Annotated in this window: 43 protein-coding genes and 1 pseudogene (1 of these 44 running past the window's edge); 19 read left to right on the top strand and 25 right to left on the bottom strand. The window is 72.6% G+C overall.

Annotated elements, in window-relative coordinates; all coding sequences use genetic code 11:
* Nucleotides 1–329: 329 nt before the first annotated feature.
* The 4 genes from ACH4F6_RS21405 to ACH4F6_RS21390 all read right to left on the bottom strand — a co-directional run bounded on the left by ACH4F6_RS21405 (nt 330) and on the right by ACH4F6_RS21390 (nt 4,422).
* Nucleotides 330–2,348 (bottom strand): acetoacetate--CoA ligase, encoded by a 2,019-nt coding sequence (locus ACH4F6_RS21405; protein ID WP_397961838.1) that lies wholly within the window; start codon nt 2,346–2,348, stop codon nt 330–332.
* The gene (locus ACH4F6_RS21400) at nt 2,345–2,509 is read right to left on the bottom strand and encodes a hypothetical protein (protein ID WP_397961837.1); all 165 of its coding nucleotides are present in this window, start codon (nt 2,507–2,509) and stop codon (nt 2,345–2,347) included. The genes ACH4F6_RS21405 and ACH4F6_RS21400 overlap by 4 nt, the downstream gene beginning before the upstream one ends.
* An 11-nt stretch (nt 2,510–2,520) precedes the next feature.
* Entirely contained in the window at nt 2,521–3,483 is a 963-nt protein-coding gene (locus ACH4F6_RS21395; RefSeq protein ID WP_397961836.1) for a VOC family protein, read from the bottom strand.
* Nucleotides 3,484–3,558: 75 nt separating this feature from the next.
* Nucleotides 3,559–4,422 carry a fumarylacetoacetate hydrolase family protein gene (locus tag ACH4F6_RS21390; RefSeq protein WP_397961835.1) on the bottom strand — a complete coding sequence of 288 codons (864 nt, stop codon included), beginning with the start codon at nt 4,420–4,422 and terminating at the stop codon, nt 3,559–3,561.
* A 116-nt stretch (nt 4,423–4,538) separates the two neighbouring features.
* Between ACH4F6_RS21390 and ACH4F6_RS21385 the strand changes: the two genes are divergently transcribed.
* Together ACH4F6_RS21385 and ACH4F6_RS21380 are read left to right on the top strand one after the other, a co-directional pair.
* Nucleotides 4,539–5,219 (top strand): GntR family transcriptional regulator, encoded by a 681-nt coding sequence (locus ACH4F6_RS21385; RefSeq protein ID WP_397961834.1) that lies wholly within the window; start codon nt 4,539–4,541, stop codon nt 5,217–5,219.
* 177 nt (nt 5,220–5,396) lie between these two features.
* The gene (locus ACH4F6_RS21380; protein ID WP_397961833.1) at nt 5,397–6,764 is read left to right on the top strand and encodes a PucR family transcriptional regulator; all 1,368 of its coding nucleotides are present in this window, start codon (nt 5,397–5,399) and stop codon (nt 6,762–6,764) included.
* An 8-nt stretch (nt 6,765–6,772) separates the two neighbouring features.
* Here ACH4F6_RS21380 and ACH4F6_RS21375 read toward each other — a convergent pair whose 3' ends face one another.
* On the bottom strand, nt 6,773–7,981 hold the full coding sequence (locus tag ACH4F6_RS21375) for an acyl-CoA dehydrogenase family protein (RefSeq protein WP_397961832.1): 1,209 nt from the start codon (nt 7,979–7,981) through the stop codon (nt 6,773–6,775).
* Between the two features lie 308 nt (nt 7,982–8,289).
* Here ACH4F6_RS21375 and ACH4F6_RS21370 point away from each other — a divergent pair, with 308 nt between their 5' ends.
* Nucleotides 8,290–8,862, top strand: coding sequence for a flavin reductase family protein (locus ACH4F6_RS21370; protein ID WP_397961831.1), 573 nt, complete (start codon nt 8,290–8,292; stop codon nt 8,860–8,862).
* A 93-nt stretch (nt 8,863–8,955) separates the two neighbouring features.
* On the opposite strand, the gene ACH4F6_RS21365 is transcribed toward ACH4F6_RS21370, so the two are convergent.
* Nucleotides 8,956–9,792, bottom strand: coding sequence for an IclR family transcriptional regulator (locus ACH4F6_RS21365; protein WP_397961830.1), 837 nt, complete (start codon nt 9,790–9,792; stop codon nt 8,956–8,958).
* Nucleotides 9,793–9,868: 76 nt separating this feature from the next.
* Here ACH4F6_RS21365 and ACH4F6_RS21360 point away from each other — a divergent pair, with 76 nt between their 5' ends.
* From ACH4F6_RS21360 to ACH4F6_RS21350, 3 genes are all read left to right on the top strand, one after another.
* Nucleotides 9,869–10,828 (top strand): amidohydrolase family protein, encoded by a 960-nt coding sequence (locus ACH4F6_RS21360; protein ID WP_397961829.1) that lies wholly within the window; start codon nt 9,869–9,871, stop codon nt 10,826–10,828.
* Between the two features lie 85 nt (nt 10,829–10,913).
* A complete protein-coding gene (locus ACH4F6_RS21355; RefSeq protein ID WP_397961827.1) occupies nt 10,914–12,359 on the top strand; it encodes an amidohydrolase family protein in 1,446 nt (481 codons plus the stop codon).
* A 33-nt stretch (nt 12,360–12,392) separates the two neighbouring features.
* Complete coding sequence (locus ACH4F6_RS21350; RefSeq protein ID WP_397961826.1) at nt 12,393–12,974, top strand: nuclear transport factor 2 family protein; 582 nt, start codon at nt 12,393–12,395, stop codon at nt 12,972–12,974.
* A gap of 48 nt (nt 12,975–13,022) precedes the next feature.
* On the opposite strand, the gene ACH4F6_RS21345 is transcribed toward ACH4F6_RS21350, so the two are convergent.
* Nucleotides 13,023–13,880 (bottom strand): FadR/GntR family transcriptional regulator, encoded by an 858-nt coding sequence (locus ACH4F6_RS21345; protein ID WP_397961825.1) that lies wholly within the window; start codon nt 13,878–13,880, stop codon nt 13,023–13,025.
* A gap of 232 nt (nt 13,881–14,112) precedes the next feature.
* On the opposite strand from ACH4F6_RS21345, the gene ACH4F6_RS21340 reads away from it, so the two are divergent.
* The 6 genes from ACH4F6_RS21340 to ACH4F6_RS21315 all read left to right on the top strand — a co-directional run bounded on the left by ACH4F6_RS21340 (nt 14,113) and on the right by ACH4F6_RS21315 (nt 20,565).
* Nucleotides 14,113–14,955, top strand: a complete 843-nt coding sequence (locus ACH4F6_RS21340) for a fumarylacetoacetate hydrolase family protein (RefSeq protein WP_397961824.1) — start codon at nt 14,113–14,115, stop codon at nt 14,953–14,955.
* A gap of 29 nt (nt 14,956–14,984) precedes the next feature.
* The gene (locus tag ACH4F6_RS21335; protein WP_397961823.1) at nt 14,985–15,911 is read left to right on the top strand and encodes a VOC family protein; all 927 of its coding nucleotides are present in this window, start codon (nt 14,985–14,987) and stop codon (nt 15,909–15,911) included.
* A 7-nt stretch (nt 15,912–15,918) separates the two neighbouring features.
* Nucleotides 15,919–17,550 (top strand): bifunctional 3-(3-hydroxy-phenyl)propionate/3-hydroxycinnamic acid hydroxylase, encoded by a 1,632-nt coding sequence (locus ACH4F6_RS21330; protein ID WP_397961822.1) that lies wholly within the window; start codon nt 15,919–15,921, stop codon nt 17,548–17,550.
* 209 nt (nt 17,551–17,759) lie between these two features.
* Nucleotides 17,760–18,542 carry a CoA transferase subunit A gene (locus ACH4F6_RS21325; protein ID WP_397961821.1) on the top strand — a complete coding sequence of 261 codons (783 nt, stop codon included), beginning with the start codon at nt 17,760–17,762 and terminating at the stop codon, nt 18,540–18,542.
* Nucleotides 18,542–19,192: a CoA transferase subunit B gene (locus ACH4F6_RS21320; protein WP_397961820.1), complete on the top strand. Its 651-nt coding sequence runs from the start codon at nt 18,542–18,544 to the stop codon at nt 19,190–19,192. Before ACH4F6_RS21325 ends, ACH4F6_RS21320 begins: the two co-directional genes overlap by 1 nt.
* A 266-nt stretch (nt 19,193–19,458) precedes the next feature.
* Nucleotides 19,459–20,565, top strand: coding sequence for an amidohydrolase family protein (locus tag ACH4F6_RS21315; protein ID WP_397961819.1), 1,107 nt, complete (start codon nt 19,459–19,461; stop codon nt 20,563–20,565).
* A gap of 28 nt (nt 20,566–20,593) precedes the next feature.
* Here ACH4F6_RS21315 and ACH4F6_RS21310 read toward each other — a convergent pair whose 3' ends face one another.
* From ACH4F6_RS21310 to ACH4F6_RS21295, 4 genes are all read right to left on the bottom strand, one after another.
* A complete protein-coding gene (locus ACH4F6_RS21310; RefSeq protein ID WP_397961818.1) occupies nt 20,594–21,061 on the bottom strand; it encodes a hypothetical protein in 468 nt (155 codons plus the stop codon).
* 136 nt (nt 21,062–21,197) lie between these two features.
* Nucleotides 21,198–21,770 (bottom strand): VOC family protein, encoded by a 573-nt coding sequence (locus ACH4F6_RS21305; RefSeq protein ID WP_397961817.1) that lies wholly within the window; start codon nt 21,768–21,770, stop codon nt 21,198–21,200.
* Between the two features lie 145 nt (nt 21,771–21,915).
* Nucleotides 21,916–22,764, bottom strand: coding sequence for a fumarylacetoacetate hydrolase family protein (locus ACH4F6_RS21300; RefSeq protein ID WP_397961816.1), 849 nt, complete (start codon nt 22,762–22,764; stop codon nt 21,916–21,918).
* Between the two features lie 335 nt (nt 22,765–23,099).
* Nucleotides 23,100–23,579 carry an Lrp/AsnC family transcriptional regulator gene (locus ACH4F6_RS21295; protein WP_397961815.1) on the bottom strand — a complete coding sequence of 160 codons (480 nt, stop codon included), beginning with the start codon at nt 23,577–23,579 and terminating at the stop codon, nt 23,100–23,102.
* Nucleotides 23,580–23,852: 273 nt separating this feature from the next.
* On the opposite strand from ACH4F6_RS21295, the gene ACH4F6_RS21290 reads away from it, so the two are divergent.
* Nucleotides 23,853–26,180 (top strand): transketolase-like TK C-terminal-containing protein, encoded by a 2,328-nt coding sequence (locus ACH4F6_RS21290; protein WP_397961814.1) that lies wholly within the window; start codon nt 23,853–23,855, stop codon nt 26,178–26,180.
* Between the two features lie 51 nt (nt 26,181–26,231).
* Here ACH4F6_RS21290 and ACH4F6_RS21285 read toward each other — a convergent pair whose 3' ends face one another.
* Together ACH4F6_RS21285 and ACH4F6_RS21280 are read right to left on the bottom strand one after the other, a co-directional pair.
* On the bottom strand, nt 26,232–27,236 hold the full coding sequence (locus tag ACH4F6_RS21285) for an ABC transporter substrate-binding protein (RefSeq protein ID WP_397961813.1): 1,005 nt from the start codon (nt 27,234–27,236) through the stop codon (nt 26,232–26,234).
* A 200-nt stretch (nt 27,237–27,436) separates the two neighbouring features.
* On the bottom strand, nt 27,437–28,627 hold the full coding sequence (locus ACH4F6_RS21280; RefSeq protein ID WP_397961812.1) for an amidohydrolase family protein: 1,191 nt from the start codon (nt 28,625–28,627) through the stop codon (nt 27,437–27,439).
* A 367-nt stretch (nt 28,628–28,994) separates the two neighbouring features.
* On the opposite strand from ACH4F6_RS21280, the gene ACH4F6_RS21275 reads away from it, so the two are divergent.
* Nucleotides 28,995–31,361, top strand: a complete 2,367-nt coding sequence (locus tag ACH4F6_RS21275; protein WP_397961811.1) for a SpoIIE family protein phosphatase — start codon at nt 28,995–28,997, stop codon at nt 31,359–31,361.
* Nucleotides 31,362–31,364: 3 nt separating this feature from the next.
* Here the strand turns inward: ACH4F6_RS21275 and ACH4F6_RS21270 are convergent, their stop codons facing one another.
* Nucleotides 31,365–31,940 (bottom strand): NADPH-dependent FMN reductase, encoded by a 576-nt coding sequence (locus tag ACH4F6_RS21270; protein ID WP_397961810.1) that lies wholly within the window; start codon nt 31,938–31,940, stop codon nt 31,365–31,367.
* Nucleotides 31,941–32,510: 570 nt separating this feature from the next.
* Between ACH4F6_RS21270 and ACH4F6_RS21265 the strand changes: the two genes are divergently transcribed.
* Nucleotides 32,511–33,800 (top strand): MFS transporter, encoded by a 1,290-nt coding sequence (locus ACH4F6_RS21265; protein WP_397961809.1) that lies wholly within the window; start codon nt 32,511–32,513, stop codon nt 33,798–33,800.
* 93 nt (nt 33,801–33,893) lie between these two features.
* Here ACH4F6_RS21265 and ACH4F6_RS21260 read toward each other — a convergent pair whose 3' ends face one another.
* The 6 genes from ACH4F6_RS21260 to ACH4F6_RS21235 form a co-directional block, all read right to left on the bottom strand.
* Nucleotides 33,894–34,568, bottom strand: coding sequence for a GntR family transcriptional regulator (locus tag ACH4F6_RS21260; protein ID WP_397961808.1), 675 nt, complete (start codon nt 34,566–34,568; stop codon nt 33,894–33,896).
* 176 nt (nt 34,569–34,744) lie between these two features.
* Nucleotides 34,745–35,842 carry an amidohydrolase family protein gene (locus ACH4F6_RS21255; RefSeq protein WP_397961807.1) on the bottom strand — a complete coding sequence of 366 codons (1,098 nt, stop codon included), beginning with the start codon at nt 35,840–35,842 and terminating at the stop codon, nt 34,745–34,747.
* A 323-nt stretch (nt 35,843–36,165) separates the two neighbouring features.
* The gene (locus tag ACH4F6_RS21250; RefSeq protein ID WP_397961806.1) at nt 36,166–37,806 is read right to left on the bottom strand and encodes an FAD-dependent monooxygenase; all 1,641 of its coding nucleotides are present in this window, start codon (nt 37,804–37,806) and stop codon (nt 36,166–36,168) included.
* Nucleotides 37,806–38,714, bottom strand: coding sequence for an alpha/beta hydrolase (locus ACH4F6_RS21245; protein ID WP_397961805.1), 909 nt, complete (start codon nt 38,712–38,714; stop codon nt 37,806–37,808). Before ACH4F6_RS21245 ends, ACH4F6_RS21250 begins: the two co-directional genes overlap by 1 nt.
* A gap of 318 nt (nt 38,715–39,032) precedes the next feature.
* On the bottom strand, nt 39,033–40,493 hold the full coding sequence (locus tag ACH4F6_RS21240; RefSeq protein WP_397961804.1) for an aldehyde dehydrogenase family protein: 1,461 nt from the start codon (nt 40,491–40,493) through the stop codon (nt 39,033–39,035).
* Nucleotides 40,494–40,596: 103 nt separating this feature from the next.
* The gene (locus ACH4F6_RS21235) at nt 40,597–41,556 is read right to left on the bottom strand and encodes an amidohydrolase family protein (protein ID WP_397961803.1); all 960 of its coding nucleotides are present in this window, start codon (nt 41,554–41,556) and stop codon (nt 40,597–40,599) included.
* Nucleotides 41,557–41,662: 106 nt separating this feature from the next.
* On the opposite strand from ACH4F6_RS21235, the gene ACH4F6_RS21230 reads away from it, so the two are divergent.
* From ACH4F6_RS21230 to ACH4F6_RS21220, 3 genes are all read left to right on the top strand, one after another.
* Nucleotides 41,663–43,282 carry a bifunctional 3-(3-hydroxy-phenyl)propionate/3-hydroxycinnamic acid hydroxylase gene (locus ACH4F6_RS21230; RefSeq protein WP_397961802.1) on the top strand — a complete coding sequence of 540 codons (1,620 nt, stop codon included), beginning with the start codon at nt 41,663–41,665 and terminating at the stop codon, nt 43,280–43,282.
* A gap of 149 nt (nt 43,283–43,431) precedes the next feature.
* On the top strand, nt 43,432–44,250 hold the full coding sequence (locus ACH4F6_RS21225) for an IclR family transcriptional regulator (RefSeq protein WP_397961801.1): 819 nt from the start codon (nt 43,432–43,434) through the stop codon (nt 44,248–44,250).
* 81 nt (nt 44,251–44,331) lie between these two features.
* Nucleotides 44,332–45,351 (top strand): LacI family DNA-binding transcriptional regulator, encoded by a 1,020-nt coding sequence (locus tag ACH4F6_RS21220; RefSeq protein WP_397961800.1) that lies wholly within the window; start codon nt 44,332–44,334, stop codon nt 45,349–45,351.
* Between the two features lie 7 nt (nt 45,352–45,358).
* Here the strand turns inward: ACH4F6_RS21220 and ACH4F6_RS21215 are convergent, their stop codons facing one another.
* From ACH4F6_RS21215 to ACH4F6_RS21200, 4 genes are read right to left on the bottom strand one after another with little or no spacing between them, the layout of a single operon-like run.
* On the bottom strand, nt 45,359–46,714 hold the full coding sequence (locus ACH4F6_RS21215) for a GH1 family beta-glucosidase (protein ID WP_397961799.1): 1,356 nt from the start codon (nt 46,712–46,714) through the stop codon (nt 45,359–45,361).
* Nucleotides 46,715–46,764: 50 nt separating this feature from the next.
* The gene (locus tag ACH4F6_RS21210) at nt 46,765–47,604 is read right to left on the bottom strand and encodes a carbohydrate ABC transporter permease (RefSeq protein ID WP_397961853.1); all 840 of its coding nucleotides are present in this window, start codon (nt 47,602–47,604) and stop codon (nt 46,765–46,767) included.
* 28 nt (nt 47,605–47,632) lie between these two features.
* Nucleotides 47,633–48,628 carry a carbohydrate ABC transporter permease gene (locus ACH4F6_RS21205; RefSeq protein ID WP_397961798.1) on the bottom strand — a complete coding sequence of 332 codons (996 nt, stop codon included), beginning with the start codon at nt 48,626–48,628 and terminating at the stop codon, nt 47,633–47,635.
* A gap of 14 nt (nt 48,629–48,642) precedes the next feature.
* Nucleotides 48,643–49,959 carry an ABC transporter substrate-binding protein gene (locus ACH4F6_RS21200; RefSeq protein WP_397961797.1) on the bottom strand — a complete coding sequence of 439 codons (1,317 nt, stop codon included), beginning with the start codon at nt 49,957–49,959 and terminating at the stop codon, nt 48,643–48,645.
* Between the two features lie 230 nt (nt 49,960–50,189).
* Between ACH4F6_RS21200 and ACH4F6_RS21195 the strand changes: the two are divergent.
* Nucleotides 50,190–50,573, top strand: a pseudogene (locus ACH4F6_RS21195) (sugar kinase); the annotation flags it as partial.
* Nucleotides 50,574–50,621: 48 nt separating this feature from the next.
* Here the strand turns inward: ACH4F6_RS21195 and ACH4F6_RS21190 are convergent.
* A protein-coding gene (locus tag ACH4F6_RS21190; protein ID WP_397961796.1) for a beta-glucosidase crosses the window boundary here: on the bottom strand, nt 50,622–51,208 show its 3' end. It continues 1,846 nt past the right edge of the window; the window shows 587 of its 2,433 coding nt (coding positions 1,847–2,433); its start codon lies beyond the right edge, outside the window; its stop codon occupies nt 50,622–50,624.

Here is a 51,208-nt window from a genome sequence, read left to right as displayed (position 1 = left end):
GCGGCGGCGTACGGCGCGATCTTCGCCTCGGCCAGCGAACGGACGGCGTCACGGAGCATGTCGTGCTCCTCGGACGGGCGGTACAGGTCGAAGTCTGGCATGTTTCCTCGGTCGTTCGTCGGATGGGCCGCGCGGCGCGAGATGTCGCGAGGCGTGCGGGGGTGGTGGTGTGCGGCGCTGCCGCGCGGAGGGACGGAGCGCCGCACACCGGCCGGGCCCGGGCGGGCCGGAAGGGAGGGGCGAGCGGCCGGGCACACCCTCGGGTGCCCGGCCGGCAGAGTGTGCGGTTCTGCGGGGCTCGCCCGCCTGCCGCACCGCGGGCCCGGCGGTCAGGGAGCGTGCTCGGTGGTGCCGGGGGCCGGCGAACCGGTACCGGCGGGGGAGGGCGCGAACCGGGTGAAGTACTCCAGCGCCGCGATGTCGTCGACGGCCTCCCGGCCGGCGACCTGGTCGACCCGGGCGCCCTGGAGGAGCCGTTTGACGGGGACCTCCAGCTTCTTGCCGGTACGGGTGTGCGGCAGGGCGGGCACCTGGATGACCGTGTCGGGGACGTGCCGTGGCGACGCGTGGGTGCGGATCGCGGACGCCAGGGCGCCGCGCAGGTCGTCGGTGAGCTCGTGACCGGGTTCCAGGACGACGAACAGGGGCATCCAGTACCGTCCGTCGGGGAGTTCGGCACCGATGACCAGACTCTCGCGGACACCGGGCAGTTCGTCCACGACGGCGTAGACGTCGGCGCTGCCGAGCCGTACTCCGTGGCGGTTGAGGGTGGAGTCGGAACGGCCGGAGACGATGACGCTGCCGTGCGCGGTCCGGGTCATCCAGTCGCCGTGCCGCCACACGCCCGGGTAGGCGGCGAAGTACGCCTGGTGGTACCGGCTGCCGTCGGGGTCGTTCCAGAAGTACAGCGGCATCGAGGGCATGGGCCGGGTGACCACCAGCTCCCCGACCTCGCCGGTGACGGGTCGGCCGTCGGCGTCGAACGCCTGGAGGGCGACACCCAGGAGCGGGGCGGAGATCTCCCCCGGCCACACGGGGGTGTTGGGGGCGCTGCCGGCGAAGCCGCTGACGATGTCGGTGCCGCCGCTGGTGGAACCGACCTGGACACGGGGGCCGACGTGGTCGCGGACCCAGTGGTAGGACGGGGCCGGCAGCGGCGCACCGGTGGAACCGAGCACGCGCAGCGCGCCGAGGTCGAGGTCGCGTCCGGGTTCGAGGCCGGCCTTGGCGGACGCCTGGAGGTAGCCGGGGCTGACGCCGAGGACCGAGGTGCGGTGTTCGGCGGCCAGGTCCCACAGGCGTTGCGGCCCGGGATGGGTGGGACTCCCGTCGTAGAGCACGATCGTCGCGCCGACCAGCAGGCCGGAGACGACCATGTTCCACATCATCCAGTTGGTGGTGGTGTACCACAGGAAGCGGTCCCCGGGGCCCAGGTCGAGGTGCAGACCGAGGAGTTTGTGGTGGTCGAGCAGGACTCCGCCGTGGCCGTGCACGATGCCCTTGGGGGTGCCGGTGGTGCCGGAGGAGAACAGCACCCACAGCGGTGCGTCGAAGGGCACGTGCTCGAACACGCACTCCGCGGCTTCGGCGAGTGCGTCCTCCCAGCACACCGCGTCGTCCTCGGCGGAGGCGGGCAGACCCAGGTTCGGGACCCGCACGGTGACCCGGACGGACGGCAGCGCGGCCCGCAGCGCGGCGCTCTCCGCACGGCGGTCGTGCCGCCGGCCGTTCCACCGGTAGCCGTCGGCGGTGAAGAGGACGACCGGTTCGAGCTGCGCGAAACGGTTCGCGGCGCCGTCCGCGCCGTAGTCCTGGCCGCAGGCGGACCAGACGGCGCCGAGGGAGGCCGCGGCCAGGAAGGCCACCACGGTGTGCGAGGTGTTCGGCAGATAACCGACCACGCGGTCACCGGCCCGTACGCCCCGGCGACGCAGCCACGCGGCCAGCGCCCCGACCCGGCCGCGGAGTTCGGCCCAGGTGGTGTGCGTCGTGGTGCCGTCCTCGCCGACCGAGATCACCGCGGTCTCCCCGGAGTCCCCGGTGCGCAGGGCGTGTTCGGCGTAGTTCAGCCGGGCGCCGGGGAACCAGCGTGTGGTCGGCATCGGGGCGTCGTCGAGGACGCACTCCCAGGTACCGCTGGTCCGGAGGTCGAAGAACTCCCCGACGGCCGACCAGAAGCCCGGCAGGTCCTGGACCGACCACGTCCACAGGGACCGGTAGTCGGCGTGGGCGATGCCGGTGCGGCGGGCGACGAAGTCGGTGAACCGGGCGATGCGCGAGCGCGCCGCCTCGGACGGGTCGGGCAGCCAGATCGGCTCGGCGGCCTGGGGCCGCTGCGTCGTACTCACCCCGCACGCCCCGGGGTGGGCGCGGGCGCCGCGGCAGCGGTGTCACGGGGGGTGGCCCGCCGTCCGTCCAGGGCCGGAAACGGGACCGTGGCCGGGCCGGCCGGGCCGGCCACGACGACGAGGACGTCGCCGCGGCCCGGATCGCCGGTGTGCTGGTGCATGGTGGTCGTCCTCACTGCGCCGGTGCGTGGGCGCCGGTCATCAGGGCCGCCAGGTCCTCGGGGGCGAGGAAGGAGGGGGGCGGGGGCGGGCCCCAGGAGTAGAGGGCCTCGGCACCCTCGAAGACGCCGGGCTTCCACAGGGCGTCGTCGACGATGCAGTCGATGTCGGAGTAGTACTCGGAGAAGGTGCCGGCCGGGTCCTTGAGGTACCAGAAGAAGTTCGAGCCGATGTGGTGGCGGCCCAGGCCCCAGGTGTGCCGGCCGGGATCCGCCTCCAGCATGGCGGTGGCGCCGCGGCCGATCTCGTCGACGTCGTCGACCTGCCACGAGGTGTGGTGCAGGAAGGCGACGGGCGCCTGCTGCACGAGCACGTTGTGGTGGTCGGTGGAACAGCGCATGAAGGCGGCCAGGCCCCTGACGGTGTCGCTGACCTTGAAGCCGATGCCCTCCTGGAAGAAGCGCTGGGACGTTCCCTGGTCGGTCGAGCCCAGCACCACGTGGCCGAGCTTGCGCGGCCGGACCGGGTCCGCGCGCAGGACGCCGGGGGCACGCTCGTGCAGGCGGGCGGTGGCGCCGGGCGCGTTGTACGGGCCCGCCGGAGCGGGGGCCTGCGACACGCGTGGGGAGAGCTCCACGCGGACCAGGACCTCGGTGCCCGGATCGACGGCCGTCACGCTGTCGGACGTGCGGTGGACGGGCACGTCCAGCCGGGTGAGGGAGGCGGCGACCCGGTCGAGGTCGTCGGGGTCGTCGGCGCCCACGCCGAGTTCGATCAGGCGGCGGCGCGGGGAGTGCACGATGCGCAGCTGCTCGCCGCCGTCGACGGTCGAGAACGCGCGGATGGCGTGGGGCGCCTCGGCGGCGGTGCCGGAGGAGTCGTTCGTGGGGGTGAGGCCGAAGTCGGCGTAGTAGGCGGCCGTCTGATCGACGTCGGGCACACCCATGACGATCCGGGTCAGTCGGTGCAGTGACATGGTTCGCGGCTCTTTCGGTCGGGTGAGGCGGTGCGGACCTCGGAGGGACGGTCGGCACACGGCCTCACGGGCGGGTCAGGGGGCGAGCATCGGGTTGCGCAGGGTGCCGACGCCCTCGATCCAGGTGACCAGGACGTCTCCGGGAGCGAGGAACTTCTGCGGGGTGCGGGCGCCGCCGACACCGGCCGGGGTGCCGGTGAAGATCAGGTCGCCGGGCAGCAGGGGGCACACGGCCGACAGGCGGACGACGAGTTCGGGGACGTCGAAGACCATCGCGGAGGTGCGGCTCTTCTGCAGGACCTCGCCACCTTCGAGCCGGCAGCCCAGTTCCAGGTCGTCCGGGTCGGCGAACTCGTCGACGGTGACGAGTTCCGGGCCGATCGGGGCGAAGCCCGGGTAGGACTTGCCGAGGGAGAACTGCGGTGCGGGACCGGTCAGTTGCAGACGGCGTTCGGAGAGGTCCTGCCCCACGGTCAGCCCGGCCACGTGGGACCACGCCGTCTCACGCGTCGCGTGGCGGCACTGCCGGCCGATGACGACGACGAGTTCGGTCTCCCAGTCGACCAGGCCGTCGGGCAGGGTGACCCCTGCCTCGTGGCCGGTCAGGGAGGTGCGGAACTTGGTGAACACCGCCGGTTCGGCCGGGACGTCCAGCTTCGACTCGGCGATGTGGTCACGGTAGTTCAGGCCGACCGCGAAGATCTGGGCGGGCCGGGGGACCGGAGGTCCCCACACCGTGCGGGTGTCCGTGCCGACGACCGCCGCCTTCGCGGCCTCCGGCGAGTCCAGGAACTCCCCGGCCCAGGAGGAGAACGCCTCCCACGCGGTCAGCGCCGACTGCGCGTCCGGGCCGAAGCGGCCGCCACTGGCCTCCGCGGCGTCGATGTAGCCCTCCGGGCCCTTGAGGACCAGTCGTCCGTCGATGTCTGCCAGGCGCATGACGCCCTCCATGCCGTGCGGGATGTCTTCGTCGAAGTCTCGCCCTGCAATTTCGATAACACAAGAGATTAACGATATTTTTTGAGAGTGTCGTTTCTCTGTTACGGTGCTCAGTCATGGCTGGTGAGAAGGCGACTAGAGGCGGCATCGTCCACGCGCGGATCCGCGAGGACATCTTTCAGGGCGTCCTGCGGCCCGGACAGCGGCTGCGCCTGGTGGAGCTGGCACAGCGCTTCTCGGTCAGCCAGTCGGTGGTGCGCGAGGCCCTCACCCGTCTGTCCGAGCAGGGCCTCGTCCGCGCCGCGCCGCAGCAGGGCTTCAGCGTGGTCACCGTGTCCCTGGACGACCTGAACGACCTCACCGAGGCCCGGATCGAACTCGAGACCCTGGTGCTGCGCCGGGCGATCGAACGCGGTGACATCAAGTGGGAGGCGGCCGTGGTCGCGGCCCACCACCACCTGGCCGGCCTCGACGCCGTACGGCCGGACGGCACCGTGGACAGCGACTGGTTCACCGTGCACGAGCGCTTCCACCAGATCCTGCTGGAAGCGTGCGGCAACACCCGGCTGCTGGCCGCGGCCCTCAGCCTGCGGGACGCGGCCACGCTGTACCGGCGCTGGTCCCGGCCCGTGGGCCACGACGTCGACCGCGACGTGGCGGGCGAACACCAGCAGATCGTCGACGCCGTGCTGCGCAGGGACGCCGACGGCGCGGCCGACCTGCTCGCCCGGCACATCGACCGCACCTCCGAGGCCCTGCGCACGGTGATCGCGAAGGACCCCGCCGCGGTGGCGTAGCCCGGCCGGGGCATCCCGTGCCCGGCACCGGTCGCGGCGCCCCGGACGGCCGCGAGCGGCGGCGGACCCGGGCGTGCGGTACGGCATACGGTGGCACCGTGCGACGCGGTACCCGCCCGGAGCCGATCGGCGCGGCAACGCAGCGCACGCTGCTCTCACGACGGCAAGGACGGCGTCATGACGGCTCACCGAGGACACGGCTCCTCCCCCTGGATCCACCGGCTCACCCCCGGGCACGCGGACGGCGGAACCGCTCCCGGCCGACCGGACGCGCCGCCCGCGCCGGCCAGTTCGGCGCGGGGCCTCGCCGAGGCGGCCGAACGACTCGGTCCGGGGCCTGTCGCCTGGGCGGTCGCCGTCGGTCACGAACTGGCCCGCGTCATCATCCGCGAGGTCCCGGAACTGGGCGGCGGACCGGGGCCCTTCGAGACCCTGCGGATGGGCACCGAGGCCGCGACCCTGCACACGCTGCTCCTGCTCGCCGACCCCGGGTCCGACCGGGCGATGCCCGAGGAGTCCCTCATGGGGGACCGTGAGTTCGCCCGGCGGCGCCTCGGCCTGGACAAGGTGCTGCGCGGCATCAGGGTCGCCCACGCGGCTTTGACCCGGATCCTGATGACCGCATGTCAGGAGCTGGTTCCGCCGTCCGAACGCGCGGAGCAGTTCCGCCGCATCTCCGAGCTGCTGTTCGGCTTCATCGACGGGTTCTCCTCCCGGATGACCGCGGAGTACCTCGCCGAACACGACCGGTGGCTCACCAGCGGCGCCGCCGCCCGCGAGGAGACCGTCCGCACGATCCTCGACGGACAACCGGTGCGGCAGGAGGCCGCGAGCGAGCTCCTCGGCTACCGGCTGGAAGGACGCCACCTGGCCGTCGTCGCCTGGTGCGACAACCAGGCCGGTGACGCCACCGGAGACCTCCAGCGGGCGGCGACCGAACTGCTGCACCTGCGCGGCTGCGCCTCGACACTGGTCCTGCCCACCGGCCGGACCACCGTGTGGGCGTGGGGCGACCCGCAGGCCGCGGCCCCGGCCGCCCCGGCACCCGGTGGGTTCCGGCCCGCCGAGGGCGTCCGCTTCGCCTGCGGCTCGGTACGCACCGGGCTGCCCGGGTTCCGCCAGTCGCACCAGGACGCGCTGCACACCGCCCGGGTCATGCGGATCAACCCGCACGACGCGGGCCCCGTCGTCGACCACCCGGACGTCGAACTGGCCGCCCTGGTGTCCACCGACCTGCCCGCCCTGCGCCGCTTCGTGGGCGACCAACTGGGCGCGCTGGCGGTGGACAGCCGGCCCGCGGACCAGCTGCGCCGGACCCTGCGCCTGTACCTGCGCAACGAGCGCAGCCTGACGGTCGCCGCGGCCCAGCTGCACGTGGCACGCAACACCGTCACCTACCGGGTCAAGCGCGCCCAGGAACTGCTCGGCCACGATCCGGCGGCCAGGCTGCCCGAGGTGATGACGGCGCTGGAGGCCGCGCACACGCTGGGGTCCGCGGTGCTCCGGCCGGCGCAGAACGGCTCGCACGACGGCCCCCGTTCCTGACGGACCGCTCAGATCAGGGGGGTGACCTGCTCCTGGATGCCCAGGAGCGACCGCCCGTACAGCTCGCCGGCGATGGCCGGGTTGATCACCGCGTGCCGGCTGCTCGTCTCCTGGTCCCGCCAGATCCGCTGCAGCGGGTTGGCCTCGGCGAAGCTGCCGGCGCCCTGGATGCTCAGCAGCAGATCGAGGGCCTCACGGGAGCGGCGGGCCACGTACCCGGTGTCCATCCGCACCCGCGCCCGCGTCTCGAACGGCATGTACTCGCCCCGCGCCGCCCAGCTGTCGATGTCGTCGGCGGCCCGCATCAGGTGCAGCCTGGCGGTGTCGATCAGCTGGGCCGCCTCGGCCAGCTGGATCTGCGTCGAGGGGGATTCGCCGGCCTTCTCGTAGAAGGTGTACGAGATGCCCCTGCCCTTGGCGAGGGAGGCCGTGACCACGTCCATGCCCGCCTGGGCCAGACCCACCTGGGGACCCGCCAGCACCAGCGCGAGCACCGGAACCAACGCGGACCGGTACAACGCCTCGTCCTTGTGCTCGGTCGGGTACGTGCCCTGCACCCCCTGGGTCACCGACAGGACGCGGTGCGCGGGCACGAAGACCTCGTCGGCGACGAGGGTGTTGCTGCCCGTCCCCCGCATGCCGGCCACGTACCAGGTGTCCTCGATCGTCAGCTCGTGCATCGGGACGAGAGCGGCGCCCTGGTCGATCTGCTGTCCGGAGGCGTCCACGACGGGAATGCCGAGCGAGGCCCACTGGGCGTGCAGGCTGCCCGAGGCGAAGCCCCACCGGCCGGTGACGACGAATCCGCCCTCGACCGCCCGCGTGGTGGCGCTGGGAGCCAGGACCCCGCACACCCGCGCGTCGGGGTTCTCGCCCCAGACCTCCCGCTGGACCTGCTCGGGGTAGAGACCGACCATCCAGTTGCACACGTTGACCAGCGTCGTCACCCAGGCCGTCGACCCGCACCCGCGCGCCAGCTCGGAGGTGATCTCCAGGAAGGTCCGGAAGTCCGTCTCGTGGCCGCCGAGGCGCCGCGGCACGGTCAGGCGGAACAGACCGGCCTCGGTCAGCGCCGCGATGTTCTCCTGCGCCACCGCCCGGTCCGCCTCGGTGCGGGCGGCGTTCTCCCGCAGCAGGGGCACCAACGCCGCCGCACGCTCCTTCAGTGCTGCGGCCGGCGCGGTTGTCGTCTGCGGGACGGCTGCGGTCGTGGTCATGGGATCCTCCAGGGTCGTGCGGCTCAGGCGGCGCACCCCACGGGGCGAGGTGCGACCACCGGGATTCCACGCCGGGTCCGCGCCCCTGTCCTGTGTCCGGGACCGCAGAGTTCGTCGCGCCGATTGGGCCGTCGGACCAGTTCGGCCGCGGTTTGCGCCCGGGGCCCAGGACCGCCCGCCCGGCTTGGCCGTCCGGCCCAATGTCATGGGGCGGTGACCGTGGCTTCACTGGGGGAGACCCGCGCCGCCGACGCCGCGTGCGACCACAGGCGGCGCATGCCCCGGCTCCCGCTTCCCTGGAGGTCGCCGTGTCCGTGTCCCCTTCCGCCCCCGCCGTGACGGATCTGCCCGTCACCACGGCCGACCCCGCGGTGTTCCGTCGGGTGCTCGGCCATGTGCCGACCTCGGTGTGCGTGGTGACCGCCGCGACACCGCAGGGTCCGGTGGGTGTCACCGTGGGCAGCTTCACCTCCGTCTCCCTCGAACCGCCCCTGGTGGTGTTCTACTGCGGCCGGAACTCGGCCAGTGCCGCCGCGATCGTCGGCTCCGGTCACTTCTGCGTGAACGTGCTGGCCGAGGACCAGCAGCAGGTGTGCGCCGCCTTCGCCGGCCGGACGGCGGACCGGTTCGCCACCGGCGACTGGAACCCGGCGGCCGACGGGGCGCCGCGCCTCGGCGGGGCGGCGGCCTGGATCGAGTGCGACGTCGAGGACAGCTTTCCCGCCGGTGACCACGTGGCGGTCGTGGGCCGGGTGCGGCGTCTGGCCGCGGCCGGCGGACGTCACCAGCCCTTGATCTTCCACCGCGGCCAACTGGTCCGCCTGGACCGGGCCTGTGGCGTGCACGCACCCACGCGTGCCTTCGACTGGTGGGACATCTGACGTGCCGTCCGCACGGCGATCCCGCCGACCGTCCGTCACGACGGCGACCACGGGAAGGCCCGGCCCGCGGTGCGGTCTCGTCCGCCCGCGCCCTCAGGGACGCGCGTCCGTATCCCCGTAGGGGATCGCACGAGAACCGTCCTGCGAGAGCCGGCGGGAGATCGCACGGGCCGCCGCCCGCACGGCCGGGCCGTGGCCCGCGTCCGGGAAACCGGGGCTGGGCGCCACGACCGACAGCGCCGCCACCACCTCGTCGCCGTCCCGCACCGGCGCGGCCACGGTGCTCAGCCGCCAGGGGTGGCTCTGGCGGCCGAGGGCGTGGTCACCGCGCCGTACCTCCGCGAGCGCACGGCGCAGGTCGGCCGGGGTGCGGATGTCGTCGTCCCCCTGCCCGGGCTCGTAGGCGGCGATGGCCTGGTCCTGGACGGCCGGCGGTGCGAAGGCGAGCAGCACCAGTCCCACACCGGTGGACGTCAGAGGGAGGCGGCCGCCCACGCGGTAGCGCACGGGACTGGCGTCGAGCGCCGAGAGCCGCTCGACGAGCAGGGCCTCCCCGTGGTCGCGCACGGCGAGCAGCACGTGCTGACGGGTGACGTGGAAGAGGTCCTCCATGAACGGCATGGCCACGGACCGCAGCCCGTGACCACGGGGCGCCAGGGAAGCCGTCTCCAGCAACCGCAGCCCCACGACGAAACGGCCGTCGTCGAGGCGTTCCAGCGCGCCCACGTGCACGAGCGACCGGGCGAGCCGCAGCGCGCTGCTGCGGGGGATGCCGCTGCGCTGCGCGAGGCCGGCGAGGGACAGCGCGCGGTGATCGCTGTCGAACGCGCCGAGCAGGGCGAACGCCCGGTCGACGACCGGCTGCCCCTCGGCGGGCCGCCCTCCGCGCCGCGGCCGAGCCCCACCGTCAGAACCAGGTGTTTCATTCATCGGAATCACTCATGCCAATGTACGGCCTCGCTTCCTACGGTGACACCCGTACGGACCCGCACCCCAGGAGCCCCGCATGACCTCGACCGGACTCATCGACGTCCACGCCCACTTCGTCACCGACGCCTATGTCGCCGCGGCCCGGTCCGCCGGCATCGAGCACCCCGACGGCATGCCCGGCTGGCCCACGTGGACCGCCGAACGGCACCTCGACCTGATGGAGCGCTCGGGGATCGAGAAGTCCTACCTGTCGGTGTCCTCGCCGGGTGTGCACTTCGGGGACGACGGCGCGGCCCGCGCCCTCGCGCGGGAGGTCAACGCGTTCGGCGCCCGGGTCCGCGCCGAGCACCCGCGGCGGTTCGGGCACTTCGCCTCCCTGCCGCTGCCCGACGTCGAGGGCTCGCTCGCCGAGGCCGCCCACGCGCTCGACGAACTCGGCGCGGACGGAGTGACGGTGGAGAGCAACCACCACGGCCGCTACCTCGGCGACCCCCGGTTCGAACCGCTGTGGGAGGACCTCGACCGCCGCGGCGCCGTCGTCTTCGTCCACCCCACCTCGCCGCCCCACGCCGAGGCCCTCTCCCTGAACCGGCCGCGGCCGATGCTGGAGTTCCTCTTCGACACCGCCCGCACCGCGAGCGACCTGCTCTTCCGCGGCGTCCTCCTCCGCCGTCCGCGCATCCGCTGGGTCCTGACCCACGGCGGGGGAGCGCTGCCGCTGCTCGCCGACCGCATGGAGCTGTTCCGCACCCTGCTGGGCGGCGGCCCCGGGGACGCGCCGAGCGCCGTGGAACAGCTGGGTCGCCTCTGGTACGACATGGCCGGAACGCCCTTCCCGCGCCAGATCCCGGCGCTCGACGCGGCGTTCGGCACCGAGCGCCTCCTGTACGGCAGTGACTACTGCTGGACACCCGCCGACACGGCCCTCGCCCAGGTCCGGTCCGTCGACGCGGCGGCACAGCCGTCCGCCGGCGGCACCTGGCGGGACCTCACCACCCGCAACGCGCGCCGTCTGTTCACCACGAACGTCGGCTAGCTGCCAGAAGACCGGAGAGACGGGCGATCGGGGCGCAGCGCGAAGCGGGCCAGCGATCCCCGGTGATGACGTCAAGGAGTGACATATGAGCAGGTACGTCGAGCCGTCCTCGGTCAAGGGACGTGTGGTGGTGAGGGACGTCACCGTCGTCGACCCGCTGGACGGGAGCCGCACCCCGGGCCGGGACGTGGTCGTCGAGGGCGGCCGGATCGCGTCGGTGACGACGACCGGTGCGCCGGCGGCCGACGCGCACGTGGTGGAGGGGCGGGGCCGGTTCGTCGTCCCGGCGTTCATGGACATGCACCTGCATGCCCTGAACACCCCGGAGGACGTCGACGGCACCTATGCGCTGATGCTCGCAGGCGGTGTCGTCGGCTTCCGCCAGATGTCGGGCAGCAGGGCACTGCTGAAGTCCCGGCGCGAGGGCAGGCTGCCCCGGCCGACCGGTGCGCCGGCGCTCAAGGCGACCGCCGGCGACCTGCTGACCCCGCTGAACGCGAGCACGGTCGAGGGAGCGGTGCGGGCCGTCCGGGAACAGCACCGGGACGGCGCCGACTTCATCAAGGCCGGCGCCACCACCCGGGCCACCTTCCTGGCCGCCCTCGAGGAGGCGAACCGGCTCGGCATCCCGCTGGGCGGTCACCTGCCGCCCGACCTCGATCCCCGGGAGGCCGCGCGCGGCGGGGTGTGGTCGATCGAACACCTCGGCCCGGGTGTCACCGTGTTCGCCGCGGCGTCCTCCCGCGAGGCCGAAGTCCGCGCCGCCAACGCCGCCCGGAAGCTCCCGCCGATCCCCAAGGTGAAGTTCCCCGGTGCCGACAAGCTGGCGATGAAGCTGGTCAAAGGCATGGCGGTGAACCCCGCGACGAGCACCTCCGAGACGGAGGCCCACGCCTACGAGCTCGCCGACGGCTCCTACGACCAGCACAAGGCGGAGGAACTGGCCGCCCTGTTCGTCGAACACACCACCTGGCAGTGCCCGACCCTGATCCGGGTCCACACGCAGCAGTTCGGCGACTCCCCGGAGCACACCGCGGACCCCCGGCGCCGCTACATGGCCCCCGAGGAGTTGCGTGCGTGGGACAGGTCGGCGAGGAAGTTCTCCCGGCTTCCCGACGTCACCCGCGAAGCCCTGCGCGGTCACTGGGCCGCGCAGCTGCGGATGACCAAGACCTTCGCCGACGCCGGGGTCCCGATGGTCGCGGGTTCCGACGCGTGCGGGGCCGCCGGCATCATCCCCGGCTTCGCCCTCCACGACGAGTTCGACCACCTCGCCGAGGCCGGACTGGACCCGCTGACCATCCTGCGGATGGCGACGACGGAGCCGGCCAGGTTCCTGGGCGAGGAGGGCGCTTTCGGCCGGGTCCTCCCCGGCCTGCCCGCCGACCTGGTGCTCCTGGACCAGGACCCGCTGCGGGACCACACCGCCCTGCACCGGATCGCGGGCGTGATGCGCGACGGCGCCTGGTGGTCCCGCGCCGACCTCGACGCGGTCCTGGAACGCGTCGCGGCCAAGCCCGGCGCTCACTGATCCTGGACCTGTGACGTGACAAGAGGAACATCCATGACGGACATCGACGTCGTCACCCAGACCGTGCTGCTGGAACGCCAGGGCCGTGACCGGGGCTGGTGGGACCAGATGCGGGCCTGCTACTGGCCCGACTCCACCGTGACCCTCAGCTGGTACCGAGGGGACGGGCCGGGGTTCGTGGACGCCTCCGAGGCCATGTCCGGGCGCGGGGACGCGAGCGTCCACCGCCTGTCCCCGCCCGCCGTCCGCATCGTGGACGACCGCGCCTTCGTCGAGACACCCGCCCTCATCGAGGTACGGACCGACGTCGACGGCGTCACCGCCGACCTCGTCTCCTGCACCCGTATCGTCCACCGCCTCGAACGACGCGGCGGCCGCTGGGGCATCGTCGCGCTGGACTGCGTCTACGAGCGCGACACCCTCCACCCCGCCCTCCCGGGTGAACACATCACCGTTCCCCCCGAGGACCTCGCCCGCCACCGCGCGCCGTACGCGCTCCTCGCCTGGCACCTGGCCCGGCGCGGGTACGCCGTGGCCACCGACCTGCTCGGCGACGACCAGCCCGAGCGCACGGCGGCCTTCTACGCCGAGACCCGGAGGTGGCTGCGCGGCTGAGCCCGCCCGGCCGGGGGCGACAGCCGGTCGGTGGCCGTACCGGCGGCCTCAACGGTGCGCGGCGGAGTCCTCGGTGGGCTGAAGACTGGTGTTGTGCTCGTGGATCAGCCGCAGCGCCTCGTCGCGGTCGCGCCGGTCCAGGGCGTCGACCAGGTCGCGGTGCAGTACGTGCCGGTGCGCGATGTACTCGTTCAGGGGCTGGTCGCTCGTGGGCAGCACGGACAGCGTGTGGCTCTCGATCAGCTCGAGCAGATGGGTGTACAGCGAGCTGAGCAGCGCGTTCGGGCTGATCGCGGCGATGGCGGCGTGCAGGCGCCAGTTGGCGTGCACGAAGGCGACCGGATCCGCCGCGTCCACGGCGTGTTCCATGGCGGTGATGTGACGGCGCAGTCCCGCGACATCGGCCGGCGAGGCGTGCCAGAGGGCGTCCTCGATCAGCAGCGGGTCGAGGGCGTCGCGGATGCGCACGGCGTCGGCGACGTCGTTCGCCTTCGCGTCCAGGGCCAGGACGGAGTTGCCGAGGCGGACCATCGGGGACTGTTCGGCACTGAACAGTCCGCCGCCCGGTCCGGGCTTGACGGTGACCAGGCCCCGTGCCTGAAGGAGCCGCAGCGCCTCGTTGAACGTTCCCACGGACACCTCGCACAGGGTCCGAAGTTCCTCCTTGGTGCCCAGCCGGGAGCCGGGCGGCACGCTCTCGATCAGCTCCGCGACCCTGTCCGCGGCGTGCTCGGCACGCCCCGACGGCGTCTGCCGAGGTGGTGCGTCCGGTCCCTGGCCGCGCCGAGCCGAAGGCGGCCCCCCGGCCGCCGGCCCGCCGCGGCGCAGGTCGGCGCCACTGCGGCCGCCGGACGGAGCCGTGTCCGGGGCGCCGCGCCGTGCAGCGTGGTCGGGGGTGGAACTCACATCGTCTCCTCAAGCCGTCATATTCATCATGTTCATTTTGCCGAGATCCCTTGACGCTACGGTTCACCGGAGCGCAACATCGGAGTAATCATCATGCTGAATTGCCGATGGGGGAGCAAGGTCCCGCTGTCGCCGACAGGCCCCACCTGCGCGTCCTTCGGCAGCCGAGCGACCGCCCACACCGGCGCTGCTTCGGGCGTTCCGCCTCCTTCCCCAGTCCGGGAGACACATCATGCGCATAGCCAACCTCTCCGGCCGCCTGGCCCTCATTGTCGACGGTCGTGCTGTGGACGTCGAAAAGGCCAGCGGTGGCCGCTTCGCCGCGGACCCGCAGGCCGTCTACGAGCGGTGGGAGGAGTTCCGTGCCTGGGCCGCCGTCGCCGACCTGTCCGTGGGGTCGGGGTTCGAGCCGACCGACCTGGGTTCCCCGGCCCCGGCGCCGAGGCAGACCCTTGCGATCGGTCTCAACTACCGTGATCACGCCTCGGAGTCCGGGTTCGCGGCGCCCGAGGGGCTGCCGCCGGTGTTCACCAAGTTCGTCACCAGTATCAGCGGCCCGGTCACCGAGGTGAAGCTGCCGGCGGACGGCCACACCGACTGGGAGGTCGAGCTGGTCGCCGTCATCGGCCGCCGCGCCGAAGGCGTGTCCGAGGCCGACGCCTGGGGGCACGTCGCCGGTCTGGCCGTCGGGCAGGACATCTCCGAGCGCGTGGTGCAACTGGCCGGCCCCGCCCCGCAGTTCAGCCTGGGCAAGTCCTACCCCGGTTTCGCCCCCATCGGACCGTGGCTGGTCACGCCGGACGAGTTCGAGAACCCCGACGACCTCGAACTGCGCTGCGCCATCAACGGCGAGGAGGTGCAGAAGGGCCGCACCCGCGACCTGATCTTCTCCGTGCCCGCCCTGATCTCCAAGCTGTCCGAGGTCCTGCCCCTGCTGCCCGGAGACGTCGTCTTCACCGGCACCCCCGCCGGGGTCGGCCTCGGCCGCGACCCTCAGCGCTGGCTGGCGGCCGGTGACGAACTCGTCAGCACCATCGAGGGCATCGGCGAGCTGCGCCAGACCTTCGTCGCCTGACGCCCGGCCCGACGGACAAAGGAGTCCCCATGGCACTGCACCGTCTGACCTCCATCACCATGGGGGTCCCCGACGTCGCCGAGACCGCCGCCTACTACACCGACTTCGGCCTCACCGCGGAAGCCGACGGCTGGTTCGCCAGCCGGGACGGCGGACGTCAGCTGCGCATCGTCCACGCGCCGACCCGCCGCCTGGTGGAGGTCCGCGTCGGCGTCGACACACCCGACGACCTGGCGGCGGCCGCCTCCCGGCTGAAACGGCTCGGCACCGAGGCCGTCGTCGACGCCGGGACGCTCACCGCGTACGACAAGGCCACCGCCGTACGCGCCGTCCTGGAGGTCACCCCCCGTCTGGTCCAGGCCCCGGTCGCGGCCACCGTCTACAACGGTCCCGGCCGCCCCGACCGCACCGGCGCCCGCGCGGCCGGCGTCCTGCGCACCGACCGCGTCCGTCCGCGCAAGCTCGGCCACGCCGTCGTCGGCACCACCGACTTCGACACCACGACCGCGTTCTTCCGTGACGGCCTCGGCTTCAAGGCCTCCGACTACATCAAGGGACACGGGGCGTTCCTGCGCTGCTCCACCGACCACCACAACATCCTGGTGCTGGCCGCGCCGGTGACCTTCCTGCACCACTCTTCCTGGCAGGTCGACGACATCGACGAGGTCGGCCGCGGCGCGGCCGCGATGCTTCAGGACCATCCCGAGCGGCACGTCTGGGGCCTCGGACGGCACCACGCGGGCTCGAACTTCTTCTGGTACCTCAAGGACCCGGCCGGCAACTTCAGCGAGTACTACTCCGACATGGACTGCATCGTCGACGACCAGCTGTGGACGCCGGAGGTCCTGGAGGGCGCCAAGGGGCTGTTCAACTGGGGCCCGCCGCCCCCGCCCTCCTTCCTCGCCCCCGACGATCTCGCCGCCCTGATGACCGGCACCCACAGCCCGACGAGGTAGAGCCACCATGACAGACACCTCCACTCCGATGCACGACGTCGCCATCGTGGGCTTCGGCCCGGTCGGCCAGATGCTGGCCCTGCTGCTGGGCCGACAGGGGTACGACGTCATCGCCCTGGAGCGCTGGCCCGATCCCTACCCCCTGCCCCGCGCCGCGCACTTCGACCACGAGGTCTTCCGCATCTTCCAGGCCGCGGGAGTGGGGGAGGAGGTGCGCGCGGTCACCGACCCCGTGCCCGACCACTACGAGTGGCGCAACGCGGCCGGCGAGCCGCTGGTGCGCATCGACTGGTCCGGCAACGGTCCCTCCGGCTGGCCCACCGCCAACTTCTTCAGCCAGCCCCAGCTGGAGGCCGTCCTCGCCGGGGCCGCCGAGAACCAGGCCACGGTCACCGTCCGCCGCGGCTGCGAGGTCGTGGACCTGCAACCCGGCGGCGAATCCGTCCGGCTGACCATCGGCGGTGCCGACGGCGGCGAGGTCCGCGCCCGTTACGTCATCGGCGCCGACGGGGCCAACAGCTTCGTCCGCTCCACCATGGCCACCTCCGTCACCGACCTCGGCTTCTTCTACGACTGGCTGGTCGTCGACACGCTCCCCCACGACCAGGCGGAGTGGTCGCCGAAGAACTGGCAGCTGTGTGATCCCGAGCGGCCGACCACGATCGTCTCCGGTGGGCCGGGCCGGCGCCGCTGGGAGTTCATGCGGCTGCCGCACGAGAACGTCGAGGAGCTCAGGACGCCGGAGGCGGCCTGGCGGCTGCTGGAGCCGTGGGGGCGCACCCCGGAGAACACCACCATCGAGCGGCACACGGTCTACACCTTCCAGGCCCGCTGGGTGGACCGCTGGCGCGAGGGCAGGCTGATCCTCGCCGGTGACGCCGCCCACCAGATGCCGCCGTTCGCCGGACAGGGCATGTGCTCCGGACTGCGCGACGCCATCAACCTGGCCTGGAAACTGGACCTCGTCCTCGACGGCCGGGCCGACCCCGCGCTGCTGGACACCTACACCTCCGAACGCAGCGAGCACGTCCAGCACGCCATCGGCATGTCCATGGCCCTCGGTCAGGTCATCTGCGTCCTCGACCCCGAGGCCGCCGCCTCCCGCGACGCCCGCATGATCGCCACCGGCGCCGACCCGCGGCACGCGCTGCCGCCCACCCCGCCCCCCGTCCTGGGCGACGGCATCCTCCAGCGCGCTCCCGACGGCACGCGTGCCCCGGACGTCGGCCACCTCACCCCGCAGTACGAGGTCACCCACCAGGGCCGCACCGCGCTGCTGGACGACCTCACCGGCGGCGGCTTCACGGTCCTGACCGACGGCACCGCTCCGCTCGACGCCCTGGACGCCACCGACCGCGACTTCCTCGCCGGCATCGGCGCGGCCCTCGTTCCGCTGTACACCGACAGCGCCCCGCCCGGCGGCTACCTCGACGCGCCCGGCGGCTACCTGCCCCACCTGCGCGAGCACGGACACGTCGCCGCCGTGGTCCGGCCCGACTTCTACCTGTTCGGCGCCGCCATGGACGGACCGGGCCTGCGGGAACTGGTCGGCCAGCTGCGCGAGCAGCTGCAGCGGCCCGCCGCCACCGCCGACCGCACCCCGGTGCCCGGACCGCTGACGGCCGTCGCCGAACTGTAGGCACCCGCGTTCCGCACCAGGGGCACGAACGCGGCTCCCGACCGCGGCGGACGGACCACCGCACGGTCCGTCCGCCGTCGAGCCAGGTCCGTCACGAGCCGGGAGCACGCCCGGCGTCCGGGCCCTGCCACCGCTGCCGCACGGCCCGGACGCCGGGCGGCGTCACCCCGCGAAGTGCCCGCCCCTCGCGAGATCTCCGAAGGACGTTCATGGACAAGACATCTCCCTCCGCGGCCGAAGCCGTGGCCGACATCGGCGACGGCGCCTCCCTCGCCGTCGGCGGCTTCGGTCTGTGCGGCATCCCCAGCACCCTCATCCAGGCCCTGTACGTGCAGGGCGCGAGCTCGCTGCGGGTGGTGTCCAACAACTGCGGGACCGACGACCACGGTCTGGGCGTCCTGCTCGGTGCCGGCCGCATCGCCCGCGTCACCGGCTCCTACGTCGGCGAGAACAAGGAGTTCGCCCGCCAGTACCTGTCCGGCGAGCTGGAGGTCGAACTCGTCCCCCAGGGCACCCTCGCCGAACGCCTGCGCGCAGGCGGCTGCGGCATCCCCGCCTTCTACACCCCCGCCGGTGTCGGCACCCCGCTCGCCGACGGCGGCATCCCCTGGCGCCACCGCGCCGACGGCTCCGTCGCCATCGCCTCCCCGGCGAAGGAGACCCGCACCTTCGGCGACGGCGAGTACGTGCTGGAGGAGGCCATCACCTGCGACTTCGCACTGGTGCGGGCGGCGCGCGGGGACCGGCACGGCAACCTCGTCTTCGACAAGTCCGCCCGCAACTTCAACCCCCTGGCCGCCATGGCGGGCCGCGTGACCGTCGCCGAGGTCGAGGAACTGGTCGAGCCGGGCGTGTTGAGCCCGGACGAGATCCACCTGCCCGGTGTGTTCGTCCAGCGCGTCGTCGCCCTGACCCCGCGCGAGGCGGCTGACAAGCAGATCGAACGGCGCACGATGTCCGCGCCTCCGGCACGAGGGACGGTGACCGCCTGATGGCCTGGACCCGCAACGAGATGGCCGCCCGGGCGGCAGCCGAGCTCGGCGACGGCGACTACGTCAACCTGGGCATCGGACTGCCCACCCTCGTACCCGGCTACGTACCGGAGGGCGTGCACGTGGTGCTCCAGTCGGAGAACGGCATCCTGGGCACCGGCCCCTACCCGGCCGAGGACGCGGTGGACCCGGACCTGATCAACGCGGGCAAGGAGACCGTCACCGTCCTGCCCGGTGCCGCCTTCTTCGACTCCGCGCTGTCCTTCGGCATGATCCGCGGCGGCCACATCGACACCGCCGTCCTCGGCGCCATGCAGGTCTCCGCGAACGGCGACCTGGCCAACTGGATGATCCCCGGAAAAATGATCAAGGGCATGGGCGGGGCGATGGACCTCGTCCACGGTGCCCGCCGCGTCATCGTCCTCATGGAACACACCGCCAAGGACGGCAGCCCGAAGATCGTCGAAGAGTGCACCCTCCCGCTGACCGGGCGCGCCTGTGTCCACCGGATCATCACCGACCTCGCCGTCCTCGACGTCGTCGACGGCGGAATCGTCCTGGTGGAGACGGCCCCCGGCGTCACCCCGGACCAGGTCGCCGCCGCCACCGCGGCACCGGTGCACGTTCCCCGGGACGCCCTGCCGGGGTGAGCCGAACTTCCGCCGGCCCGTGATCCCGGACAGCCACCGGGCCGGCGGAACCGGCCGGCGCGTCCTCGGACCGCCCCGGATCCCGCCCCGGCCGCGACCTGTCCGAGGCTGCCCTGCCTCGCGGCCGGGGCGGCCATGAGCCGCCACCGCACCACCGGCCGTCGCCGGACGAACCCGCCGCTCCGCCCGGTGACACCGGGCGGAGCGGCGTGCTCAGTACCCGCACGCCACCCGATCCACGCTCGTACGCGTACAGGAGAACCCCGGTGACCCGAACCGCACCCGTCGTGCCCGGTCCGGCCAGGACGGCCCTGCTGCACGTCCGCGTCTTCGACGGACGAGGGCTGACCGAGCCGCGCACCGTCGTCATCGACGGCGGCGTCGTCTCACCCCGCACCGACACCTCGGGCGCCCGGCTGGTGGACGGCACCGGAACGACCCTGCTGCCCGGCCTCATCGACGCCCACGTGCACCTGCACGGAGCGGACACGCTGGCGGCCCTGGCCTCCCACGGCGTCACGACCGCCCTGGACATGGCCACCTGGCCACCACGACTGCCGGCCCCCCTGCGCCGGGTACCGCACCTGACCGACATCCGCAGCGCCGGTACGCCGGCCGTCGGCGACGGCGGCCCCCACGCCCGTGTCCCCGGCATGTCCGGGGACGCCGTGGTGCGCGGACCGCGCCAGGCCGGTGAGTTCGTGGCGGCCCAGGTGTCGGCGGGGGCCGACTACATCAAGATCGTGGCCGAGGCACCCGGTGAGGGCGGTCCCGACCGGGAGACCCTGGACACGCTGGTGGCCGCGGCCCGCACGCACGGCAGGAAGACCGTCGTGCACGCCGCGACCACGGGCGCGTATCTCATGGCCCTCGACGCGGGCGCCGACTTCATCACCCACATCCCCCTGGACCGGCCGCTGGACGCAGCCGAAGCCGCGCGCATGGCGGCTCAGGGCCAGGCCTGCATTCCCACCCTCACCATGGCGGAGGGCACGGCGGCGGCGAGGGGTGTCGCGCCCGCCTACCGCAACGCCGTGCGGAGCGTGGCCGCGCTGCGCGACGCCGGTGTGCCGATCCTGGCCGGCACCGACGCCGGCACCCGGTCCGGGGCCCCCTTCCAGGTCGAGCACGGCGCGAGCATCCACCGGGAACTCGGACTCCTCGTCGCGGCCGGCCTCACCCCGGCCGAGGCCCTGCGCTCCGCCACCGTCCTGCCCGCCCGGCACTTCGGCCTCGACGACCGTGGGTCCGTCGCCCCCGGGCTCCGCGCCGACCTGCTCCTGGTCGACGGGGACCCGCTGGCCGACATCCGGGCCACCCGCGCCCTGCGCCACATCTGGTGCGCGGGCGTGGAGCAGGTCCCGGCCCCCTGACGGCCGGGACCTGCTCGTTCTTCGGCGCTCAGGCCGACTGCGGGTACGCGCCCTCGCCGGCGAGGCGCTCGTAGGCGCGGCGCACCGCCGGCACCAGACGGGCGGCGGCCTCCGGGTCGGCGTGCTCGGTCCGGAGCCGGAGGATGTTCCCGTTGCGCCGGCCCGCGGGAACGTGTTCACCGCGAGCCGTGACGAGCACGTGGAAGTGCGGATGGTTCTCCCCGAAGACCATCAGGTACGTCGCGGGCGCGCCGGTCACCTCGGTCACCGCCGCGACCAGGTCACGTGTGCGGCGGGCGAACGAGGCCAGCTCGGCCTCGTCGAGCCCGGTGATGCGCTCGGCGTGCCGACGGGCCCGCAGGACGAACCAGCCGGGTACGTCGTAGCCGGGCACCACTTCCCCCGACCACAGGGGGTCACGGAAAACGACGGCGGAATCTTCGTTCTGTTCCAGGCCGCACATGAAGCAGTCGGCGTGGTCACTGGATGCGCTCAAGGGGTCCCCCAGACGGTGGATACGGGCGCGAGGCCGGGCGGGGCGACCGGCCTCGGGCCGCCGGGCGGCGGCGCGCCGACGGGGTGCCGGTGACGTCCCGGCACCCCTGGTGGTGTGTACGGGCCCCGCTCGGTGCTCAGACGGCCCCGGTGAGGACCGACATCGGGTCGGGCAGGTCGGCCTTCAGGGCCCAGGACCGGTGGATCAGGTCCTCGACGGCCGCTCCGGAACGGCGGGCGACGAGCATGGCCTCGGGGTCGAAGGCGGGGCCGACGGCGTCGGCGCTGTACTCCGGTCCCCTCATGTAGGCGGTCGCCTCGTCGGGGTCGGTGAAGACGTCGATCTGCATCTCGACGAAGCTGCCGTCCGGGTCCTGGTAGTACATGGACGTGGTGACGCCGTGGGCGATGCACACCGCCGGGGTGATGCCCTTGTCGCGCAGCAGCTCGTAGCGGGCGAGGAGGTCGTCGAGGTGGTCGAAGGTGTACGCCACGTGGTGGGCCGCGGCCGTCGTGGGCGTCTTGCGGTCCAGGGCGACCGGCGGCGTGAGCAGGGCGACGCGGTGGTGCTCCTCGTCATAGGTGATGAAGCACAGGCCTTCGTTCTGGAACACCACGTGTCCGTCGAGAACGGCGCAGTACCAGTCCCGCATGCCGTCGGGGTTGCTGGTCTGGAACACGACGTGGGCGAACTTCGGTGTGGCGGACATTCGATCCTCCTCGATCGAGCCTGCGGGCGTCCACCCGCGATGGGCTGTCACCGGCCGGTCGGCGGGCCGGTGGTGCGCCCGCACGCCCGGTTCGGGTCGCGTGCGGGATGCGCGGACGGCCTCGCGGGAGCGTGGCCGCCGGGGGTCAGGTCCGTGCGACGAAGGTCTGGCGCAGTTCGCCGATGCCCTCGATGGCGCTGACCAGCTCGTCACCGGGGGCGAGCCAGCGCTGCGGGTCACGGCCCAGACCGACGCCGGCCGGGGTTCCGGTGAAGACGACGTCGCCGGGCAGCAGGGGGATCACCGAGGACAGGCGGGCGATCAGCTCGGGTACGGAGAAGATCAGGTCGCCGGTGCGGCTCTTCTGGACCTCCTCGCCGTTCACGGTGCAGCGCAGCCCCAGGTCGTCGGGGTTGTCGAACGCGTCCGGGGTGACCAGCCACGGCCCGATGGGGGCGAAGCCCGGGAAGGACTTGCCGAGGCTGAACTGCGGTGCGGGACCCTCCAGTTGCGTGATGCGCTCGGAGATGTCCTGGCCCACGGTCAGCCCGGCGACGTGGTCCCAGGCGGCTTCCGCGGAGATCCGATGGGCGCGGGTGCCGATGACGGCGACGAGTTCGATCTCCCAGTCGGTGTGGCCGCCGGGCGGCAGGGCGACCTCGGTGACGGGGCCGGTGATGCTGGTGGCGAACTTGGTGAAGACCGGCGGCATCGTCTCGGGCAGGGCGAACCCGGACTCGGCCGCATGGTCGCGGTAGTTCAGGCCGGCGGCGACGATCTGCCGCGGGGCGGGTACGGGAGCGCCCAGAGCGGCGGGATCGAAGGGGCTTCCTTCGGGCAGACGGGCCTGCGCGGCCCACTGACGGAATTCCTTCCACCGCTCGTAGACGGCCTGCGGGTCCGCGGTGAAGCGGCCACCGCTGGCCTCCTCGACGTCGACGGCGAGACCGTCGACGACGAGGACCAGACGGCCGGAGAGGTTGGCGATACGCACGGAACTGCTCCTGTGTTCCTGGGACGGGGCGGCCCCCGGCCGGTCGTCCGGGCCGAGCAGTGCCTTGCCGTACCCCTTGTGGCTGACGGCGGGCAAGGTGACCGCGGGGGCCTGCCGGATTCGTCGGCCGGGGTGACGTCGGTGAGGCCGTCGGGGCTGTGGGTGTCCACGAGGCGGGGCCATCGGCCGGGTGCTGCTCATACAGTAAGGCGCTATATGTGATAACAGCAAGGAGCCGGGGCCGGCGAATTTCCGGTCGAGCGGCGGGCGGACTCGGGCGTCCGTGCCGGTGGCCTCCGGATCCGGCGTCGGCCGGGTCGTCCGGTGGTCCGTGATCAGCCGGCGGCGGCTCGGTGCAGCAGCGGGGCGAGCCGGTAGGGGACCAGCCGGCGCATGACGAGTGCGGTACTGGTGCGTTCCACCCCGGGAACATCGAGGATGTGGCCGGCCACGCGGTACAGGTCCTCGGCGTCGGCCGCGACCACGTGGACCAGCAGGTCGGTGTCACCGGTCAGTCCGTACACCTCGAGGACCTCGGGAATCGCCGCGAGCGCGTGCGCGACCTCGTCCAGCCTGCGCTGGGTGACCTGGGTGGTCACGAACGCGCCGAGGGGATAACCGAGGGCCGCGGGGTCGACGCGGCGCTCGAAGGAGCCCACGGCACCGGTGCGGTCCAGTGCCGTCAGGCGGGCCTGGACGGTGTTGCGGCTCAGTCCGCTCGCCTCGGCGAGCGCCACCGTGGTGGCCCGGGGACGGGAGGAGAGTGCCAGGAGCAGGCGTGCGTCGGTGGGGTGGATCCGCTCGGAGTTGGGCACGGTGCGCACCTTCCGGGGTCGAGAGGGCGGATGATTGGGCATTCTGCGTCATTTCCTCGTGGGTTCTTGTGCACCGTCCTGACCGGGTGGTCTCCTCGTCTGCAGGATCCGCCCCTGGCAGCACGCCGCCGACCGTGATCCGGTCGTGAGCCGGCCCGATGTGCGCCGGGGCGCCCCCCGGCGCGCTCTTCACGCCGCCGTGGTTCGTCCCAAGTCACCGTCGGCCGCGGGTCCGCGCGCCGGGTGTGCCGAGCGCGAGGAGACCGTTCCGCCATGACCACCGCACCAGCCGCCCCCCGGCGGACCCCGGCCGCCGCCCTCGACGTGCTGCACGAGATCGAGGACCGCGTGCTGTGGCTGTCCAGTGCGATCGTGCACCACGCCAACCGGGTGCGCCCCAACCCGTCGGGCCTCAAGGTCGGCGGCCACCAGGCCTCGTGCGCCTCGATGGTGTCGATCATGACGACCCTGTGGTTCCGTCATCTGCGCCCCGAGGACCGGGTCTCGGTCAAGCCGCACGCCTCGCCGGTCCTGCACGCCGTCAACCACCTGCTCGGTGAACTGGACGCCTCCTACCTGCCCACGTTGCGCGCCTTCGGCGGTCTCCAGAGCTACCCGAGCCGGTCCAAGGACCCCGACCCGGTCGACTACTCCACCGGGTCGGTGGGCATCGGCGCCACCGCGACGATCTGGGGAGCCCTGGCCCGCCGCTACGCGGACAAGAGCGGCGACGGCGGCTTCAAGGGCCGGCAGTACGCGCTCGTCGGAGACGCGGAGCTGGACGAGGGCGCGGTGTGGGAGGCCCTGATGGACCCCCAGGTCGCCGAACTCGGCGAACTGGTCTGGATCGTCGACCTGAACCGGCAGTCCCTGGACCGCGTCGTGCCGAACATGGCCGCCGGGCGCCTGCACGGCATGTTCGCCGCGGCCGGATGGCAGGTGCTCACCCTCAAGTACGGCACCCTCCTGGAGAAGCTGTTCGCGCGCCCCGGCGGACACGCTCTGCGTGCCCGCATCGACGACATGTCCAACCCCGAGTACCAGCGCCTGCTGCGCTGCTCGGCCGACGAGTTGCGTGACCGGCTGCCCGGCACCGGCCCCGAAGCCCCGACGATCACCGAGCTGCTCGCGGAGACGGACGACGCGACCCTGATGGAGGCGGTCCGCAATCTGGGCGGTCACGACCTGTCCGCCCTCGACACCGCGCTGTCCGAGGTGGACGACGACCGGCCCACCGTGATTTTCGCGTACACCATCAAGGGTCACGGCCTGCCCACCCAGGGACACCCGCAGAACCACTCCTCCCTGCTGACGGAAGAGCAGATGCGGGAGCTGGCGGACGAGGTGGGCGCCGATCCCGACCACCCCTGGGAGGGTTTCGCCGCCGACTCGGCGGCGGCCCGCCTGTGCGCGCAGACCGCGGCGCGGCTGCGCCGGGACACCGTCCCCGAGGCGCGCCCGCCGGCGCTTCCCACGGACATCGGCCGTACCCCGACAGGCGTCGCGACGACCCAGGCCGCCCTGGGCCGGGTGCTGCTCGACCTGACCCGCAGCGCACCCGAGGCGGCCCGGCGGGTGGTGACGGTCAGCCCCGACGTCAGCTCGTCGACCAACCTGGGCGGCTGGGTCAACAAGGTCGGCGTCTGGTCGCCCACCGAGCGCGTGGACTGGTTCGCCGACGACGCGGAGACCATCCTGCACTGGCGGGAGCGGCCGACCGGACAGCACATCGAACTGGGCATCGCCGAGACCAACCTGGTCGGCCTCCTCGGAGAGCTGGGCGCGACCTGGAGCCGCTGGGGCGAGCCGCTGCTGCCCATCGGCGTGATGTACGACCCCTTCGTGCAACGCGCCCTGGAACCCTGGTCGTTCGGCATGTACGCCGGCGGCCAGTCGATCCTGGTCGGAACCCCGTCCGGCGTCACCCTGGCGCCCGAGGGCGGTGCCCACCAGTCCATCACCACGCCTTCTCTCGGTATCGAGCAGCCCGGCTGCACGACCTGGGAGCCGGCGTTCGCCCTGGACACCGAGTGGACGCTGCTGGCCGCCCTGTCCCGCCTCGGCAGGCCGGACGGCGGCTCCGCCTACCTGAGGCTGTCCACCCGCCCCGTCGACCAGACCCTCGCCCGGGTCCCCACCGACCCGGCGGCCCGCGAACGCCGCCGCCGCCAGGTCGTCGCCGGCGCCTACCCGCTGCGCCGACAGGCCGACGCCCGGGTCACCATCGCCGCCATGGGAGCCGTGGTGACGGAGGCCCTGGCCGCGGCGGACCGCCTCCAGCACCTCGGCATCCCGGCGGACGTCGTGTGCGTGACCAGCCCGGGACTGCTCTACCGGGCCCTCGACGCCCGCGTCGGGCACGGCGAGGCGCCCGACTGGATCCTGGACCAGGTCTTCCCCGCGGAGCGGGCCACCCCGCTGGTCACCGTCCTGGACGGACACCCGCACACCCTCGCCTTCCTCGCCACCCTCCACCGCGTGCCGATCCGCAGGCTGGGCGTCACCCGCTTCGGCCAGTCGGGCTCCCTGGACGAGGTCTACCGCCACCACGGGATCGACACCGACAGCATCGTCGGCGCCGCACTCGACCTCACCCAGTGAACCGCCGTACGGGGGCCGACGGTTCGGCGACGGCCCCCGTACGGCACGCGGTCAGTCCTCTTCGGACACCGACACGAGGTCCTCGGCCTTCGGCAGGGTGCCGTGGACCTGTCCCGAGGACGCGACGGCCTCTATCCACGGCGTCAGTGCCTCTGGCGAGATCGAGCTGTCCCAGTCGGGCAGCGGAGCGGTTGCCGCCGTCCGGCGCGGTGTCCCCAGCGCGGACGACAGGAAGGCCCGCGCCTCCCGTTCGTGGGACGAGGCCCACCAGTCGGCGGAGTCGAGGGCCGCGACGAAGGAGGAGATCGTTCCAGGGTTCTTCTCCGCCCATGCGCGGTCCGCGATCCACATTCCGGCGACGGCGGGGGAGTCGACCGACAGGAAAGGGTCGCCGAGCGGACGGTGGCCGGCGGCCTGGACCGCGCCCATGTACGGCTGGACCGTCGCGACGGCGTCGACCTGGCCGGCGTCGAGTGCGCGGAGCATGTCGGAGAAGGGCACCTCGAGCAGCTGGACGCCGTCGATGTCCACGCCCGCCCTGTTCAGCGAGGTCAGCACTGCCAGGAACAGCGTGCCGGACAGGGACGGCACCGCCAGCCGCTTGCCGCTGAGGTCCGTCGCCGAGTCGACCGTGCCCGACTCGGCGGCGTACATCTGGGCCTGCGGGCGCTCGTCGCTGTCGACGTACGCTCCGGCGATCACCGTGATGTCCTGGCCCCGCGAGGCCGCCGCGATGACGTCGGCGGGTGTGCCCCAGGCGATGTCGTACTTCCCGCCGAGCGAGGAGGCGAAGGACGTGATGTGCGTGCTCGGCAGCGAGGAGATCGACACGTCGAGGCCCTGGGCGGTGAAGTCGCCGTTCTTCTCCGCGAGCAGGGGCAGGCTCGGTGGTGCCGCGTCGACGAGTGCCACCCGTACGGTACTGTCGTCCGCCTCCTCGGTCTCTGCGGATGCCGAGCAGCCGAGGGCCGCGGTCATCGTCAGTCCGAGGGCCGCGAGCAGGGCGGGGACCCCTCTCGGCCGGCGCACGGATTCGGTCGGGGCTGGGAAAGTCATGGCGCCACTTCTTCGGTGGAGGAACGGGGAGCGCCCGCAGGCGCTCGGTGACCCTTGCTGTGCCCGGCGGCGGCGTGCCGGCTCGGCCTTCCACGGCCGCCCCCCGGGTGTCCTGTGCGGTGCCGCGCCCCGGTCACCGTCTCCCGGCCGGCTGTCCGGCCGGGAGGCGCGCGCCGGTCGCGGTGGTACGGGGAGCCCGGTCAGGCGGCGGGGGAGTACTCCACGCCGCCGACCCAGACGCGCCGGAGGGCGCGGGTCGCGGTGATGTCGGCGAGCGGGTCGCCGTCGACCAGGAGGAGGTCGGCGCGGTATCCGGGGCGGATGACGCCGCGGTCCCGCAGCCCGAAGGACTGGGCGGGCAGGCCGGTCGCGGCCCGCAGGGCCTCCCGGGGGGTGAGGCCCGCGCGGACCAGCAGCTCCAGTTCGTGGTGGAGGCTGGTACCGAACGGCGGCTGCACCGGGATCCCTGGAGTGCTGTTGGCGTCCGTGCCCGCCAGGATCCGGGCGCCGGCCCCGCGCAGCGCGGCGACGCTGCCCTCGGCGGCCGCGTAATCCATGCCGGGTATGCCGAGACCGGCGAAGCCCTCCATCATGGTCAGGGTGGGCACGGCGACGGTGCCGGTGGCGGTGTACCGTGCCGCCACCCCGGCGGGCAGGGGGCTGTCGAGAGGTACGTGGTGGATCATGTCGACGCCCGCGTCCAGCGCCCGCTCCACGCCGGCCGTGGTGGTCGCGTGGGCCATGACGAGCTTGCCGAAGGAGTGCGCCGCCGTCGTCACGGCCTGGACGGTCTCCGGTGCCAGGCCCGGTTCATCGATGATGACCTTGATGTAGTCGGACCCTTCGGCGATCCGGGCGCGTACGAACCGGGAGGCCTGGTCCGGCCCGGTCAGGACCGCGTCCGCCGGGAAGGCCGGCAGTTGGCTCTGGGGGCTTCCGGGCGCCACCGCCGGAGTACCCGCGCTGCGGATGTCGGTCAGGCCGGGCAGTTCGCGCAGCGGGTCGACGGCCGAGGGCGGGAAGCAGGCCATGTCCAGACCGGTCGTCACGCCGGAACCGGCCAGTTGCCGCAGGGTGGTCACGTCCCGCAGGTGGATGTGGGCGTCGATCAGTCCGGGAAGCAGGACGGCACCCTCGCCGTCGATCCTGCGCGCGCCGAAGGCGCTGACACCGATCCGCCCGTTCTCGATGACCACGGTGCGCGGTGCGGTCAGTTCACTGCCGTCGAAGACCCGGACATCGGTCAACGCGACCTTGTCGCCGATGGCGGCGGTGTGTTCCCGGGCGCCGGCGGTGCCGGGCGCCACCAGCGCCTGCGCGCCGGCGACGGCGACGCCGGCTGCCGCGGCCGTCTTGAGGAAGTCACGTCGGTTTCGGTGGCTGATGCACATCGTTGTGCCTTTCTGTCGGGTGGGCGCGGAAGGCGGAGCGTCCATGCCCGGAGGCGGGGTGGCGGGGGTGTCGGCCGGTCCGCGGTGTGGCGGGGCCCGCGACTGTCGGCCGCGCGGAGTCGGCGCGGCACGGGCGGACAGTCCAGCAGCGGCGCTGTCGGGCGCGGTCCCGGCAGCCTCGGCAGGGTCGACCGGAGGCCGGCAGGACGGACCGACCGTAGCCGCTATATGTGATAACAGCAACCCTCCGGCTTCCTTCGGTGACCGGCCGTCAGACGCCGACGGGAACCGGCCGCTGGAAGGCGAGGGTTCCGCCGCCGGGACATGATGGGATCACCGGCCCGGTGCGAGAGGCGGTGACGACGCCATGAGGGCGAGCGATGCGGGCAGTGGCGGTCAGCCGGCCGATGTGGCGGCCGCACTGGTCGATCGTCGCGGTGTCGTGGTCGGGTGGTCCCGCGTTGCCGAGGATCTCCTGGAACGGCCGGCTTCGGAGGTACTGGGCCGTTCCGTCCTGAGGCTGCTGGACGGGCCCGGACCCCTTGCTGCGGGCACCGTGCCGGACAGCGGCACGGTCGCGCTGCGGCGTCGCTCCGGGCGGCCCGTCAGCGTTTGTTACCGCGTCGAGCGGCTGCGGGGGAGCACCCAGGTGTTGATCCTCGCCGTCACCGCCGACCGGGCGTCCGCGACCGAGCGGGCGGAGGCCCTGTCACGGGCGTTGCTCTCCCAGGACCGGATCGGCTTCGTCCTGAGGGACACGGAGCTGGCCGTCGTGCGGACCAACATCGCACATGGCGGGTTCCCCGGGCCGCCGCTCCCCGCGGGGAGCCGGCTCTCCGACGTGATGCGCCCGTCCGATGCCGCCGTCGCGGAAGCGGCCTTGCGCGGTGTCCTGGAGACCGGCGAGGCCTTCGCCGGTCGCGACCAGCGGGTGAGGGCGATACAGCCGCCGTACGGGGACTGGTCCTGGTCCGTGTCGGCCGTACGGACGGAAGACAGGGACGGTCGGCCCACGGGCGTCGCGGTCCTGCTCACCGATGCCACGGAGCACTGGCGAGCGGCTCGCCGGCGCGAGCTGCGCCATCGGGCGTCGGCTGAGATCGGGGGCACGCTCGACGTCAGGAGGACGGCGCAGGAGATCGTCGACATGCTGGTTCTCGACTTCGCCGACTACGCGTGGGTCGATCTCGCCGACGCCGTCCTCACGGGGGACGAGCCGCCGAAGACCTTCGGCGGAGGCGACCTCCATCTGCGCAGGGCGGCGGTGTGTTCCGCGAACGGTTCATGGCCGCGGGAACTCCTCCAGCCCGGCGGCGCCGTTCCGCCCCTCCCGGACCTGCCGATGGTGCGCGGTCTCCAGGAAGGCCGCACGATCGTGGTCGACAGGGCCGCCCTGGAACGGGGCCTGGCCGATCAGGCCCGGGTACGGCTCGCGGCACCCGAAGGCGGTCACTCCATGGCCGTCGCCCCGCTCTTCGCGCGCGGCCTGGTGCTGGGCGACGTGGCCGTCTGGCGCGCGGACCGGCCCGAGCCCTTCGACGACGAGGACGCGGCCCTGCTGACCGAGGTCGCCGCGCACGCGGCTCTCGGCGTGGACAACTGCCGTCGCTACACCCGGGAGCACCGCGCCGCCGTCACCCTCCAGAGACGTCTGCTGCCCCAGACGGCCACGTCCACCCGGGTCATGGAGACCACGAGCGCCTACGTGCCGGCGGCGGGCGGCGCCGAGATCGCCGGGGACTGGTTCGACGCGATCGAACTCCCGTCCCTCCGGACCGCACTCGTCGTCGGAGACGTGACCGGCCGCGGTCTCCACGCCACCGCCACGATGGGACGACTGCGTACCGCCGTGCAGACACTGGCGGATCTGGAACTGGCCCCCGACGAACTGCTCACGCGTCTCGACGACTTGGTGATCCGGCTGGCGGACGAGGCGGATCCCGCGCATCGCGACGCGGTCGGCGCCACCTGTCTGGTGGCCGTGCACGATCCGGTCACCCGCCGCTGTACGGTCGCCGCGGCGGGTCACCCGCCGCTGATCATGGCGGTGCCGGGCGGACCCGCCCGGTCGGTCGCCGTCCACCCGGGGCCGCCGCTCGGCGTGGGCGGCCTGCCGTTCGAGGCCAGGACCGTCGACGTGCCGCCGGGCAGTCTCCTCGCCCTGTACACGGACGGCCTGCTCCAGCGGTACGGGACCGACATCGACGACGCCACGCGTGACCTCGCGGACCGGCTGGCGCGACTCCAGCGTTCCGGAGGCGACCTTCCCTCGCTGGCCCGGACCCTCATGGCGGACGTCGAGGGGCCCCCGCTGCGCGACGACGCGGCACTGCTGCTCGCACGTACCTCCGCGCTCGACGCGGCCGATGTCGCTTGCTGGGAGTTCCCGGCCGATCCCGCGGCGGTGGCCTCGGCCAGGGGAGCGGCGACCGGCAAGCTCGCCGAATGGGGGCTGGAGGGCAACGCCTTCGTGACCGAACTGATCGTCAGCGAACTCGTCACCAACGCCGTACGGTACGCGGGCGGGCCGGTGGGTGTGCGCCTGATCCGCGACGAGGTGCTCTTCTGCGAAGTCACCGACCCCAGTAACACGCAGCCCCGCCTGCGCCGCGCCCGCACCACCGACGAAGGGGGCCGGGGCCTGTTCCTCGTGGCACAGCTCAGCCGCCGCTGGGGAAGCAGGTACGGGCCGAGCGGCAAGACCATCTGGGTCGAGCAGGAGCTGTCCGCCTGAGGGCTACCGAACGTCGGCCTCGCGCAAGGGGCGGAGCGCGGCGGCCACCCGGGTGAGCTCGTCGAGCATCGCCTTCGCCGAAGAGGTCATGACCTGATTCGGCGTGAGTTCACCGTCCTTGACGAATTCGTGGACGAAGGGAATCGAGACGGCTTCGAAGAGGGGGGTCATCTTGAGGGTCGTGACCACCTGCTTGATCATCTGGGCCGCCCGGGTGCCCGCGGAGACGCCTCCGTAGCTGACCAGGCCGACGGGCTTGTACTTCCACTCGTTGTGCAGGTAGTCGATGGCGTTCTTGAGTTCCGCGTTGTAACCGTAGTTGTACTCCGGCATGACGAACACGAAGGCGTCCGCCTCGCTGACCTTGGCGCTCCAGTCGAGGGTGTGCTGGTGGGTGTACCGGCCGAGACGCGGGTGGAGCGGTTCGTTCATGAACGGCAGGTTCACCTCGGCCAGATCGACCACCTCCACTTCGGGGAAGCCGCCGTGCTCCACGGCGATGGTCTCCACCCAGCCTCCGATCAATGGGCCGGTACGGCCGGGGCGCGTGCTGGCCACGATGATCTCGAGCTTTGCCACGGTCACTCCTCCTGGTCCTCGTCCGATGACGTCCTTGAGGTGAGCACAACGGAGTCGAAGGGAACCTCGCTCGCCCCAAATCAGCATGATGATTACCCTGATCATGCGATGGTGTGCGGCGGAGCGTCAAGAGGGCGCGGAACCCTCGGTGTCCTCCCTGCACGGGCATTGACATGGGCCCGTTGCGAGCCTCAGCATCACTGCCAGTTCCCCGCCGCGTGACCGCGGCGGGTAAGGCACCCTGCCCGCTGCCTGTGCGCTGCCGGACACGCCGTCCGTGACGCCCGGCGACGCGTCTCGCGACGCGGCGCACCGTGTGTCCCGCGCTGCCGGTGCCACCGGGCACGCTCTCTCGGGCACGCTCCCCGCCGTGGCACCTCATGCCCCCGGCAGGGGCGCTCCCTTCTCCACCGGCGACCGCTCCCACCCGGACGCCGCCCGTCGGCCACCTCCGTCGGCGAGGCCGGGAGTCGTCGGACCACCCCCGCGATCGGCCCGATCGCGCGCCCACGCCCTCTTCGGTTCGCCGTGGCCTTCCCACTCGTGCAGTCCCCCATGAGGAGTACGGACATGAATCCCACCCCCGGCACACCCACGACCGGGGCCCGCCCCGGTCCCGCGGTGGCCCTCGGGCTCGTCATCCTGTGCATCGAGGGGTACGACCTCTTCGTCCTGGGTGCGGTCGGCCCCTCCCTGCTCCACCATCCCGGCTGGGACGTCACCAAGTCGACGCTGGGACTGCTGGGCAGTCTCACCGCGCTCGGCATGCCCCTGGGCTCCATCGCCGCCGGCTGGGCCGGTGACCTCTACGGCCGTCGCCTGCCCATGACCATCAGCCTGGCCTGGCTCTCCCTGGCGATGCTGCTGAGCGCCGTGGCCGGCGACCTCGCCCTGTTCGGCGCGACCCGCTTCCTCACCGGCATGGGCATCGGCGCCCTGATCCCCCTCGTCACCGCGTACGTCAGCGAGGCCGCCAACCCCGCCCGGCACTCCCTTCAGGTGGGCACCGCCACGACGGGACTGGCCATCGGCGGCATCATCACCGGTGTCGTCGGCCGCACCCTGCTGCCCGAGGGGGACTTCCGCACCCTCTTCCTCTTCGGCGTCATCCCCCTGATCCTGATCCCCGTGGTGTGGCGCCTGGTTCCCGCCGTGGTCCAGGACCGCCCGGCCGAGGTCGGGGCCGAGACCGCCCCGGCCGCCGAGACGGAGGAGTCCGGCAACCGGCTCCGCCGGCTGCTCGGGCCGCGGTACCGCCGTTCCACCCTGCTGTTCTGGGCGGCCACGTTCTCCGGGCTCGTCATCGTCTACGGCGCCAGCACCTGGCTGCCCACGCTGATGGTCGACAACGGGTACGACCTCAGCTCCTCGCTGGAGTTCTCCATCGCCTTCAACGTCGGTGCCGTCATCGGCACCCTCGGCGCCGCCCTGGTCGCCGACCGCGGGCTGCTGAAGGTCTCCACGATCGTCAGCTTCCTCCTCGCCGCCGTCGCCATGATGTCCCTGAGCACGCCGCAGCCCCGTCCCCTGCTCCTGGCCGCCTCCGCCGTCGCCGGCTTCGGTGCGCTCGGCACCCAGGCGCTCGTCAACATCTACGTCGCCCACGCCCACCCGGCGCGGCTGCGCGGCACCGCGCTGGGCTTCAGCCTCGGCGTCGGCCGCGTCGGCGCCATCGTCGGCCCCAGCTACGTGGCCGCCGTCACCGTGCTGATCAGCTCGTCCGAGGCCGGCTTCTACGCCTTCGTCGTCCCCGCGCTCCTCGGCGCGCTCCTGATCGGACTGCTGCGGTCGGGCCGCCGTACGTCCGCCGCCGCGCCGGCCGGTGCCCCCGCCGAGGCGGACGCGCCCCTCGCCCAGTGACCCGGGGCCCGTCACAGGCACGGAAAAAGCCCCCGGCGGTGTCCGACCGGCTCGACCGGTTCGGACACCGCCGGGGGCCGGGGGCGGCCGTGTTCAGGAGAGGGCCGAGAAGGCGATCTTCTCGTTGCGGGCGAGGTGCTGTTCGACGGCGGCGGCGACCGCGTCGGGGTCGCGGGTGCGGAAGGCCGCCACGAGGTCCGTGTGGGCCTTGCCGCGCCGCTCGTGTTCGGTGGGATCGGGGTCGAGCCGGCCGAAGCCGATGCGGATGTAGCGTTCTCCCGCCCGCCAGAGCGTGGTGAGGACCCGGATGTCCCAGGCGGTCGCGGCCGGCGCCAGGAGGGCGAGGTGGAAGGCGTGGTGGTCGTCGTAGATGTCGGCCATGCCGTGTTCCCGGGCGCCGAAGTCGACGGCCCGGGACTCCAGCAGGTCCAGCTCCTCGTCCGTCAGGAGACCGCACGAACGCCGGGCGATCTCCGGTTCCAGGGCGCGCCGGAGGCGGTAGATGCCGTGCAGGTCGTCGAGGTCGAGCGGGGTGACGACGGCGCTGCGGCCGGGCCGCATGATGACCAGGCCCTCGCTCTCCAGACTGCGCAGCGCCTCGCGGATGGGGATGAAACTGATGTCGAGCATGCCGGCCAGCTCGCGCAGCGAGTACTCCGCACCGGGGGCCAGGTCGCCGGCGAGGATCGCGCGCCGCAGTTCCTCGGTGGCCTGCTCCACCACGGACCGTGACGTGATGGGCTGGAGAGCCCCTCGGGGTGTCGCCACGGTGTATCCCTCGCTTCGGCCGTCCGGTGGTCGATATCAACTATAGCGATGCTCCTGTGACGGGCTGCGTGCATGACAAGAGGGCGGACGGCCGGGCCCGTCCGCTGCGGCGGACGACGCCCCGCACCGTGGTCGGCACGGTGCGGGGCGCGGGGGTCATCCCGGCGACGGGGTGATCACAGTTTCAGGAGACGTTCGGCGTTGCGGTGGGCGATCTTCCTGCGGTGACCGGCCGACAGGCTCGCGTTGCGCAGGAACCCGACGGCCTGTTCGCTCTTCTCGAAGGGGTAGTCGATGGCGAAGAGCACGTTGTCGATGCCCACCGCCTTGACGGCGGCCTGGAGCATGGTGTCGTCCATCACGCCCGAGGTGGTGATGGCGATGTTCTGCGTGAGGTACTCGGAGGGCTTCTTCTTCAGCGGCACCTTGGTGTTGATGTTCTTGATCTGCACGTCGAGGCGGGGGATCTGGTACGGCAGGAACTCGCCCATGTGGCCCACGATGAGTCTGGCGCCCGGGAAGTCGTCGAAGACGCCGCCGAGGATGACGCGCAGGGCGTGCCCACCGGTCTCCGCCGCCCAGCTGTAGAGGGGGCCGACCAGTTCCGGACGGTCCTTCAGCAGTCCCCATTCGCCGGTCGGGGCCGGAGTGGGGTGGAGGTAGAGGGCGGCGCCCAGTTCCTCCAGCGCGGCCCACACGGGCCGGAACTGCGGCTCGTCCAGGTAGTGGCCGTTGGTGTGGCCGTTGACCAGGAACCCGGCCATCTTGAGGTCGCGTATGGCGCGCCGGGCCTCCCGCACGGCCGCCTGCGGGTCCTGGAGGGGCAGCGCGGCGAGCCCGCCGAACCGGGTGGGGTGCGCGTCGATGATGCCGGCCAGCGCGTCGTTGGCGACCTGCGCGTCGCGTACGGCGATCGCCGCGTCGGGCTGCATCTGCACCCCGGGCGGGGTGAGGGAGAGCACCTGCATGGTGACGCCGTTCGCGTCCATGTCGGCGAGCCGGTACTCGGTGACGTCCGGAAGCCGCTTGAACCACTCGGCGGTGACCTCGGGCTTGAAGGGGATCGCGCCGTTCAGTGCTGTGCCCTGGGTGATGAGACCCGGCAGGATGACGGCTTCCTCGATGGCGATGATCCGCAGCCGGCCGTGCGGGTCGGGCTTGCCGCCGTGCGCCTCGGAGACGCCGGGCGTCATCAGTGCGGACGCGCCGGCGACCGCGGCCGTACCCGCCGCGGTGTTCAGGACCTGTCGTCTCGTCCATCGGTTGGCGCTCATGCGTGCTGCTTCCTTTCGGGAGAGGGGTTCCTCGGCAGAGGTGTTCCTGGTGCGGGGAAGGAGGTGCCCCGTCCCGCACCGGCGGGTGGTGCGGGACGACCGGAGGGCGCGCGGTCGCCCGCGTGCAGGTGCGCCGCACTCGGGCGAAGCGGGGGAGACCGGGCGGCGGACACCGGTCCGCCCCGGCCGCGAGGCAGGTACCTCGGACAGGACGCGGCCGGGGCGGGGTCTGGTGGTCGGCGCGCGGGCGCCGGACGACGGGGCGGCGGGGCACCCGCGTCGACGTGTCGGAGTGCGGTTCCGGGGAGGTGGTCCGGAGAGGGTCAGGATCCGTGAGGTGCCGGGGTCCCGCCCCGGCGCGCGCAGCCTCTCAGCGTGTCGACGAGGGCGAGGGCGTCCTCGGGGGCCTCGTCCCCCAGCCAGCCGACCACCTGGTCCGGGCGGACCAGGGCGAGGCGGGCGCCCAGCAGTTCGGCGTAGCCGGCGGACACGGACTCCGGCAGGCGCACCACGGTGAGCGGCACGTCCCGCAGGCGTGCGGCCTCCTCGACGGCCGTCACCGACGCACCGCGTCCGAGGACGAGCAGCGTCAGATGGTCACCGAGCACGTCGTACAGGGAACGGCCGTCCTCGAGGAACACGTGGGGCAGCCGGGCACCCGTCCACCCGGCGTCCTCCCGTCCGTCCCGGACCGCGGGGACGATCGGTGAGGCGGCGATGCGGAGTCCGAGGACCAGGTCGAGGGAATGGAACTCCGCCTTCTTGGTCTCCTGGATGCGCGCACCCGCGGCCCGACGGGCCTCGGCGCCCGCCCGGTCCTCCGCGTCGAGGTCGTCGGCGAGCAACTCGGTGGAGAGCACGCGCATGTTGGCGGTCGCCTCGTGGATGACGCGTTCCTGGACGGGGCGGCGCTCCTTCTCGTAGCTGTCGAGGACGTCCGTCCCGCCCCAGCCGGCGAGCACGGCCGCGAGTTTCCAGCCCAGGTCGACGGCGTCGCCGATGCCGGTGTTGAGCCCGTGGCCGCCGAACGGCGGGTTGAGGTGCGCGGCGTCACCGGCGAGGAAGACCCTGCCGTGGCGCATGCGGTCGACGATCTGCATCCGGGCGGTCCACGGGTCGGTGGACAGCACCTCGGCCCGCACCGGTCTGCCCGCCACGGCGTCGATGATGTGCCGTGCCTCGCGCTCCCCGGTCACCCGGTCGACACCGAAGGCGATCGCCCACCAGGTGTTCGTCCGGTCCAGCGGCCCGACCAGCGCCGGGGCGGCCGGGTTGACGACCCAGTACTGCACGGCCGGCCCGTGCCGCACGTGCTCCCACAGGCCGGGGCTCTCGAAGACCATGCCGAAGTTCGGGCGCAGGGCCTCCCCGCCCAGGTAGCGGGAGCCGATCCGGTCCCGCACGACGCTGCGCGGGCCGTCGCAGCCGATCACGTAGTCGGCGGTGACGACACCCAGGTCCCCGGCGCCGTCCTCGACGGTCACGGACACCAGGTCGTCGTCCTGGCTCACGTCGACGACCTTCGACCCGAGGACGAGCCGGCACGTGGCGAGTTCCTCGACCGCCTCGCGGAGCACCTCCTCCAGGACGTACTGCGGTGCCTGCTGGCCGATTTCCGGGAAACGGTCGCCCTCCGGCGCGAGCCCCAGGACGCCGGAGAAACGGGACAGCTCCCTGCCGGTCAGCGAGGTGCAGAACACGACGTCCCGGGACCAGGAAACGGGCAGCGGCGCGCGCGCCCGCAGCCGCTCGGCCAGGCCCCAGCGGCGCAGGTGTTCCATCGTGCGCACGTTGAGCGTCTTGCAGCGGGGGCGCGCCCGGGAGACGGTGGCGCGCGGCTCGACGACCAGGCAGTCGACCCCGCGCCGGCCCAGCTCGACGGCGGCCGCCAGGCCGACCGGCCCGCCACCGGCGATGAGGACCTGCACGTGCCGCGGGAGGTGCGCGTTGTCCACGGAGGGCATCAGTTCTCGTTCTCGGCTCTCTGCCGCGTCGCGGCCCAGTGCGCACACTCCTCGGCGAACGCGAGCTGCCGCAGGTGCAGCGCGTGGCCGAGCGTGTGGTGATCGATGCAGTGACCCGTGCCGCGGGCGACGCTCGCGTCGACGAAGGGAGCCGCGGTGAACAGCGCGGCGAACCGGGCGACGTCCTGCGGGCTGCTGCTCCACAGGGCGTCGAACTCGGCGAGCGCGTTGTGCACGGGGACGCGGACCCGGGGGGCGACGGTGCGCAGATGCTCCTTCGGCCACGCCGGAGCCTGGACCAACTCCCTCACCGGCACGGGCGCGTAGGAGGCGTGCGCCTGGCGCACCCCCTCGGCCCTGTAGGTGTGCGCCGGTCCGAACATCACCTTGTCCCGCTCCTCGTACGGCAGGTCCACGGTCTCGTCCGGAGGAAGGGAACCGAGGGCCTCGGCCGCTCCGCCGCTCGGGATGACGGCCCCCATCCCGGTCGCCGAGACGCCGATCAGGGGAAGGCCGGGAGCGGAGGCGGCGATCATCAGGGCGATCATGCCGCCGATCGAGTGCCCGACGAGGAGGACGCGGTCGGCCGCGTGGCGCGCGACCGCCTGCGTCAGGGCGCCGGTGAGCAGCTCCGCGTGCCGGGTGAACGTGTTGGCGTCCGGCTCCAGCGGGGTGCTGCCGCCGTACCCGGGACGGTCGAAGGCCACCACCGGGTGGCCGTGCGCGGCGGCGACGTCGAGGAACGACCCCTCGGGTGCGCCCGCGACGTCGAAGTACCGCGCCGTGTACGTGCCGCCGTGGAGAGCGGCGATCAGGGGTTTGCCGGACGGTTCGGCGGGACCGGCGGTGAGCGCCGTGATCGTGTGTCCGTCGACCTCGAAGGTCAGAAGGTCGCGCTGCTTGGCCATCTGTGGCCTCCTGCCAGGGGTGGGTTCCGGCGTGCCGCACGGAGGAGGGGGACTGCGCGCGGTGAACGACGACGCGCGGCCCGCGGGGGAGTCGGCCGCCCCGGAATCCGTGGGACCGAAGCCCCGTTCCGGGCGCCGTCGGGCCCTGCGAGCCTAGGTGCTATATGTGATAACAGCAAGAGTTCCGGATGCTTCACGCGGGCGATGACGCCGGGCCGTCCGCAACGGCGCGGCCTGCGGGACCGGCAAGGGCGGTCCCCGGTGGGCCGGCCTCCGAGGGACCGCGCGGACGCGCTCCCGCCCTCGCCGAGTCGTCCGTCAGTGGTGCTGCGGCACGTAGTCCTGGGTGATCTGCTTGTACTCCAGGAAGTCCTCGATGGACGCCAGGCCCCCGAGCCGGCCCACGCCGCTGGACTTGTAGCCGCCCTCCTCGAACTCGATGGTCAGGTTCGCCCAGCTGTTGATGGAGATGAGGCCGGCGTCGAGCTGTCGGGCGACGCGCACCGGCCGGTCCGCGTCCCGGCTCCAGACGCAGGCGCTCAGGCCGTACTCGGTGTCGTTGGCCAGAGCGATGGCCTCCTCCTCGGTGTCGAAGACCTGGACGGTCTGCACCGGGCCGAAGGTCTCCTCCTGCACGATCGGGAGGGAGGAGTCGGGGACCGCGAGCAGGGTGGGGTGATAGAAAGCGCCGCCCGCCAGCTCGGGGCGGGTGCTCGGGCCGCCGCGGACGATCGGCTTGGCGCCGGCCGCGATCGCCGCCTCCACGGCGGCGTCGACCCGGGCGACGGACGCCTTGTCGATCAGGGGGCCGATCTGGCTGGCCGGATCCGAGGCCGGGCCGGGACGCACGCTCTCCAGGCGCTGGGCCAGGGCGGCGGTGAACTCGTCGGCGATCTCCCGCTGGACGAGGACCCTGCTGCCCGTCATGCAGAACTGTCCGGCGAACACCGTGCACGACGCGACGGCGGTGGCGAGCGCGGCCTCCACGTCGGCGTCGGCGAAGACCAGGTGAGGGGTCTTGCCGCCCAGCTCGAGCCCCACCCGCTTGAAGCGGCCGGCTGCCTCCTGGGCGATGAGCCGTCCGGTGGCGGTGCTGCCGGTGAAGCTGATGGCGGGCACCCGGGGGGACTCGACCAGCAGGCGCGCGACGTCGGAGCCGGACTCGACGACGACGTTCACCACGCCCTTCGGTAGTTCGGGGACGGAGGCGAGGATCTCGCTCATGAGCGCGGCGGTCCGTGCCGCCTGCCCCGGCATCTTCACCACGGCCGTGCAGCCCGCCGCGAGGGCCGGGGCCAGCGCGCGGATGCAGAGGTAGGCGGGGGAGTTCCACGGCACCACGATCCCGGCGACGCCGACGGGCTGCCGGATCGACATGGCCTGACGGCCCGGCTGGGTGTCGGTGACCCGGCCGTGCGGCTGGATCGCCAGACCCGCCGCGAAGCGCAGCGCGCGCAGGATGAAGTGCGACTCGAAGCCCGCCTCGTGCCGGAGCTTGCCGTTCTCCCGACACAGAGTGCCGATCACCTCGTCCATGCGTGCCGCGTACGCGTCGGCCAGGTGACTCAGGGCGGTGGACCGCACCATCGGGTCCAGCCGCCACGTGCCCTCCTTGAAGGCGCGGGCCGCCGCGTCGACGGCCCTCTGCCCCAGCCCGGCGTCGGCGTCCGCGTACGTGCCGATCACTTCGCCCGTGGCCGGGTCGACACTCTCGGAGGTCCGCGCGGAACCGACCCACTCGCCGTCGATCCAGTGTCGTGCCGTGTTCTCTCGGGTCATGTCGGCGACTCCTTGCTTGAGAAGGGGAGGGGGAGGGGAGCGGTGGGGAGAGGGGGCCGGGTGCGCGGCCGCACATGGCGCCACCCGGGGCGCGGACCGGCGGTCAGAGACCGAGCAGCCGCTCGGCGTTGCCGTGGGCGATCTTCGCCCGGTCGGCCTCGCTGATCGGGGCCGTCCGCAGGAACTCGGTGGCCGCCGCCATCTCCTCGAAGGGGTAGTCGGTGCCGAAGAGGATGTGGTCCGAGCCCAGGGCGAGCAGCGCGCACAGCAGCGGCGGGGCCGAGCATACGCCGCTGGTCGTGATGTACAGGTTGTGGCGGACGTACTCCGACGGGTTGCCCCGGGCCAGCTCGACACCGTGGTGGTTGTGGTACTCCCAGCGGGAGTCCAGCCGCCACAACACGTAGGGCAGGCCCTCGCCCATGTGGCCCAGCAGCATCCTGGCGTCGGGGAAGTCGTCGAAGACACCGCCGAACACGCACCGCAGGAAGTGGGTGGCGGTCTCCGAGCCCCAGCTCCACATCGGCCCGATGAGCTCCGGGTGCCCCTCGATGACGTGCGGGACGTCGACGCCGTTGGCGGGGTGCAGGTAGAGCGGGACGTCCAGGCCCGCGGCGCGCTCCCACACGACGCGCAGCTCCGGGTGGTCGAGGTAGCGGCCCTGGGTGTGCGCGTTCACCAGGGCACCGCGCATCCCCAGCTCGGAGACGGCGCGCTCCAGCTCGTCGGCGGCGGCCTTCGGGTCCTGCAGCGGCAGGGCGGCGAAACCGGCGAAGCGGTCGGGGTGGTCGGCCACCACGCCGGCGAGCAGGTCGTTCACGGCCGTCGCCTGGGCGACCGCGGCGGCGGCGTCCGTCTCGGCCTGGATGCCGGGGGAGTTGAGGGACAGCACCTGCATGTCCAGCCCCACCGCGTCCATCTCGGCCAGTCGCTCGCCGGTGATGTCGAGGAGCCGCCGGGACGCCTCGCGCCACTTCCCCGGCTCGATGATCGCGGCCGCCGAGGCGCCGTGACCCACCAGCTCCGGTGTGACGAAGTGTTCCTCAAGACCGATGGTCCGCATCGCAACCTCTACCTGTTTCACTTATGTGCATTGACTTCACCGATGGTGAAACGTACGTTCCGTCGGTGTCAACCCTTCGGAAAGCCCGAGAAGATGGAGGTGCCCGATGACGGGTACGGAGGATGCCGCCGGCGGCCCGGTCCCGCACGGAACCACGGTGGACGTGGCCGTGGTGGGCTACGGGCCGGTGGGCATGGTGGTCGCCGGCCTGCTGGGGCAGGCGGGGCACCGGGTCCTGGTGCTCGAGCGGTACGCGGGCCTGTACAACCTGCCGCGGGCGGCCAGCTTCGACGACGAGACCATGCGCACGCTCGCACGCCTCGGCGTGGCGGAGGAGCTGCTGCCCAAGGTGCGCGTCCAGCGCACCTACGAGTGGCGCAACGGCCGCGGAGACCTGCTGATGGAGCAGCGGTTCGCCGAGACCGGACGCAGCGGCTGGGCGGAATGGAACATGATGTACCAGCCGGACCTCGAAGAGGCGCTGGACGCCGTGTGCCGGTCGATGCCCCAGGTGGACGTGCGGCACTCCACCACCGTGGTCGCGCTGGAACAGGCCGCGGACGACGTCACGCTCACCGTGGAGGGACCCGAAGGGCGCCGGACGGTCGGCGCGCGCTATGTCCTGGGCTGCGACGGAGGCAACAGCTTCGTGCGGTCGGCGCTCGGTGTCGAGCTGGACGACTACGGCTTCTCCGAGCCGTGGATGGTGTGCGACTTCCGCTTCCGCCGCCCGACGCGGGTCCCGCTCGCTCTGCAACTCGGTGATCCGCTGAGTCCCACCTCGATCATCTCGCTCGGACCCGCGCACCACCGGTTCAGCTTCATGCTCGACTCGGTGGACGACTTCGGGACCGAGCGCGACCCGCAGCGGGTGTGGAAGCGTGTGGCGCCCTATCTCACCCCGGACGACGCCGACCTCATCCGGGTCGCCACGTACACCTTCCGGTCCCTCGTCGCGGACCACTGGCGCCGGGGCCGCGTCCTGCTGGCGGGCGACGCGGCGCACCAGATGCCCCCGTTCCTCGGGCAGGGCATGTGCTCGGGCTTCCGCGACGCGCAGAACCTCGCGTTCAAGCTGGACCTCGTCCTGCGCGGAACCGCCCCGGACGACATCCTCGACACCTATCAGACGGAGCGCGAGCCGCATGTGCGCGCGGTGACCGAGAAGGGCATCGAACTCGGCCACCTCCAGACCCTGCGGGACCCGGAGCGTGCCGCCGAGCGCGACCGGACCCTGCTGGCCCGCCGCGCGGAATCCGGGGCCCCCGAGCCCATGCGCTTCCCGAGTCTCGACGACGGCCTGCTCGCACGGACCTCGGGCGCCGGCCGGGGGCAGCTGTCGGTACAGGGCGTGGTGGACGACGGCACGCGCCGCGATCGCCTGGACCAGATCGTGGGCGGCGGCTTCCACCTGCTCGTCGACGAGGGACTGCTGGGTGCTCTGGAGACCTCCCGGCTGCTCGACGACCTGGCCCGGGCGGGCGTCCGGGTCGTCGTTCCGGGCGAGCGGGCCGCCGCGCACCCGGGGGCGGCCGTCGTCCACGACACCGACGGCACCTACCGCGGCTGGTTCACCGAACTGGGCTGCTCGGCCGTCGCGGTCCGCCCCGACTTCTACGTGTTCGGCACCGCGAGCGGCCCCGACGCGGCGGTCGGCCTCGCCGGTGAGCTGCTGAGCACGGTGCACGGCGGCGTCGCCTCACCGGACGTGCGGGTGGACGCCTGACGCCCTGACCGTCCTCGCGGACGGTGTCCACGCGCGGGGCTCACCACGGACCCGCCCGCCCCCGGACGGTCGTCATGGGGCCGGACCGCGAATCGGGCCCTTCGCGTGGACCCCGGTGGCCGGGCGAGCCGGTCACTATGATCGCCTCTGTGACAGCCCAGCGTCCCCGCGAGCCCGAGAACAACGACGCCTCACCGGCGCGGCAGGGCATTCAGTCCGTCGAACTGGCGATGACGGTGCTGCAGGCCCTCGAAGAGGGACGCGGCCCGATGAGCCTGACGCAGATAGCCGCGGCCAGCGGCATGCAGCCGAGCAAGGCGCACCGCTACCTCGTCAGTCTCGCCCGGGTCGGTCTCGTCGCCCAGTCCCCCAGTTCCGGGCGCTACGACATGGGGCCCGCCATGCGGCGGCTCGGTGTCGAGTCACTGCGCAGAATGGACGAGGTGGCACTGGTGAGCGAACACCTGCCCGGACTGCGGGACCGAACCTCCCACGCGGTCAACCTGGCCGTGTGGGGCGATCACGGACCTGTGGTCGTGCGCTGGGAGTACGGGGCCCACGCCCTTCCCATCACGGTCCGCATCGGTGCCACGATGCCGCTGCTGAACAGCGCGATCGGCGGTGCCTTCCTGGCCCATCTGCCCGAACAGCTCACCGAACCCGTGCTGCGCGTCCAGCTCGAGTCGGCGACGCTGGACCCTGCGACGCGGGAGCGTGTCGACGAGATCCGGTCCGAGGTCCTGCGCGACGGTGTGGCCACGACCTCCGGCGGTGTGATCCCCGGGGTCACCTCGATCGCGGCCCCGGTGTTCACCGCCGGCGACTCGCTTCCGCTGGTCGTCACCCTCGTCATGCCGGCACGCGGCATCACCGAGAAGGCTCTCGCCGGTTTCTCCGCGGAACTGCTGCGCTCGGCCAGGGCCATGTCCGAGGAACTGGGCCACGCGACGCACGGAGAGGGCACGTGAACCCCCTGGTGCGCGGTGCCCCGTTCCGAAGCTCCCCGCCGCCCTGTGCCCGTGGGAGTGCCCGGCGTTAGAGTTCCCCCCATGAACAGGCAGGCCCCGACGCTGGAGGATGTCGCGCGGGAGGCGGGGGTCTCCCGCGCCACCGTGTCACGGGTCGTGAACGGCGTGCGCAACGTCGATCCCAGCATCCAGGACCTGGTCCGCAGCGCGATCGAACGGACCGGCTACACACCGAACCGTGCGGCGAGGACGCTGGTCACCCGACGCACCGGAACGGTGGCCCTCATCGTCTCCGGCGCGGGCGACGCCTTCGCCGGCCGCGTGTTCGCCGACCCGTTCTTCGGCCGCGTCGTCAACGGCGTCGTGGGGTATCTCCGGGCACGCGCGATGCAACCGGTGCTGCTGTTCGCCGAGTCGGAGGCGGCCAGGAAGCAGGTGGTCGACTACGTGGGGCAGGGCAGTGCGGACGGCGCGCTGGTGGTCTCCGTGCAACCGGACGACCCTCTGCCGGACATGCTCCTCTCCGCCCGCGTCCCCACGGTGCTGTTCGCGCGTTCCGCCCGGACGGCACCGGTCGGGTGCGTCGATCTGGACCACTACGCGGGGGGACGCCTGGCCGGAGAACACCTCCTGGCTCGCGGCTGCCGCCGTATCGCGGCGATCGGCGCTCCGCCGGACCTCAGGGCCGGCCGGGAACGCCTCGCCGGATTCCGCGACGCCCTGGCCCGCGCCGGGCACGACAGCCCTCCCGTGGCCGAGGGCGTCTTCACGCTGGACAGCGGGGCGACGGCCATGGCCGCGCTGCTGCGGGACCACCCCGCGGTGGACGGCGTGTTCGCGGCCAACGACCTGATGGCCCAGGGCGCCTGCCAAGTCCTGCGGGAACTGGGCAGGCGCATACCGGAGGACGTCGCCGTCGTCGGGTTCGACGACTCGAGCGTCGCCGTGACGTGCCGGCCGCCGCTGACCACCGTGCGCCAGCCGGTGGAGGACATGGCGGCGGCCATGGCCAGGATGCTGGACGAGCAGGTCCAGGGCACCCGTACCGAACCCCGCACCCTCGTCTTCGAACCGGAGCTGGTCGTGCGCGAGTCCGCCTGACCCGAGGTCAGGCGTGCAGCCGCCGGTGGGTGCGGATGATGTCCGCGTAGCGCTGACCACTTGTCTTGACGGTCCGGGCCTGTGTCGCGTAGTCGACGTGGACGAGGCCGAAGCGCTTGTCGTAGCCGTAGGCCCACTCGAAGTTGTCGAGGAGGGACCAGGCGTAGTAGCCGGCCAGCGGCACCCCCTTGCGGACCGCCCGGGCGCAGGCGCTCACGTGCTGCTCCAGGTAACGGGCCCGGTCGGGGTCGTGGACGGCGCCGTCGGGTGAGACGGTGTCCGGGAAGGCGGAGCCGTTCTCGGTGACGTACAGCCTGCGGACCCCGTAGTCGTCGGTCAGGCGCAGCAGCAGGGCCTCCAGGCCGTCGGCGTCGATCTGCCAGTCCATGCCGGTGCGCGGTACGTCGGGCAGCCGGACCTCACGGGCGTACGGGACGGGGCCCTCGGGGTCGTCGGTGACGGTCGCCGGGAAGTAGTAGTTGAGGCCGTGCCAGTCGAGGGGCGCGGCGATCGTCTCCGGATCGCCGGGACGCTCGGGGAGCTCCACGCCGTACAGTTCGCGCATGTCGGCGGGGAAGCCGCGGCCGTAGACGGGGTCGAGCCACCAGCGGTTGGTGTGGCCGTCCATGCGGGTGGCCGCCGCGATGTCCTCCTGGCGGGTCGAGGCGGCCTCGACGGTGGAGTGGTTGGTGACCAGCCCGACCTGTGCGCCGGGGGCCGCCGCGCGGATCGCCCGGGTGGCGAGGCCGTGGGCGAGCAGCAGGTGGTACGAGGCGTGCACGGCGGCGGTCAGGTCGGTCAGACCGGGTGCCATGCGGCCCTCCAGGTGGCCGATCCAGCCGGAGCAGAGGGGCTCGTTGAGGGTGGCCCACCGGGTGACGCGGTCGCCGAGCCGGGCGGCGACGGCGGAGGCGTAGGCGGCGAGGTGTTCGGCGGTGTCGCGCACGGTCCAGCCGCCGCGGTCCTGGAGGGCCTGGGGAAGGTCCCAGTGGTAGAGGGTGATGTTGGGGGTGATGCCGGCGTCGAGGAGGGCGTCGACGAGACGGTCGTAGAAGTCGAGGCCGGCCGCGTTGACCGGTCCGTCACCGGCGGGCATCACGCGGGGCCAGGCGACGGACAGGCGGTAGGCGTCGGTGCCGAGCCGCTTCATCAGGGCGATGTCCTCGGGCCACCGGCGGTAGTGGTCGCAGGCCACGTCGCCGTGGTCGTCGTTGTCGACCTTGCCCGGGGTGTGGGAGAAGGTGTCCCAGATCGACGGTGCCCGGCCGTCCTCGGTGACGGAGCCCTCGATCTGGTAGGCGGAGGTGGCCGTGCCCCAGGCGAAGTCGGCGGGGAAGGCGGCGAGGTCGAGCGATTCGGACACGGAAAGCCTCTCTGGGAAGGTCGGGCGGGGCGGCGGTGGTGCCCCGGCGGCTACTTGACGGCGCCGGCGGTGAGGCCGGTGACGAGGTAGCGCTGGAGGAGCAGGAAGCCGGCGACGACGGGCAGGCTGACGACGAGTGAGGCGGCCATGATCTGGTTCCAGTACACGTCGTTCTGGGTGGAGTAGCCCTGCAGGCCGACGGCGAGGGTGCGGGTGGTGTCGTTGGTCATGACGGAGGCGAAGAGCACCTCGCCCCAGGCGGTCATGAACGCGTAGACGGCGACGGCGACGATGCCGGGGACCGCGGCGGGCACGATGACCCGGAACAGCGCGCCGAGCGGCCCGCAGCCGTCCACCTTGGCCGCCTCGTCGAGGTCTCTGGGCACCGAGTCGAAGTATCCGATCAGCATCCAGATGGAGAACGGCAGCGAGAAGGTGAGGTAGGTGAGGATCAGGCCGCCGCGCGAGCCGAACAGGGCGATGCCGGTGGCGTTGCCGATGTTGACGTAGATGAGGAACAGCGGCAGCAGGAACAGGATGCCGGGGAACATCTGGGTCGACAGCACCGTCACCGTGAAGACGCGCTTGCCGCGGAAGGAGTAGCGGCTGACCGCGTAGGCGGCGAACACGGCGATGGTGACGGAGCAGACGGTCGCCGCGCCGGCCACGATCAGCGAGTTCATGAAGTAGTCGGCCAGCGGGACCGTGTCCCAGATGTCGAAGTACGGACGGAGGGTGAGGCCCGAGGGGATCCACGCGAACTTCCCCGACACGTCCTCCAGCGGCTTCAGCGAGCTGGAGATCATCACGTACACCGGCAGCAGCACGAAGACGGTGAGCAGGGTGAGGAAGATCCGGCGGCTCCACAGGAAGGACCGCGGGGCGGCCATCGGGGAGCGGGGCTGCCGGACGGCTGGGCTAGGCATCGGCGGCCTTCCTTCCGCGGGAGGTGAGCCAGAGGTAGACGCCCGTCACCACGAGCAGGAACAGCAGGAGCAGGACCGACATGGCGGAGCCCGTCCCGAAGTTCCAGGTCTGGAACGAGGACTGGTAGATGTGGAGGGAGATGAGGTCCGCGGCCTCCGGCGCCGCCTTGCCGAACAGGACGAAGGGGGTGTTGAAGTCGTTGAACGTCCACAGGAACAGCACCAGGACGAGGACCTGGTTGACGGGGCGCAGCGAGGGCAGGGTGATGCGGCGGATCTGCTGCCAGACGCCCGCGCCGTCGAGGGCGGCGGCCTCGTAGATGTCCCTCGGGATGTTCTGGAGCCCGGCCATGAGGATGAGGAAGGCGAAGGGCCAGCCCTTCCACACTGAGACGACGAGCAGGGCGATGAAGCTGTTGTCGCCGATCAGCCAGAACGGAGGACTGTCGGTGAGCCCGAGCTGGTCGTGCAGCACGTGGTTCACCAGGCCGTTGTCCCGCTGGAACATGAACGACCAGGTGATGACGGCGGCGTAGACGGGCAGCGCGTACGGCACCAGGAAGAGCGTGCGCAGGATGCCCCGGCCGCGGAAGGTCTCCTGCATGAAGATCGCCGCGGCCGCTCCGAGCAGCCAGCACAGGCCGACCGAGAGGACGGTGAACAGGCAGGTGGTGAGGAAGGACTTCAGCAGCGCCTCGCCGACGGGGGCGTCGAAGTCGACTGTCAGGGAGTAGTTGTCGAGGCCGGCCCAGGGCGCGGTGCCCCAGTCGCGGATGTAGAACTGGGTCAGCTCCTTGAAGCTGACGACGATGCCGATCACCATCGGCACCAGGTGGACCAGTAGTTCGAGCAGCAGCGCGGGGAAGAGCAGCAGGTACGGCAGTCCGATGCGGCGCAGCCGCCCGGGGCGGCGTCTGCGCGGCGCCGCCCCGGGGTCGTTCTTCCGTGCCGTCCGCTCGCCTGTGCTCAGGGCAGCGGTGGTGGTCATGGCGGTGTCCGGCCTCACTTCTTGGGCATCTGCTGCTGGGCCTTCTCGAGCTTGGCCCGCACCGACTCGGTGGTCACCGGACGGCCGGCGGCGGCGTCGGCGAAGAGCTCCTTGACGGCGGTGCCGACGACGGTCTCGAACTGCGACTCCTCGGGGACCTGCGGCAGCGCGGTGGCGCTGGTGGCGAGGGTGTCCCGGAGCACGGCGAGCGCAGGGGCGCTGAAGGCCGGGTCCTGCTGGGCGGCCTTGACCGGCGGGATGGAGCCGTAGGCCTTGTTGAGGATGACCTGCTCCTCGTCGCTGGTCATGAACTTCACGAACTTCTTGGCGCCGTCGATGTTCTTGGTGTTCTTGAAGACGGCCATGTTGATGCCGGCGACCATGGAGTTGGTGGCCTTGCCCGGGCCGGGCTCGCCGGACTGCACGGGGGCGGGCGCGACGCCCCACTCGTCCTCGTTCATGCCCTGCGCCTTGAAGGTGGCCGACGCGGTCTGCCACAGCACCATGGCCGTCTTGTCCTTGGCGAAGTCGCTCAGGGACTGGTTCTGCGCGTACTCGGCGTTGCCCGGCGAGACGATCTTGTCCTTGGCCATCAGGTCGACGTACTGCTTGACCGCCGCCACGGCGCCGTCGGAGGTGAAGTCGGCCTTGCCGTCGGGGGTGAAGAAGTCCGCGCCGTGCTGCTGGGCGAGGACGAAGACCTGGTGGATGTTGTTCGACAGGTTGGAGCCCTCGGCGCCGAGCCCCCACTTGCCGTCCTCGGAGAGCTTCTTGCCGGCCTCGGCCAGTTCCTCCCAGGTCGCCGGCGGCTTCTCGATGCCGGCGTCGGCGAACATCTTCTTGTTGTAGTAGAGCGCGTAGGCCATGGAGTACAGCGGTACGGCGGCCGGGTCCTGGCCCTGGACGCCGGTGGAGCCGAGCGCGGACTCCACGAAGCGGTCCTTGCCGCCGATCGCCTCGAAGTTCTTCGTGTCCCAGGGCAGCAGGGCGCCGCCCGCCTGGAGCGAGGCGCTCCAGGTGTTGCCGATGTTGAGGACGTCGGGGCCCTGACCGGAGGTGGAGGCGGTGAGGATGCGGTTGAGGAGGTCACCCCAGGGCACCACCTCCAGCTTCACCTCGATCCCGGTCTCCTTCTCGAACTTGTCGAGTTCCGGCTGGAGGACCTTCTTGTCCACCTCCAGGTTCGCGCCCTGGTTGGAGGCCCAGTAGGTGAGGGTCTTCGGCTGCTCGTTGGAGCCTTCCGTGCCGGACGACCCCCCGCCGCAGGCCGCCACGGTGAGGGCGAACGAGAGGGTGACGGCGCCGACGGCTGCGGCTCTGATTCTGCGCATGACTCCAGAGACCTTCCGGGAAGTGACGGGGTCGCCCGCGGAGACGGAACGGGGCGGCGCCCCGCGCCCCCTGAATTCTCCACGGCTTAATTTAGAGTGTGAGTTAAGCTTCGAGTGAAGGGGACGTCAAGGGCTCGGGCACAAGTGAGTCGCGGTGACGACTTCAGCACGGGGGACAGGGGGACGGTGCGCAGGGGTCGTCCCGCGCGTGACCTGCGGCGGGAGAACCGCGCCGCGGTATTGCAACGGTTGTGTCTCGACGGGCCGCCCAGCCGGTTCTCCCCGGGGCCCGCCACCGGGCCGAGTGCGGGATCGGGGCTCCGGGCATCGCCGCCAGGACCGCCGGGGACGGCGCCGTCGCGCACGGCCGGACCGTGGGCTGGGACGCCGTCCCCCTGGAGCGGCTGCTCCGCGAGAGCGTGCCGTACCGCATCGACAACGGCGCCAGGACGCTCGGGCGGGCGGAGAGGCGGTGCGGCGCCGGCCGGGGCGCGCGGAGCGCGGCGGTGGTGCCCTTCGGCTCCGGTGCCGGCGCCTGCGCCGTCGGCGACGGCAGGGGACCGGGCCGGGCCGTGGAGCGGGGGCACCCGACGGTGCGGGTGCGCGGGCCCCGGCCCGGCGCCGCGGCCCCGGTGCACACGGTGCCCGGACCGGCCCACCCGTCAGGGGCCGCCGACCGTGACCTTCCCCTCCCACCGCGTGTCCCCCGCCGATCTGCCCACCATGAGCCGGTAGGCGCCGGGTTCCGTGGTCCAGCCGTGGTCCGCCTCCGACCAGTGCCGCACGGCGCGCGGACCCACCACCACCTCGGCACTCGCCGTCCGGCCCGCTTCCGCCCGGACGGCCGCGTACCCGGCGAACCAGCGCACCGGACGCTCCACCGCCGAATCGGGGCGGGCCAGGTAGACCTGGACGACCTCGCGCCCGGCGCGGGTGCCGGTGTTGCGCACCGTCACCCGGACAGTGAACGGCTCGCCCGCCACGACGTGCGCGGGAGCCTCCACGGCCGCGTACTCCCATGTCGTGTAGCCGAGTCCGTGGCCGAACCAGTAGGCGGGCTCGCGTCCGGCCCGCAGCCACGCCCGGTGGCCGATGTGCAGGCCCTCGGCGTAGTCGAGCCGGCCGTCGACCGGCCGGGTGCGGGTGACGGGCGCGTCCGCCAGGGACGCCGCCCAGGTGGTGGGGAGCCGGCCGCCGGGTTCGGCGATGCCGAACAGGACGTCGGCCAGCCCCGCGCCGGCCTCCTGAC

Source organism: Streptomyces sp. NPDC017936 (assembly GCF_044328485.1).
Taxonomy (GTDB): Bacteria; Actinomycetota; Actinomycetes; order Streptomycetales; family Streptomycetaceae; genus Streptomyces.
Note: the sequence above shows the minus strand (reverse complement) of the source record. Positions and strands in the feature narration are given on the sequence as shown.

Bases quoted from the DNA above. Each gene is read 5' to 3' on its own strand.
- ACH4F6_RS21275 (WP_397961811.1), top strand. From the start codon at position 28,995: ATGAGGGCGAGCGATGCGGGCAGTGGCGGTCAGCCGGCCGATGTGGCG.
- ACH4F6_RS21250 (WP_397961806.1), bottom strand. From the start codon at position 37,806: ATGCCCTCCGTGGACAACGCGCACCTCCCGCGGCACGTGCAGGTCCTC.
- ACH4F6_RS21205 (WP_397961798.1), bottom strand. From the start codon at position 48,628: ATGACCACCACCGCTGCCCTGAGCACAGGCGAGCGGACGGCACGGAAG.
- ACH4F6_RS21395 (WP_397961836.1), bottom strand. From the start codon at position 3,483: ATGTCACTGCACCGACTGACCCGGATCGTCATGGGTGTGCCCGACGTC.
- ACH4F6_RS21380 (WP_397961833.1), top strand. From the start codon at position 5,397: ATGACGGCTCACCGAGGACACGGCTCCTCCCCCTGGATCCACCGGCTC.
- ACH4F6_RS21325 (WP_397961821.1), top strand. From the start codon at position 17,760: ATGGACAAGACATCTCCCTCCGCGGCCGAAGCCGTGGCCGACATCGGC.
- ACH4F6_RS21340 (WP_397961824.1), top strand. From the start codon at position 14,113: ATGCGCATAGCCAACCTCTCCGGCCGCCTGGCCCTCATTGTCGACGGT.
- ACH4F6_RS21255 (WP_397961807.1), bottom strand. From the start codon at position 35,842: ATGAGCGCCAACCGATGGACGAGACGACAGGTCCTGAACACCGCGGCG.
- ACH4F6_RS21210 (WP_397961853.1), bottom strand. From the start codon at position 47,604: ATGGCCGCCCCGCGGTCCTTCCTGTGGAGCCGCCGGATCTTCCTCACC.
- ACH4F6_RS21285 (WP_397961813.1), bottom strand. From the start codon at position 27,236: ATGACTTTCCCAGCCCCGACCGAATCCGTGCGCCGGCCGAGAGGGGTC.
- ACH4F6_RS21330 (WP_397961822.1), top strand. From the start codon at position 15,919: ATGACAGACACCTCCACTCCGATGCACGACGTCGCCATCGTGGGCTTC.
- ACH4F6_RS21245 (WP_397961805.1), bottom strand. From the start codon at position 38,714: ATGGCCAAGCAGCGCGACCTTCTGACCTTCGAGGTCGACGGACACACG.
- ACH4F6_RS21350 (WP_397961826.1), top strand. From the start codon at position 12,393: ATGACGGACATCGACGTCGTCACCCAGACCGTGCTGCTGGAACGCCAG.
- ACH4F6_RS21290 (WP_397961814.1), top strand. From the start codon at position 23,853: ATGACCACCGCACCAGCCGCCCCCCGGCGGACCCCGGCCGCCGCCCTC.
- ACH4F6_RS21400 (WP_397961837.1), bottom strand. From the start codon at position 2,509: ATGCACCAGCACACCGGCGATCCGGGCCGCGGCGACGTCCTCGTCGTC.
- ACH4F6_RS21235 (WP_397961803.1), bottom strand. From the start codon at position 41,556: ATGCGGACCATCGGTCTTGAGGAACACTTCGTCACACCGGAGCTGGTG.
- ACH4F6_RS21365 (WP_397961830.1), bottom strand. From the start codon at position 9,792: ATGAATGAAACACCTGGTTCTGACGGTGGGGCTCGGCCGCGGCGCGGA.
- ACH4F6_RS21280 (WP_397961812.1), bottom strand. From the start codon at position 28,627: ATGTGCATCAGCCACCGAAACCGACGTGACTTCCTCAAGACGGCCGCG.
- ACH4F6_RS21220 (WP_397961800.1), top strand. From the start codon at position 44,332: ATGAACAGGCAGGCCCCGACGCTGGAGGATGTCGCGCGGGAGGCGGGG.
- ACH4F6_RS21200 (WP_397961797.1), bottom strand. From the start codon at position 49,959: ATGCGCAGAATCAGAGCCGCAGCCGTCGGCGCCGTCACCCTCTCGTTC.
- ACH4F6_RS21230 (WP_397961802.1), top strand. From the start codon at position 41,663: ATGACGGGTACGGAGGATGCCGCCGGCGGCCCGGTCCCGCACGGAACC.
- ACH4F6_RS21355 (WP_397961827.1), top strand. From the start codon at position 10,914: ATGAGCAGGTACGTCGAGCCGTCCTCGGTCAAGGGACGTGTGGTGGTG.
- ACH4F6_RS21360 (WP_397961829.1), top strand. From the start codon at position 9,869: ATGACCTCGACCGGACTCATCGACGTCCACGCCCACTTCGTCACCGAC.
- ACH4F6_RS21375 (WP_397961832.1), bottom strand. From the start codon at position 7,981: ATGACCACGACCGCAGCCGTCCCGCAGACGACAACCGCGCCGGCCGCA.
- ACH4F6_RS21390 (WP_397961835.1), bottom strand. From the start codon at position 4,422: ATGCGCCTGGCAGACATCGACGGACGACTGGTCCTCAAGGGCCCGGAG.
- ACH4F6_RS21305 (WP_397961817.1), bottom strand. From the start codon at position 21,770: ATGTCCGCCACACCGAAGTTCGCCCACGTCGTGTTCCAGACCAGCAAC.
- ACH4F6_RS21240 (WP_397961804.1), bottom strand. From the start codon at position 40,493: ATGACCCGAGAGAACACGGCACGACACTGGATCGACGGCGAGTGGGTC.
- ACH4F6_RS21320 (WP_397961820.1), top strand. From the start codon at position 18,542: ATGGCCTGGACCCGCAACGAGATGGCCGCCCGGGCGGCAGCCGAGCTC.
- ACH4F6_RS21385 (WP_397961834.1), top strand. From the start codon at position 4,539: ATGGCTGGTGAGAAGGCGACTAGAGGCGGCATCGTCCACGCGCGGATC.
- ACH4F6_RS21265 (WP_397961809.1), top strand. From the start codon at position 32,511: ATGAATCCCACCCCCGGCACACCCACGACCGGGGCCCGCCCCGGTCCC.
- ACH4F6_RS21335 (WP_397961823.1), top strand. From the start codon at position 14,985: ATGGCACTGCACCGTCTGACCTCCATCACCATGGGGGTCCCCGACGTC.